The 57,671-nt window shown below is 39.3% G+C and carries 52 protein-coding genes, 2 pseudogenes and 1 riboswitch (2 of these 55 running past the window's edge); of the genes and pseudogenes, 21 read left to right on the plus strand and 33 right to left on the minus strand.

The window, feature by feature from the left end; genetic code table 11:
* The 4 genes from JOC34_RS12145 to JOC34_RS12160 all read right to left on the minus strand — a co-directional run.
* Window positions 1-718, minus strand: partial view of an MBL fold metallo-hydrolase gene (locus tag JOC34_RS12145; RefSeq protein ID WP_205137036.1) — the 5' portion only. Its footprint begins 152 nt before the window's first position; 718 of the gene's 870 nt are visible here — the first part of the coding sequence; it begins with the start codon at window positions 716-718; its stop codon lies off the left edge, out of view.
* Between the two features lie 194 nt (window positions 719-912).
* A complete protein-coding gene (locus JOC34_RS12150; protein ID WP_205137037.1) occupies window positions 913-1,887 on the minus strand; it encodes a Gfo/Idh/MocA family protein in 975 nt (324 codons plus the stop codon).
* Window positions 1,884-2,552 carry a hypothetical protein gene (locus tag JOC34_RS12155; protein ID WP_205137038.1) on the minus strand — a complete coding sequence of 223 codons (669 nt, stop codon included), beginning with the start codon at window positions 2,550-2,552 and terminating at the stop codon, window positions 1,884-1,886. The genes JOC34_RS12150 and JOC34_RS12155 overlap by 4 nt, the downstream gene beginning before the upstream one ends.
* A gap of 7 nt (window positions 2,553-2,559) precedes the next feature.
* Complete coding sequence (locus JOC34_RS12160) at window positions 2,560-3,303, minus strand: Cof-type HAD-IIB family hydrolase (protein WP_205137039.1); 744 nt, start codon at window positions 3,301-3,303, stop codon at window positions 2,560-2,562.
* A gap of 250 nt (window positions 3,304-3,553) precedes the next feature.
* Between JOC34_RS12160 and JOC34_RS12165 the strand changes: the two genes are divergently transcribed.
* From JOC34_RS12165 to hxlB, 3 genes are all read left to right on the plus strand, one after another.
* Window positions 3,554-3,925, plus strand: a complete 372-nt coding sequence (locus JOC34_RS12165; RefSeq protein ID WP_205137040.1) for a winged helix-turn-helix transcriptional regulator — start codon at window positions 3,554-3,556, stop codon at window positions 3,923-3,925.
* Between the two features lie 183 nt (window positions 3,926-4,108).
* Window positions 4,109-4,750: a 3-hexulose-6-phosphate synthase gene (gene hxlA, locus JOC34_RS12170; RefSeq protein ID WP_205137041.1), complete on the plus strand. Its 642-nt coding sequence runs from the start codon at window positions 4,109-4,111 to the stop codon at window positions 4,748-4,750.
* Between the two features lie 2 nt (window positions 4,751-4,752).
* Entirely contained in the window at window positions 4,753-5,310 is a 558-nt protein-coding gene (hxlB, locus tag JOC34_RS12175; protein WP_205137042.1) for a 6-phospho-3-hexuloisomerase, read from the plus strand.
* A gap of 95 nt (window positions 5,311-5,405) precedes the next feature.
* Here the strand turns inward: hxlB and JOC34_RS12180 are convergent, their stop codons facing one another.
* From JOC34_RS12180 to JOC34_RS12210, 7 genes are all read right to left on the minus strand, one after another.
* On the minus strand, window positions 5,406-6,443 hold the full coding sequence (locus JOC34_RS12180; protein ID WP_205137043.1) for a galactitol-1-phosphate 5-dehydrogenase: 1,038 nt from the start codon (window positions 6,441-6,443) through the stop codon (window positions 5,406-5,408).
* A 30-nt stretch (window positions 6,444-6,473) separates the two neighbouring features.
* Window positions 6,474-6,632 carry a hypothetical protein gene (locus JOC34_RS12185; RefSeq protein ID WP_205137044.1) on the minus strand — a complete coding sequence of 53 codons (159 nt, stop codon included), beginning with the start codon at window positions 6,630-6,632 and terminating at the stop codon, window positions 6,474-6,476.
* A gap of 59 nt (window positions 6,633-6,691) precedes the next feature.
* Window positions 6,692-7,723 (minus strand): zinc-binding dehydrogenase, encoded by a 1,032-nt coding sequence (locus tag JOC34_RS12190; protein WP_205137045.1) that lies wholly within the window; start codon window positions 7,721-7,723, stop codon window positions 6,692-6,694.
* 24 nt (window positions 7,724-7,747) lie between these two features.
* Window positions 7,748-9,007, minus strand: coding sequence for a galactitol-specific PTS transporter subunit IIC (locus JOC34_RS12195; protein WP_205137046.1), 1,260 nt, complete (start codon window positions 9,005-9,007; stop codon window positions 7,748-7,750).
* Window positions 9,008-9,243: 236 nt separating this feature from the next.
* Window positions 9,244-9,522: a PTS sugar transporter subunit IIB gene (locus tag JOC34_RS12200; RefSeq protein WP_205137047.1), complete on the minus strand. Its 279-nt coding sequence runs from the start codon at window positions 9,520-9,522 to the stop codon at window positions 9,244-9,246.
* Window positions 9,522-10,007, minus strand: a complete 486-nt coding sequence (locus tag JOC34_RS12205; RefSeq protein WP_205137048.1) for a PTS sugar transporter subunit IIA — start codon at window positions 10,005-10,007, stop codon at window positions 9,522-9,524. The genes JOC34_RS12200 and JOC34_RS12205 overlap by 1 nt, the downstream gene beginning before the upstream one ends.
* 28 nt (window positions 10,008-10,035) lie before the next feature.
* Window positions 10,036-12,087: a BglG family transcription antiterminator gene (locus JOC34_RS12210; RefSeq protein WP_205137049.1), complete on the minus strand. Its 2,052-nt coding sequence runs from the start codon at window positions 12,085-12,087 to the stop codon at window positions 10,036-10,038.
* Between the two features lie 223 nt (window positions 12,088-12,310).
* Here JOC34_RS12210 and JOC34_RS12215 point away from each other — a divergent pair.
* A pseudogene (locus tag JOC34_RS12215) lies at window positions 12,311-12,508 on the plus strand (alanine:cation symporter family protein); the annotation flags it as partial.
* 75 nt (window positions 12,509-12,583) lie between these two features.
* On the opposite strand, the gene JOC34_RS12220 reads toward JOC34_RS12215, so the two are convergent.
* The 4 genes from JOC34_RS12220 to murQ all read right to left on the minus strand — a co-directional run bounded on the left by JOC34_RS12220 (window position 12,584) and on the right by murQ (window position 17,193).
* Window positions 12,584-13,297, minus strand: a complete 714-nt coding sequence (locus tag JOC34_RS12220) for a DUF998 domain-containing protein (protein WP_205137050.1) — start codon at window positions 13,295-13,297, stop codon at window positions 12,584-12,586.
* Between the two features lie 40 nt (window positions 13,298-13,337).
* On the minus strand, window positions 13,338-14,429 hold the full coding sequence (locus JOC34_RS12225; RefSeq protein WP_205137051.1) for a DUF871 domain-containing protein: 1,092 nt from the start codon (window positions 14,427-14,429) through the stop codon (window positions 13,338-13,340).
* Window positions 14,430-14,906: 477 nt separating this feature from the next.
* Complete coding sequence (locus tag JOC34_RS12230; protein WP_205137052.1) at window positions 14,907-16,286, minus strand: PTS transporter subunit EIIC; 1,380 nt, start codon at window positions 16,284-16,286, stop codon at window positions 14,907-14,909.
* Between the two features lie 16 nt (window positions 16,287-16,302).
* Window positions 16,303-17,193, minus strand: coding sequence for an N-acetylmuramic acid 6-phosphate etherase (gene murQ / locus JOC34_RS12235; protein WP_205137053.1), 891 nt, complete (start codon window positions 17,191-17,193; stop codon window positions 16,303-16,305).
* A gap of 266 nt (window positions 17,194-17,459) precedes the next feature.
* On the opposite strand from murQ, the gene nhaC reads away from it, so the two are divergent.
* Window positions 17,460-18,884 carry a Na+/H+ antiporter NhaC gene (gene nhaC / locus JOC34_RS12240; RefSeq protein WP_205137054.1) on the plus strand — a complete coding sequence of 475 codons (1,425 nt, stop codon included), beginning with the start codon at window positions 17,460-17,462 and terminating at the stop codon, window positions 18,882-18,884.
* Window positions 18,885-19,047: 163 nt separating this feature from the next.
* Here nhaC and JOC34_RS12245 read toward each other — a convergent pair whose 3' ends face one another.
* Together JOC34_RS12245 and JOC34_RS12250 are read right to left on the minus strand one after the other, a co-directional pair.
* Window positions 19,048-19,914, minus strand: coding sequence for an ABC transporter permease (locus JOC34_RS12245; RefSeq protein WP_205137055.1), 867 nt, complete (start codon window positions 19,912-19,914; stop codon window positions 19,048-19,050).
* Window positions 19,915-19,944: 30 nt separating this feature from the next.
* A complete protein-coding gene (locus JOC34_RS12250; RefSeq protein ID WP_205137056.1) occupies window positions 19,945-20,970 on the minus strand; it encodes an ABC transporter substrate-binding protein in 1,026 nt (341 codons plus the stop codon).
* Window positions 20,971-21,344: 374 nt separating this feature from the next.
* Here JOC34_RS12250 and JOC34_RS12255 point away from each other — a divergent pair, with 374 nt between their 5' ends.
* Both JOC34_RS12255 and JOC34_RS12260 read left to right on the plus strand, forming a co-directional pair.
* The gene (locus tag JOC34_RS12255; RefSeq protein ID WP_205137057.1) at window positions 21,345-22,457 is read left to right on the plus strand and encodes a mandelate racemase/muconate lactonizing enzyme family protein; all 1,113 of its coding nucleotides are present in this window, start codon (window positions 21,345-21,347) and stop codon (window positions 22,455-22,457) included.
* Entirely contained in the window at window positions 22,454-23,146 is a 693-nt protein-coding gene (locus tag JOC34_RS12260; protein WP_205137058.1) for a GNAT family N-acetyltransferase, read from the plus strand. Before JOC34_RS12255 ends, JOC34_RS12260 begins: the two co-directional genes overlap by 4 nt.
* 249 nt (window positions 23,147-23,395) lie before the next feature.
* On the opposite strand, the gene JOC34_RS12265 is transcribed toward JOC34_RS12260, so the two are convergent.
* From JOC34_RS12265 to JOC34_RS12280, 4 genes are read right to left on the minus strand one after another with little or no spacing between them, the layout of a single operon-like run.
* On the minus strand, window positions 23,396-24,556 hold the full coding sequence (locus tag JOC34_RS12265) for a mannitol-1-phosphate 5-dehydrogenase (protein ID WP_205137059.1): 1,161 nt from the start codon (window positions 24,554-24,556) through the stop codon (window positions 23,396-23,398).
* A complete protein-coding gene (locus JOC34_RS12270; protein ID WP_205137060.1) occupies window positions 24,557-24,994 on the minus strand; it encodes a PTS mannitol transporter subunit IIA in 438 nt (145 codons plus the stop codon).
* A gap of 14 nt (window positions 24,995-25,008) precedes the next feature.
* Window positions 25,009-27,117, minus strand: a complete 2,109-nt coding sequence (locus JOC34_RS12275; RefSeq protein ID WP_205137061.1) for a BglG family transcription antiterminator — start codon at window positions 27,115-27,117, stop codon at window positions 25,009-25,011.
* Window positions 27,118-27,137: 20 nt separating this feature from the next.
* Window positions 27,138-28,916 carry a PTS mannitol transporter subunit IIBC gene (locus tag JOC34_RS12280; protein WP_205137062.1) on the minus strand — a complete coding sequence of 593 codons (1,779 nt, stop codon included), beginning with the start codon at window positions 28,914-28,916 and terminating at the stop codon, window positions 27,138-27,140.
* Between the two features lie 362 nt (window positions 28,917-29,278).
* Between JOC34_RS12280 and JOC34_RS12285 the strand changes: the two genes are divergently transcribed.
* From JOC34_RS12285 to metE, 4 genes are all read left to right on the plus strand, one after another.
* On the plus strand, window positions 29,279-29,677 hold the full coding sequence (locus JOC34_RS12285; protein WP_205137063.1) for a secondary thiamine-phosphate synthase enzyme YjbQ: 399 nt from the start codon (window positions 29,279-29,281) through the stop codon (window positions 29,675-29,677).
* A 139-nt stretch (window positions 29,678-29,816) separates the two neighbouring features.
* A riboswitch (SAM riboswitch) is annotated at window positions 29,817-29,920 on the plus strand.
* 104 nt (window positions 29,921-30,024) lie between these two features.
* Window positions 30,025-30,192 carry a YezD family protein gene (locus JOC34_RS12290; RefSeq protein ID WP_205137064.1) on the plus strand — a complete coding sequence of 56 codons (168 nt, stop codon included), beginning with the start codon at window positions 30,025-30,027 and terminating at the stop codon, window positions 30,190-30,192.
* A 100-nt stretch (window positions 30,193-30,292) separates the two neighbouring features.
* On the plus strand, window positions 30,293-32,155 hold the full coding sequence (locus JOC34_RS12295; RefSeq protein ID WP_205137065.1) for a bifunctional homocysteine S-methyltransferase/methylenetetrahydrofolate reductase: 1,863 nt from the start codon (window positions 30,293-30,295) through the stop codon (window positions 32,153-32,155).
* A gap of 38 nt (window positions 32,156-32,193) precedes the next feature.
* Window positions 32,194-34,488 carry a 5-methyltetrahydropteroyltriglutamate--homocysteine S-methyltransferase gene (gene metE, locus JOC34_RS12300; RefSeq protein ID WP_205137066.1) on the plus strand — a complete coding sequence of 765 codons (2,295 nt, stop codon included), beginning with the start codon at window positions 32,194-32,196 and terminating at the stop codon, window positions 34,486-34,488.
* 76 nt (window positions 34,489-34,564) lie between these two features.
* On the opposite strand, the gene JOC34_RS12305 is transcribed toward metE, so the two are convergent.
* The 4 genes from JOC34_RS12305 to JOC34_RS12320 form a co-directional block, all read right to left on the minus strand.
* Entirely contained in the window at window positions 34,565-34,702 is a 138-nt protein-coding gene (locus JOC34_RS12305) for a YvrJ family protein (RefSeq protein ID WP_205137067.1), read from the minus strand.
* Between the two features lie 292 nt (window positions 34,703-34,994).
* Window positions 34,995-35,210, minus strand: a complete 216-nt coding sequence (locus JOC34_RS12310) for a DUF2922 domain-containing protein (RefSeq protein ID WP_205137068.1) — start codon at window positions 35,208-35,210, stop codon at window positions 34,995-34,997.
* Between the two features lie 35 nt (window positions 35,211-35,245).
* Window positions 35,246-35,470, minus strand: a complete 225-nt coding sequence (locus JOC34_RS12315) for a DUF1659 domain-containing protein (RefSeq protein WP_205137069.1) — start codon at window positions 35,468-35,470, stop codon at window positions 35,246-35,248.
* Window positions 35,471-35,572: 102 nt separating this feature from the next.
* Window positions 35,573-36,307, minus strand: coding sequence for a WecB/TagA/CpsF family glycosyltransferase (locus JOC34_RS12320; protein ID WP_205137070.1), 735 nt, complete (start codon window positions 36,305-36,307; stop codon window positions 35,573-35,575).
* A gap of 250 nt (window positions 36,308-36,557) precedes the next feature.
* Between JOC34_RS12320 and JOC34_RS12325 the strand changes: the two genes are divergently transcribed.
* Window positions 36,558-37,622: an LCP family protein gene (locus JOC34_RS12325; RefSeq protein WP_205137071.1), complete on the plus strand. Its 1,065-nt coding sequence runs from the start codon at window positions 36,558-36,560 to the stop codon at window positions 37,620-37,622.
* Window positions 37,623-37,697: 75 nt separating this feature from the next.
* On the opposite strand, the gene JOC34_RS12330 is transcribed toward JOC34_RS12325, so the two are convergent.
* Window positions 37,698-38,753: an MraY family glycosyltransferase gene (locus tag JOC34_RS12330; protein ID WP_205137072.1), complete on the minus strand. Its 1,056-nt coding sequence runs from the start codon at window positions 38,751-38,753 to the stop codon at window positions 37,698-37,700.
* Window positions 38,754-38,801: 48 nt separating this feature from the next.
* Window positions 38,802-39,917, minus strand: a complete 1,116-nt coding sequence (locus tag JOC34_RS12335) for a glycosyltransferase family 4 protein (RefSeq protein WP_205137073.1) — start codon at window positions 39,915-39,917, stop codon at window positions 38,802-38,804.
* A 209-nt stretch (window positions 39,918-40,126) separates the two neighbouring features.
* On the opposite strand from JOC34_RS12335, the gene JOC34_RS12340 reads away from it, so the two are divergent.
* The 4 genes from JOC34_RS12340 (at window position 40,127) to JOC34_RS12355 (ending at window position 45,051) form a co-directional block, all read left to right on the plus strand.
* Window positions 40,127-41,410: an O-antigen ligase family protein gene (locus tag JOC34_RS12340; protein WP_205137074.1), complete on the plus strand. Its 1,284-nt coding sequence runs from the start codon at window positions 40,127-40,129 to the stop codon at window positions 41,408-41,410.
* On the plus strand, window positions 41,376-42,416 hold the full coding sequence (locus JOC34_RS12345) for a glycosyltransferase family 2 protein (protein ID WP_205137075.1): 1,041 nt from the start codon (window positions 41,376-41,378) through the stop codon (window positions 42,414-42,416). The genes JOC34_RS12340 and JOC34_RS12345 overlap by 35 nt, the downstream gene beginning before the upstream one ends.
* Before the next feature lie 16 nt (window positions 42,417-42,432).
* Window positions 42,433-43,515 (plus strand): polysaccharide pyruvyl transferase family protein, encoded by a 1,083-nt coding sequence (locus tag JOC34_RS12350; RefSeq protein WP_205137076.1) that lies wholly within the window; start codon window positions 42,433-42,435, stop codon window positions 43,513-43,515.
* Between the two features lie 126 nt (window positions 43,516-43,641).
* A complete protein-coding gene (locus JOC34_RS12355; RefSeq protein ID WP_205137077.1) occupies window positions 43,642-45,051 on the plus strand; it encodes a lipopolysaccharide biosynthesis protein in 1,410 nt (469 codons plus the stop codon).
* Window positions 45,052-45,689: 638 nt separating this feature from the next.
* On the opposite strand, the gene JOC34_RS12360 is transcribed toward JOC34_RS12355, so the two are convergent.
* Window positions 45,690-46,550 (minus strand): Ltp family lipoprotein, encoded by an 861-nt coding sequence (locus JOC34_RS12360; protein ID WP_205137078.1) that lies wholly within the window; start codon window positions 46,548-46,550, stop codon window positions 45,690-45,692.
* Window positions 46,551-46,807: 257 nt separating this feature from the next.
* Between JOC34_RS12360 and JOC34_RS12365 the strand changes: the two genes are divergently transcribed.
* The gene (locus tag JOC34_RS12365; RefSeq protein WP_205137079.1) at window positions 46,808-47,527 is read left to right on the plus strand and encodes a glycerophosphodiester phosphodiesterase; all 720 of its coding nucleotides are present in this window, start codon (window positions 46,808-46,810) and stop codon (window positions 47,525-47,527) included.
* An 80-nt stretch (window positions 47,528-47,607) separates the two neighbouring features.
* Here the strand turns inward: JOC34_RS12365 and JOC34_RS12370 are convergent, their stop codons facing one another.
* On the minus strand, window positions 47,608-48,993 hold the full coding sequence (locus tag JOC34_RS12370) for an outer membrane protein assembly factor BamB family protein (protein WP_239544341.1): 1,386 nt from the start codon (window positions 48,991-48,993) through the stop codon (window positions 47,608-47,610).
* A 349-nt stretch (window positions 48,994-49,342) separates the two neighbouring features.
* Here JOC34_RS12370 and JOC34_RS12375 point away from each other — a divergent pair, with 349 nt between their 5' ends.
* Genes JOC34_RS12375 through JOC34_RS12390 form a run of 4 tightly spaced genes read left to right on the plus strand, consistent with a single transcriptional unit; the run spans window position 49,343 to window position 53,343 of the window.
* Window positions 49,343-50,257: a carbohydrate ABC transporter permease gene (locus JOC34_RS12375; RefSeq protein ID WP_239544342.1), complete on the plus strand. Its 915-nt coding sequence runs from the start codon at window positions 49,343-49,345 to the stop codon at window positions 50,255-50,257.
* Window positions 50,254-51,063, plus strand: coding sequence for a carbohydrate ABC transporter permease (locus JOC34_RS12380; protein WP_205137080.1), 810 nt, complete (start codon window positions 50,254-50,256; stop codon window positions 51,061-51,063). Before JOC34_RS12375 ends, JOC34_RS12380 begins: the two co-directional genes overlap by 4 nt.
* 24 nt (window positions 51,064-51,087) lie before the next feature.
* Window positions 51,088-52,398, plus strand: coding sequence for an ABC transporter substrate-binding protein (locus JOC34_RS12385; protein WP_205137081.1), 1,311 nt, complete (start codon window positions 51,088-51,090; stop codon window positions 52,396-52,398).
* A gap of 18 nt (window positions 52,399-52,416) precedes the next feature.
* The gene (locus JOC34_RS12390; RefSeq protein ID WP_205137082.1) at window positions 52,417-53,343 is read left to right on the plus strand and encodes a glycerophosphodiester phosphodiesterase; all 927 of its coding nucleotides are present in this window, start codon (window positions 52,417-52,419) and stop codon (window positions 53,341-53,343) included.
* Between the two features lie 104 nt (window positions 53,344-53,447).
* Here the strand turns inward: JOC34_RS12390 and tagH are convergent, their stop codons facing one another.
* The 4 genes and pseudogenes from tagH to JOC34_RS12410 all read right to left on the minus strand — a co-directional run.
* Complete coding sequence (gene tagH / locus JOC34_RS22310) at window positions 53,448-54,794, minus strand: teichoic acids export ABC transporter ATP-binding subunit TagH (protein WP_205137083.1); 1,347 nt, start codon at window positions 54,792-54,794, stop codon at window positions 53,448-53,450.
* 14 nt (window positions 54,795-54,808) lie between these two features.
* Window positions 54,809-55,630 (minus strand): ABC transporter permease, encoded by an 822-nt coding sequence (locus tag JOC34_RS12400; protein ID WP_205137084.1) that lies wholly within the window; start codon window positions 55,628-55,630, stop codon window positions 54,809-54,811.
* 142 nt (window positions 55,631-55,772) lie between these two features.
* Window positions 55,773-57,290, minus strand: a complete 1,518-nt coding sequence (locus tag JOC34_RS12405; RefSeq protein WP_205137085.1) for a glycosyltransferase — start codon at window positions 57,288-57,290, stop codon at window positions 55,773-55,775.
* A 41-nt stretch (window positions 57,291-57,331) separates the two neighbouring features.
* A pseudogene (locus JOC34_RS12410) lies at window positions 57,332-57,671 on the minus strand (CDP-glycerol glycerophosphotransferase family protein) (its annotated part continues 872 nt past the right edge of the window); the annotation flags it as partial.

The raw sequence follows: 57,671 nt of genomic DNA on the forward strand, positions 1-57,671 counted from the left end.
TTTTTGCAGCCTGTGCCAGCTCAATTGCATCGCGAAAGTCCATATTCCCTTGCACTCCTTGTGTTGATCTATACCAATCACTTCCATTAATCGGTAAATATGCAACACCAATCCCATGAGGACGTAGGTATTCAACTAATTGATCAAATACAACTGTATCTCCGGCATGATAGAAAACTACACCATTTATTGCTAAAACATAGCCAACGTAATAATGTTCACTATTCTTATCCAAAAGGAATGCTTCATGCTTCGCTGGAATAGTAGATATTGTAATACCATTTACTTTCAATACCTTTGAAGTCTTTGCTGAATAAATCCTACTTGTACTTATTCCTAATTGCTCTAGCGTGCTTACAGATGGCGCTGGACAGACAAATTGAGCATATGGCGAGTTTTCAGCAATCCCTTCCAATGTTTCAGGATCAAGGTGATCTAAATGGTCATGTGAAATAAATACAATATCTGCATTTTTAATTTCCTCTGGATTTAATGGTGGATCAAAATTCCGATTTAATAAACCTGCTGGTTCTACAAGTTGATTATCTTCAATATAGTTTGAAAGATAAGGATCAAAGTAGCATATTAGATCATCTGATTTTAGTACTAATCCAGATTGCCCTAAATGCCAGATCGCAATTGCATCGTCATTTACTTTTGTTCCATTGATCTGATCCATCAGCGACTTACCATAGCGATATATATGCTTTTGTGACAATTGAATCCCCTCTCATGATTGTTCTGTATAATAAACTATATTCCGTATGATAAATTATATGTTAATCAATATATAATTTAATTTGTGTATGCAAAAATTATGGAAACGAAAAAGGCCATGAGATGTGTCTTCTCATAGCCTTTTTCATATTTCCTTTTTATCATTGCATGAAATAAAGGTTTATTATACTTCCTTTATAACCTAATCGCCTTGTTCTTTTCACTAGATTCATAAGCAGCTAAAGCAACTTCCAAAGATTTCAACCCATCGTATCCAGTGATTGAGGGGTTTTTATTTTGTTCCACACATGCAACAAAATCTTTGACTAAATCAACGTCCATATTGTTACCGAATGGTACATGTTTTAATGGCTTCGTACCACCTATGTACATTCGGTAATGTTCTTTTAAGGCATCAACATGTACTGTTTGCTTTGTACCAATCACCTCAATGGTTATATCTCCCCACGTCGGGTAAGCGTTAAACTTTGACCAACTAGCATCATGTGTGGCAGTAATGCCATTATCAAATTCCAATGTCAGAATCCCAGCATCATCAATGTCGATGTTATGGAAATAAGAGTCAACAATCCCGTGTACTTCGCAAACTTCCTCTCCGGAATACCAACGCATAATATCTACCATATGTACGGTATGATCTAATACTGCGCCACCACCTGATTGCTCCTTATCAATAAACCAACCTCCTGGATTTTGCCCACGATTTGTAGTACGAAAAGCAACTATTTCACCCAGTTCTCCATCATCAATCATTTGCTTTAATTGCTGAATGGGGTTATTAAATCGGACAGGGTAAGCAACTTGTAAAATAACCCCATTTTCTTCGCAGGCACGAATCATTTCTTTGGCATCTTCGACTGTTGTTGCAATAGGCTTTTCAACCAATATATGTTTTTTCGCCGCAGCTGCTTTTAGTACCATTTCTTTATGTCGATTGTTTTCACTGCAAATAATGACAGCATCCATTTCTGTTTTCAGGAAATCACTTTGATTAGCGACGTATTTTGTATGATACTGTTCAGTAGCTTTTAATCCTCTTGCTCGATCATCGTCAAAAATGCCAACTAATTCCACGCCCGAAATATCCTTCAATCCATCTGCATAACTATACGCATGCATATGTGCAAAACTCATCATTCCTATCTTCATCTGTTCACACCATCCTTTAGCAGTTTGCGGCATTTTTCCAAATTGACTAGGAGTTTTTGATCGACAGGATAAGATTTATTCAAAATTGACGCTGCTTGGATCTTTAACGAAAGAGATGTTGTCTTATTGTCTTCAGAAATAAGTGGGCGCATTTCATCACTGTTAAATTCTAGAATTTGTTCGATACCATTCCACTCTAATTCAATCTGGTTTTTATTTGCTAGCGTATATTCCACATGTGCCATCGTTCCGTTGCCAAAGTTTAATGTCACAATAACATGATACGGTTTAACATGGTTGTCTGTCCGCTTTGCGTATGCGCTTTTAGGGTCTCCAAATAGCGCGGTGATTACAGCAATATCTTCCACAAGCAATGATTCGTCTTTATCCGTTTTTGTTATCCTTCGATACCGGAACACACCCTTAGGTTTATTCTGTGCCCCAATTATTTCTCTGGCCTTTTCAAAGAAAGGATAGTTTTCCAATTCAAAATAAATGTTACTATTTTCTTTTTCCTGGACATCCGCTAACAATGAAGATGGAACATAGATATTATTTTCGCCGTATTTCACTTTATGAAGATTGGATAAAACTACTGCTTCCTGCCCATAAATCTGATTATCAAACTTCAGCATATCCGGATCTGCGATAATTACATTTGCCATATCTTAATTATCCCCTTTCTACTAAAAAGTTTTGAATGGCTTTCGCTACGCCATCCGCTTCATTCGTCTCTGTAACCTGGTCTGCTACTTGTTTCAATCGATCATCCGCATTTCCCATTGCTACCCCAAGTCCAGCAGCTTGGATTAATTTAAAATCATTCAGATTGTCACCTATTGCCATTACGTCCTCCATGCCAATACCCAGGTACGTACAAATTTTTTGTACACCCATTTTCTTAGAAATTCCTTTAAACGAAAACTCTAAGTTAACAGGGGAAGAACTCGTAATTTCTAACGTATCAGTACCTTGAATACGCCTTTTTAATTGATTGATTACTTGTTGGTCATCATGCTTGATACCAAATTTCATCCAATCACGATGGAACATTGCTTCCGTCCAATTCTTCTGATTGGTGAGACCTTCTACACTGTAGCCCCAGAAGGAAGCTCCTATCTCTATCGCCAAACGATGTAACATATGGATATTTTCTCTACTGATAAAATGGCGGCTCAAGAGCTCTCTATCTTTACCCCATATCTCTGCACCATTCACCAAAACCATCGGCGAATCCATTTTTAATTCTTTACGAAAATCTGCAACCCTTTGAAGCCCTCGTCCCGTTGCAAAGATAACAAAAACGCCTGCCTCTATTGCTCGGGATATCCATACTTTTGATTCCGCTGTAATGCGTTTGTCTTTTGTAAGTAACGTTTCATCTAAATCAAGTGCTAACAATCGGTACTTTGTCAATTTACCTCTCCTTTTATCAAAAATTAAATCACCAAAATGCGGCGACGAAAAAGGTTCCACAACTATAAGTCGTTAGAATAATGATACATTAATATCAATTTTCAGTAAATAGTTCTTTATAGGGACACCTCTAAACAAAACATTCCATACTTGTATATCTACAAGTCTATCTGTACAATTGATTCTTTATCGTACATACTTATCTAGTATATAGTATTAAAAATCATACCACTAACTAGGGGTGAAATTTATGGGACATATTTGTTCAAGAGAATTTAACTGTGAAAAGGAATTAACCCTTGCTGTTATTGGTGGCAAGTGGAAGATGCTTATTTTGTGGCATTTAGGAAAAGAAGGAACACAACGGTTTAATGCGTTGAAAAGGCTCATGCCTGGAATCACCCAGCGGATGTTGGTGAGTCAGCTCCGTGAACTAGAATCCGATTTTATTGTTCATCGTGAAGTATATCCTGTTGTACCACCAAAAGTAGAATACTCACTGACAGAACGCGGAGAATCATTAATGCCGATTCTAGCGTCTATGTATAGTTGGGGCATCGAATATAAAGCCTTTATAGATGAAAAACTGGCTGAAGAAGACGAAATTACCGTGAACGATTAATCTTTCCAAACCATGCACAGCAAATTTGCTGTGCATGGTTTTTTTAATTGTGTCACTCGACTTTCCACCTTTACAGTATACTTTTTAGCACTATGTGGGAATAAAGTGCGTACTATCTTTTATATCAACAGACCTTTAGAATAGGATCAAGTTAGAAAACTACAATAAGGGGAGAGATCATATATGAAATTACAATTGGCATTAGATCTAGTGAATATTCCAGAAGCAATAGAATTAGTCAATGAGGTGCAAGAGCATATCGATATTGTTGAAATTGGCACACCGATTATCAATAAAGAAGGCCACCATGCGGTAAAAGCAATGAAAGATGCTTTCCCATCATTAACAGTGCTTGCCGATGTGAAAATTATGGATGCTGGTGGTTATGAAGTAATGAACGCATCACAAGCCGGTGCCAGTATTGTCACAGTACTCGGAGCTACAGATGATGAAACAATAAAAGGCGCTGTAGAAGAGGCAAAAAAACAGGGATCCGAAATTCTAGTTGATATGATTAATGTAAAAGACATTGAGCAGCGCGCGAAAGAATTAGATGCACTGGGTGTTGATTATATCTGTGTCCATACAGGCTATGATCTACAGGCAGTTGGGGTAACGCCATTCAGCCAATTGACAACAATTAAAAATGTGGTAAAGAACGCCAAAACTGCGGTAGCAGGTGGCATCAAGTTAGAAACGATTCCTGAAGTGATTAAAGCACAGCCGGATCTTATTATTGTAGGGGGCGGAATTGCGAATCAGGATAACAAAAAAGATGTAGCTGCTGAAATTGAAAAACAAATTAAAGAAGCAATGACGGTATAATGATGCCGAAACAAACAGTTCGGTATACAGACGAAATTCTAAAAGAGCTACAGCGTACGACAGCATTAATCCGTGATGAAGAAACTGAACAGCTTGTAACTGGCATCTTAGAAGCAAAAAAGGTGCTCGTCGCTGGTGCGGGACGATCCGGTTTGATGGCCAAATCATTTGCAATGCGTATGATGCATGTCGGACTTGATCCGTATGTTGTAGGGGAAACCGTCACACCCAATTTGGAAGCAGATGATATCTTTATCGTAGCATCCGGTTCGGGGGAAACAAAAAGCCTTGTACCCATGGTAGAGAAAGCGAAAGGTATTGGCGCAACAGTTGCACTCGTTACCATTTCACCTGATTCAACCATCGGAAAAATGGCGGATATCACCATAGAAATACCCGCCCAAGCTAAATCAGAAACAGGAAACAAATCCATCCAACCGATGGCCTCTCTTTTCGAACAAAGTCTTTTACTCGTTTACGATGCTGTCATTTTAAGCGTTATGGAGAAAAAAGGTATGGATTCAGAGACAATGTATGGCAGGCATGCAAATTTAGAATGATTTTTGTGATGGGTCCCGCATTTGTGAATAACGATGCGGGACATTTTTGGATACATCTTCCTCAAGCATCCAGGCGCTTCCTAAAAGCCCTACCCCTATCCCAATTCCGGGTAAAAGATAACTTTCCCAAAATTTTCTGTTCGGTTGATTATTTTATCAAATGTCTCAGGACCTTGTTGTAAATGTAATCGGTGGGAAATGATCGGTTTCACATTTATTTTTCCAATTCCCATATAATGTACGGAAGCGTTCCATTCTATACCGGGGAAAGGAGCCGATAGTGCATTCCATGATCCTAATATCGTTAATTCATTTCTTACGATCTTTTCAAAATAGAATCGCGCTATATTTATATCTGCATATGGAATACCCATAAACACAACTTGCCCGCCTTTTTTGGGTAACGCCAGTACCTGCGCAGATGTGATCGGGGATCCCGCTGATTCAATGGCAACATCAACACCATATTCGATCTGCTCATGTGCAGGTTTTTCCAGTGAGTTGATGACGACGTCTGCCCCGACTTGTTTGGCCACTTCTAGCTTGGAGTCATCTATATCAATCGCGTAAACTTTCTCCGCGCCGAATATTTTTGCCCATTGAATGGCAAGCAGTCCAATATTACCACAACCCATAATCGCTACTTCAGCCCCCGGCTGGATATTCGTACGGTAAAAACCATGTGCAACAACGGCTGATGGCTCAACCATTGCAGCGGTATCGAAATCAACAGTATTTGGAATTGGAATGACATTTTCGGCTGGTAGTTTTACATATTCTGCATATGCGCCAGGACGGTAAGCGCCAATAACATGCAGATGCTCACAGCGTGATAATTCACCCTTCCTGCAGCTTGCACATTTTCCACAATAAAAGGTCGGACAGCCTGCTACACGGTCACCAACTTTGATCGTTCCAACATCAGTACCAACTGCCGTCACTTCCCCGGAAAATTCATGTCCGAAAGTCACGCCTTCCACATAGGGACCTAATTTGTTGTATCTGGAAATATCAGAGCCACAAATCCCGACAGCTTTTACTTTAATGATGACATCATCTGTCGCTTCAATAACTGGTTCAGCGGTTTCTTCAAAACGGATATCTTGTTTACCATAAAGTTTTAGGGATCTCAATCTCTACCACCCTTTCTTTGTTGCCTTTTCTTAATTCGCCGATTCGTTCCCAACCTTTTTTTTGCTGAAAATAAGTTTATATAATGCAAAGCCTACAATAAGCGAGTTGAAAATCATCTGATATTCAAAATAAAAATCACCTATTGCCCGCATTGGCCCTAACATAAAATCCAGAAGTGTATTTACCATTATCTCACCCTCATTTTCTGACACCGTGATTGATATTGATGTTACTTTTCCTCTTTATCTCAATCGACCGGTGTTAACAATACTTTGATCGCTTCTCCGCTTTTAATGGCCTGATATGCTTCTTCCCACTGTGTAATATCAAATTCATGTGTCACCATTGCCTTCGCATTTACACTGCCATTATTCATAAGTTCAAGAGAGGGTTCCCAATCTGTAGGCTTTTGACTTCTACTTCCACGAACGACAATTTCTTTTTGAATGACTTTCTCCATATCAAATGAAACGTCGGCTTGGGCGAAAATTCCCACCTGGCCATATTGACCTTTTTTACGTAGTAGATCCAGTCCTTGTTTCGCAGCGGGTACCGCTCCGGAACATTCGAATACAACATTCGCACCGTAACCGTTTGTCAGGCTGTTCACAAATTCTTTAATATCTGCTTCCTGTGTATTAACCACGTAATCAATTCCTAATTCTTTTGCTTTATCCAAACGAACCCGGTCATTGGTTAAACCTGTAATAATAACGGTTGCTCCACGACTTTTCGCAACTTGTGCAGTAAACAGACCAATCGGACCAGGTCCAATCACAACGACAATATCACCTTCATTTATTTCTGTCTTTGCAACGGCATGGTGCGTACATGCCAGCGGCTCAGTCATTGCTGCCGATTGATAATCAACATGTTCCGGCAGCTTATGCACACTTGCTGCACGTGCAATTAAATATTTCGCAAACCCACCGTCTTGCTGTGTACCAAGACCTTTACGATAATTACATAAGTTGTAATCACCTGCTCGGCAATATTCACATTCCCCACAAATATAGAAAGTTGTTTCTGATGTAACGCGATCACCAAGTTGGAAATTCGTAACACCTTCACCAACGGCCACGATTTCCCCGGAAAGTTCATGGCCTAATGTAACAGGCGCCGCAACTTTGTAATGCCCTTCATACGTATGAATATCAGAACCACAAATTCCTGCATACTTGACTTCGATTTTCACTTGATATGCGCCGGGTTCAGGTACTTCTTTATCCTGAATTTCCAGATTTCCAAACCCTAGTTCTGTTTTCACTAATGCTTTCATGACCATTCCTCCATTCAAGCCAGATTAATTAAATAAACTAAACAATTTAAAGATGATCCAGTTAACGATATTACCTCCTTGGTCAATACTCGAAATACGTGCTGATCCTTCAGGCATATCAAAATTAGCGTTCGCTGCCATTTGTGTAAACACTGGTGCAACATCTGTCGCTATATAGAGTGAAATCGCAATCATAATGGTACCGACAATAACAGAATGAACAATATTCCCTCTCGCAGCACCAACAATAAATGCGACGATAAATGGAATGGTAGCTAAGTCACCAAAGGGAAGCACAGCATTACCTGGTAAAATAACTGCCAGTACAACAGTAATTGGCACTAAAATTAATGCGGTTGAAATAACTGCTGGATGTCCAAGTGCAACCGCCGCGTCTAGCCCAATATAAATTTCTCTATCACCAAATCGTTTATTTAACCATTCACGTGCAGATTCCGATACAGGCATTAAACCTTCCATCAGGATCTTCACCATGCGTGGCATTAATACCATAACAGCTGCCATGGCCATCCCAATTTCGATGATGTCTCCAACGCTATATCCTGCTAGCGCACCGATTACGACACCAAGGAATAGTCCAATGAATATCGATTCTCCGAAAATACCAAATCGCTTTTGAATCGTATCCGGATCCGCGTTCCAGTTTTTTAACCCAGGAACTTTTTGGACTAATTTCACTAGAAAAATACCTGGCGCATAAGAAATCGTACTACCAGTCGCAATAGAGACACCCGGTAATTCATAAAACTCGCTCATCATCGGTGCAGTCCAATCCGCAACCTTTAGTGCAACAATTTGGAAGATCACTGCTGCAATCAGACCTTGAATAATACTTCCAGAAATCGCATAGACCATTGCTGCCATAAACGTATAATGCCAGAAGTTCCAAATATCGACATTCATCGTTTTTGTTGTTTTCGTTAAAAGCATGACGACGTTTACAACGAGGCCAAGCGGAATAACAAATGCCGCTACAACGGACGCCCAAGCAATGGAGGATGTTGCAGGCCAACCCACATCAATCACATTCAAGCTAACACCCAAGCGTTCAACCATCCCTTGTGCTGCAGGCCCCAGGTTATCAACAAGCAAATCTATTACTAAGAAAATACCAACAAATGCAACACCAATTGTTAAACCGGAACGGAAAGCTTTTCCAGGCTTCTGTCCAAAAAATAAACCTAATAAAAAGATGACTATCGGTAGGATTACGGTTGCCCCTAAATCTAGAAAGGCTTGTATAAAGTTAACAAATCCTTGCATGGTTTATCCCCCCATATTTATATGGTGAATCCCGATCTCTTCTAATAGAAGAAATCGAGACACAATGATCTTATAATGCGTGTTCAAAAAGGAGGATAAAAAGGACCAAGAAGTTCAAGGCAGCGTAGCTTTGAGTAGCGGAACGTATGTTATTAATACGTGAGCAACGGAAAAGCGAGCTAACGAAGAAATTCGATGTGTCATTTTTACCGGACTTTTTGAACAACCTCTAACACTTATTTTTTCAACTCATTCAAAATCTGCTTCTTCGTATCCTCAACGCCAATCCCAGTCAAGAAGTTTCTTGCATTAATGACAGGGAATGGGTATTCCTTTTTCGTCATGGCCGTTGTTACTAATAGGTCTGCTGTATCCTCATAAGAACCAACTTCAGTGATTTTAATTTGTTTCAAATCAAGCTTCAAATTATGTTCCTTTGCCATTTCTTCAATCGCACTATTCACTACTGTTGATGTTGCAATTCCAGCACCACATGCTACTAATACTTGTTTCATTACACTTCACCTCCTTCAAATGATAGATCCAATTTCTTTGCTAATAGCTTTTTAATGTTTGCCTTGTTGTCCTCATTTGCTAAATAGTTTAATGTGGCTTCATCCTGAAAGATTTGCATCAGACTTTGAAGCAATGTTAGCTGGTCATCAGCCCGATCCATCGCCAGCATAAATATGATCTTCACTGGTGTCATCGTCTCCTCATCACCCATCACACCAAAGCCAACAGGATCTTTTAAAATAGCAACACTTATCGCCTTTTGTTTCACATGCTCCACATCCGTATGTGGAATGGCAACCGAAACGCCCTTTGTCGGCAGCCCTGTTGCAAATGCCGACTCTCTGGCAACAATTGCTTTGGTAAAGCTTTCTTCAACGAGGCCGCTTTCCTGTAAGTTTTTCCCCATGACAGTTAATACTTCTTCTTTCGTTGTTGCTTCTAAATCTAGAAGAATAATAGATTCATCCAAAAAAATTCCACTCATATGCTGCACTCCTTACCCAGGTTGTTATTTACGCCATTGCATATTTTTTTATAATTGTATAAATAGCTTCAATCGAAGCTGCATCAATAAGTTCATTACGATCTTCATCTGCCGCAGCTAATTTCAATAATTGCATTAATGCCTTTAAATGCATCTGCTTATCAACTGCTGCAATAATAATGACTAAATGAATCGAATAGTCTTCCGTAAAAAATACGCCCTCTTCTAACCTTAGTAGACTCATCGAAACTTCATTGACACCCTCATCAGGCGCAGCATGTGGTATTGCAATATTTGGCCCAATCACAATATAGGGGTCCTTGTCATAATGATCGGTCATCGCTTTCACATATGCTGGCTCAATCTGTCCACCCTCTATCAATGGCTGTGCAGCAACTTGAATCGCCTCTTCCCAAGAAGTCACAGCTTGTTTCAACGTAATCCTAGCGGGCGTAATTAAATCGCTTAGTGTAACTAAAGCGCGGGAATCCTCCTGGTTGATTACAGATGCTGTATCATCACGTTGAATATAGCGTAATAAGTCTTTTGATAACTGCTGCTCATCCTTAATCGTTGCATGGTTTTTGATAATGTCCATCACTTGCTCCATATTAAAATCAGACGGAATATAGTCATACAGCTCGAGCATCACTTGTTTCCGCAAACGAGCCTTTTCTTCCCGTTCCAGAAATGAACTCGTAATAAAGAGTTTCTTACTTGTTTCTAAAGAAACCGGCGAGAATACGATGTCATAATCGAGTTGATAGTGATCAAATTCCCGTATGGACAGGGAATCAAGAAAAATAAACTCTGGAAATAGTTCTCTCAATTCACTAAGCATCAGCCTCGAAACCGATACACCATTCGGACACACAACAAGCGCTTTCACTTTTTCCTGAATACGGTCCCCCTGCCTTGTTAACCATCCACCAATTAACATTGTCAGGAAGGTTGTTTCGTTTTCAGGGATTTTCGTTCCAATTAAAGCTTCCAGTGGCCCTGTCGATTGTTGTACCAAATGATGTAATTCCTTAAATTCATCACTTACCGCATGTGGGGCTTCATTTACTTCAGTTAGATGATATTTGATACGATAATAGGCCGGCTTTATGTGCAGTAATAATTTATTTAACAGTTGCTCCCTATCTTGTAAAAATATTACAGCTCTCTTTTCAAACAATCGCAGCATGTCATCAATTGCCTGCATCAAATTTGGTATTGCCTCTTCCGTTAAAAATGCTGACCAATAAACGTTCGCTGTAAGCAGATGGAGTGTAATAAAAAGCCGCTCTTCCACCGGTATAGATTCCATATCATATAAAATTTCCTCTGTGGCATGGTACTCTTTCGTATCTGATAACTCCTCGTACTTAATGTAAAATGATTTGATCATATGACCTTGCTTAATTCTTTTGATTACGAGTACCAAAATATAAGGCATCGTTGCGATCATTTCATCCGTAAACTTCAAATTCAATTTCTTTTCAACTTTGTCAATCCGACTACTTATTTCGTTTAGTTCCATTTCATCAATCACAGCCAGCTTACAAATACGCTCCGCACCATTGTTCATCTCTAAAATCTTCGTGGTCACATGCATGAGTAATTTCCTCACATGAAATTCGTCGCCTTCCATCAGATATCCTGACCGTCTGGAGTATCGTATGGATAAGTCATATTCAGCTATAAAATCCTGTACCTGCTTTAAATCACTCAGAATTGTATTTTTACTAACCTCCAATTCACTTGTGAAATGAAATAATGAGAGTGATTCGTTACTTAAGATCATCATCACGATCATGTACATTCTTTGTTCCTCAGGTAAGATGTTTTTATCCTGGGTCAAATCCTGCTCGATATTCAAATTCGTAAAAACCGTCTGATCGATCATGAAATAACCCTGTCTGGTTCGTTCAATGACTGGCAGATTCCCTTCCATCAACCAATCATTTATTTTGTCCATGCTATAACCAAGCTGTCTGCGGGTAATATGATACTTCTTTTCAATATCCTTACTATTCATGCTCGGATTGCTTAATAATGTTTCCAGAATTCTATTACTGCGATCATCAAGTTTCATGATAACCCCTCTTTCACTTTTAATTGTATCACCGAATAGCATCGCTAAGAATACGCTTTCATCGCAATCCACTGAACAGATTATGTACATTACTTTGTTTTACAGTTGCAAATGCGGTCCACGCTACACATCTTTTAACTTCAACTGTAGCATTTCTATTTTACTATGGAATCTTACCCTGTCATATTTAATCTGTATTTGACGATAAAGCCAATTCTATGTTTATCAATTTATTTATGTGACAGCCGCATCTATTGAAACGATAACCAGTTTAACTACATTTTGGGCTTTTGCAGATATGGCTAACGCACTGATGATGATTCCGAATTTAATTGCCCTACTTCTCTTATACAAAGTCGTTGTGAAGGAAACGAATGACTGCTTTGCAAATCCGGTAACGAGAGCACAGAAAATCAGTTAAATTAGCGTACCTAAAAAAGACTTCTATGACGATTCATAGAAGTCTTTTGTGTTTATCCATATGAGATTGATAGACCTAATCTATTATCAGGCTTTTCATCCAAAGAACAAACGCTGTAATTACCATCCATAAATAAACAGATCCATAGAGGACACGTTGTAACAGGCCACCAGGGAAATCTGTAAATATAAGCTGGAAAAATAAAAGTATTAAAGCAGCTGTTGTAAGTAACACAAAAAAGAAAGTCCAGCGCGCTAATTTGGGCATTTGCTTACGAATCGCAAACCCAATCATCATTAAAGCTGGGATTTGTACAACCATCCCCGGAAGTGAACCTAGTGTATGCCAAAGAAAATTTATATCGGCGGGAAAGATTCCAGAAATGGTATAGCTAAGTCCATAGATGACAAGTAAAAACGTGGCGATTCTAGTTTGTCTCTGATTCGGCCAAAATTGGTGTAAAGAAATGGCCCCAACAAATATGACAATGCCTGTGATTGCAAACGTCCAATTCATCAACAAATGATACGGTGAACATATTTCATAAGGTGCCAGTGGGTATGTTTCCCTTCCACATATAGTTACTCCGAGATCACTCATAGGTTGTGCAAATATACTATAGTAGGAAGTAGTTGCCCTGATGACAATATACTCAAAAACAAAGTATAAACTTAAGGCTATCCAGCATATAAAGCCAATTTTTGCGGTCATTGCACGTTTGTTTCGCAAAAGAAGGGTTCCACAGAGTACGATGATGGATAGTGCTGACATCCAGAAATAAGTGCTCATTTTTCAATCTCCCCTCTATCTAAACCATTCCTTCACAACGCTACCCTTGGATTGAACCTTCCTCAACCCACTGGATTTGTATCTTCTGATCTCCTTTCAACCATCGAAGTAATGGCCGATCTTTAGATACGATCCTGCCAACTACATTTACCTTTTCATCTGCAGGTAAATCTATTTTTGTAATTTGTATCTCCCCCTGATACCGTAAGTAATCTTTATTATCGATCGTTATGGAACCAATAGACCTTTCAACGCAATGGTAAGGCAAAATTTCTTCTCCCCTAAAACCGGAGTTTTTCCTCGAATCCACAGATCGAAAACAATCGCGAGCACTATCGGGACGATTTTTATGGAATCCCTCTATACGATTTAACATTTCTTGACCAACTTCTTTATGAGGTACTGCATGCAATAAAACTTCCTGATCTTTATACGCATTAAACTGTGCTAAGGTTTCATCATTTATCGCCATGTCACCAATTAAAACTTTATCAACATGTGCTTGCTTTTGAAGTTCTATATATGCTGCAAATGGTGAGATATGCCGATGGCTTTCAATTGTTGGCAAGCTTTGATAAAGTGGTCCTCTCAATTCACCTTCACCAGGAATAAATGCCATAATGGTCAAACCAGCTTCTTTTAACCATTTATTTTTATCAGTGAATTCATGAATATCCAGTCCTGTTTCCGGCCTTGGATAAAAATTATGCCAGGCTTCGACTGCGTCTGTATTTAATCCCGCAATTTTCAAACGTTGTAATCCTTCCTGTGTAATTGTGCTTGCATTTAAAGCGATTTTCATTTTATGTGAGAGGGCTACAATGGTTGATTCCGGTACACCATAATCAATACGCAATCCCGTTAGTCCCCAACTCAACAGTTGTTCCGTATGAGACCAATTAATACCAAGCTTTTCTAAAGAAGCAGGAGAAATATCTGCAATTAGCTCCATATTCAATTGTGAAGCTAACTTCCCAAGATCTTTTAGCTGTTTTTCATCATTCGAATTAGCATCTTCAGGTATATGAAGTGATGTAAAAATAGAACGAAAACCATTTTCATGCATTTTTCTTATATATGCTTCTTGATCAGAAACCTTTTTATCTCCTAGATAGATTGAAATTCCCAACATAATGACCTCGCACCTTCCATATTAAAATTGAAAATGGGAGATTGGAATATCCCCCATTTTTTGTTGCTTGACTGTTTTCGTATTTTTTTCAACTGTTGCTTTTCTCGCTGGATTCGACTGCCCAGCGCCCCATTTAATCATTACAAATAAGGATCAGACACTTTATCTTCACGGCGTTATTTGCGCAGTAATAGTGTAGGAAATACACGAAGACTCCTGCTGGAACAGCGAAGACGATGAGACCCCGTAGCGTTCTTTGCGAGGAGGCTCAACGCGAGCCAGCGGAAAGCGAAGTGTATTTCCGAAGCGTAGATAAGCGTTCAATTTATTATGTTGTAATTTATACTTACTTTTAAGATTCATTATATAGAAAAGACAACAAACTTCTCGGTAGGACGAACTCAGGCTGCAGTCCCAATCTTTAGAGGACAGACCTTTGCATATAAGGGGTGAACAAGGTACCCCTTGATTTTCTTATTAAATATTATCCGCCATTTCTTCTTTAAATCCAAATAAATAAGTGAATATAAAACCAAATACATAAGCAATTACTAGACCAATAAAGTAACTGAAATATTTACCATCTGTAATAAGTGGAATTAAGGATAAACCGGATACACCAATGCCTGCAGCTGCCGTTTGCATCACTGCTTGAAACGCTCCGCCAATTGCGGCTCCAAGGCTTGCTGTAATAAATGGTCTGCCCAAAGGCAGTGTTACCCCGTACAATAATGGTTCACCAATACCTAAGAATCCTACTGGTAAACTACCTTTTATAATATTTTTTAAGCGTTTATTTTTTGTCTTCACATAAATAGCAACTGCCGCACCAACTTGTCCTGCACCCGCCATCGCTAAAATGGTTAATAAGGCTGTACCGCCATATGTGTTAATCAATTCAAGATGAATTGGCGTTAAACCATGATGTAAACCAACCATCACCAACGGTAAGAAAAAGCCAGCTAATAGTGCACCAGCAATCACTCCACCAGTATCAATTAAAGTTGTTAATCCCTGTGTAATGCCATCTGATAAAACACCTGCAACTGGTATCACTGCATATAAGGAAACGATACCAACAAAAAGCACGGTAATTAAAGGTGTAAAGATGATATCGACTGCAGCAGGTATTACTTTTCTCACCCTTTTTTCAACAAAGGCCATTAACCAAGCAGCAAATATAACACCAAACAAACCACCTCTTCCAACAACTAAAACTTCCCCGTAAATCGTAATATCCTCTAGCATTGGATTAAACAAGAACATCCCTGCGATGGCACCAAGTACTGGCGTTCCACCGAATTCTTTTGCTGTATTCCAACCAACTAAAATAGCCAAATAGGTAAAGATACCGCTTCCAAGTAAAAGCAAAATTTTCATCCAGGTTGCTTCATCATTCGCACCAGCATTTAATGCAAAGTTAGCAGCACCATTTATGATCCCAGAAGCCACAAGTCCTGGAATTAACGGAATAAAGATGTTACCTATACGACGAAGGAAGTTTTTAAATAGCGTTTTGTTTTTTCTTTTTATATTTTCCTTCTTGATTTCCGCTTGTTCTTCAAAGGTAAGTTCTCCCACATCGGGTTCTGCTTCTTCCCCTATACCAAGCCCTGTCAATTGGCTTAATTCTTCTGCTACCCGATTGACAGTTCCAGGGCCAATTACGATTTGCAATGTTTCATCAGCAACAACACCCATGACACCATCTATTTGCTTCAGTTGATCATAATTTGCTTTCGTATCATCTTTTAGAGACAATCTTAAACGTGTCATGCAATGTGTCAGTCGTTTCAGATTGTCCTTTCCCCCTACTTCAGCTAAAATCCCCTTAGCCATCTCTTTTTCTTTTGCCATGTCAAACCACTCCCCTTTATTTTGCTAAAACATTTCTTACAAATCCATCTCCTTCTGCTAACTTTACTACTGCTTCCTCGTAAGGACATTGTAGTAAAATCATCACAATTGCTGTTTTGACATGATGATTCGCCTGTTCGAAATAATCGTTTGCAGTGTCATAATCTACATTTGTTGCTTCCATAATAATTCGCTTGGATCTTTCTTCTAATTTGTAATTTGTTGGCTTCAAGTCCACCATGAGATTCTGATACACTTTACCAATACCAACCATTGCAGTAGTAGATATCATATTTAATACAATTTTTTGTGCTGATCCCGCCTTTAATCTTGTTGAACCAGTCAGTACTTCAGATCCTGTGTTAAGTTCAATAGCTACTTGTCCATATTCACTCATTTTTGCCTTTGTATTACACGTAATGCTGACCGTATTCGCCCGCTGACTATTTGCATATTGTAATGCACCAATCACATACGGTGTACGACCACTTGCTGCGATACCAATTACGGTATCCTTTTCCGTTACATTAATTTCTTTCAGGTCTGATTCACCCAATGCTGTATTGTCCTCAGCACCTTCAACGGCATTCGCAATCGCTTTCATTCCACCGGCAATAATACCTTGGACCATATCCGGCGAAGAGCCAAAAGTCGGTACACATTCCACAGCATCCAAAACTCCCAATCTACCACTGGTTCCAGCACCTATATATATTAATCTCCCATTATTTTTAAAAGAGTGTATCGCCATCTTAACTGCTTCTTCTATCTTGGGTAATTCCTTCTCAATAGCTGCTACCATACCTTTATCTTCTTGATTCATCATTTTTAAAATATCTAAAACTGGCATCTGATCCAGATCCATCGTATTTTCATTTCTTGTTTCCGTCATTAATTTTTCCAACAAAACATCATCTCCTTCACTATATATATTAACCTCTGTTGAAATTAAATGTCAATAAATATACCAATTTTACCGACATTTAATTTCAATAAAGGCAAAAAAACTATTTTCTTCCTTTCAATACTTCTTCTTTTGTTGATTCATATTGCTCCATCACTTCACCCCGTAGATAATTGACAATTTCGTAAACCGACTGTATTCTTACCTTAATTATTCAATTTATTATTAAATTTCGTGATTTGAAATAATTCAGGTTGGGAGTTGCATACATGAAGCGAGAGATCAATGTTTGGTGGGCACTATTACCACTTGTCGTAATGGTTGTTGTGATGATTTTAACTGTAGTTGTTTTTGAACAGGAACCACATATTCCATTAATTGTCGGTACTGTTGTAGCTGGACTGGTTGCATGGAAGCATGGATTTAACTGGAAGGAAATTGAAGAAATGATGTATAAAGGAATCAAACTAGCACTGCCTGCGATTGTGATCATTATGTTGGTTGGGCTTACGATTGGAGCGTGGATCGGCGGTGGAGTAGTCGCCACAATGATTTATTATGGATTGAAGATCATCTCCCCATCCTTTTTTCTTGTAACGATTGCCATTATATGTGCTGCTGTATCACTCGCCATTGGCAGTTCCTGGGCAACCATGGCCACGATTGGGGTAGCTGGCATGGGAATTGGGATGAGTATGGGAATTCCTGCTGCAATGGTCGCCGGTGCTGTTATATCTGGAGCTTACTTTGGTGATAAAATGTCTCCTTTATCAGACACAACAAACCTAGCATCCGGTTTAACCAACACTGACTTATTCGTACATATTAAGCATATGTTCTATACAACCATTCCGGGGTTAGTGATCGCCCTTGGGGTTTTTGCCTATTTGGGTAAAGATTTTGGTTCAAAAGGTTTCGTATCTGAAGATATAACAAAAATGATCACTGATTTACAGGAGCATTTTGTTATTTCACCAGTATTATTGCTTGTCCCGCTTGCGGTTATTTTGCTTGTGGCGTTAAAGGTTCCCGCAGCACCCGCGCTATTCGTCGGGATATTACTTGGATTTTTATCGCAAACATTTATTCAAGGGGACTCCATTACATTCGCAATGGAAGCATTACAAAGTGGCTACAAAATTGAAACATCCAATGAGATGATTTCCGAACTATTTAACAGCGGTGGACTCGATTCGATGATGTACACTGTTTCCATGGCAATTGTTGCCATGACATTCGGTGGTATTCTAGAATTTTCTGGTATGCTGCAAGCAATTATGAACCAATTGTTAAAAGTTATCAAATCTACTGGATCGTTAGTTGCTTCTACCGTTGTTGCTTGTTTTTTTACCAATGCAACTTGTTCGGAGCAGTATGTATCCATCGTTGTTCCGTCACGCATGTTTGCTAAAGTATATACCGAGAAAGGTCTCCATTCGAAAAATCTATCACGTGCACTGGAAGATGGTGGTACCCTAACCTCTGTATTCGTTCCTTGGAATACATGTGGTGTGTTTATTTTAGCAACACTAGGTGTGAATGCATTTGCTTATGCACCTTATGCGATATTAAATTTTATCGTACCCATTATTTCAATCATTTACGCTTTCACCGGATTTTCTATTGTAAAATTAACCAAAACAGAACAAATGGAAATACTTGCTTCTCAAGCAGAAGAGGAAGCAATCGGCTAATTAAAATTACTGACAGGGAGGAACAATTTTAAAACCTTATCTGCCAGATATATGTTGAAAATCAAGGTCAACACCAAGGCTAATCCCACTAGATACTTTGTATTTTAAAGGGGATTAGCCTTCGCCTTGCTTTCAAATTGGAAGGAATTTCTGGTATATGCTACTAATTATACCCCTTTCTCGTCTTACTTTGCGTTCTATCAGAAATAGCCAGTGTTAGCCGGTCAATGATAATTGCGATAAATACGATACTAATACCTGCTTCAAATCCTTGCGCCACATCAATTCGATTTAAAGCCGATAATACTTCCAAACCAAGACCTTCCACGCCTACCATGGAAGCAACTACAACCATCGCAAGTGCCATCATCGTTGTTTGGTTCACACCAGTCATGATTGTTGGCAGTGCTTGAGGAATCTGTACCTTCCTGAGTAACTGCCATTTCGACGAACCAAATGATAAACCAGCCTCTACTACTTCTTGCGGAACCCCACGAATCGCCAAATTCGTTAGACGCATAATTGGTGGTAGTGCATAAATAATCGTAGAAAGCACACCTGGAACAAGTCCCAAACCAAAGAAAAAGATTCCTGGAATAAGATAAACAAAAGACGGCATCGTTTGCATCGCATCAAGCAACGGTTTCATAACGGTTTCAAGTCGATTACTAGAAGCCATGATAATCCCAAGGGGTAACCCAATAATGATGGTAATAACCATACTTGCAATGACAATGGTTAATGTATACATCGTCGCTTCCCACAATCCAAACATACCGATTAAAAATAAAAAGGCACTATAAAGAATACCCGACCAAATGGATTTATATTGGCAAGCGAGTAGAAAAATGACCAAAATAAAATACCACCAAGGAACCCATAGGAGAAAATCATTCAAATTAACAAATACCCATAGGAGTCCAGTTTTAATCGCATCAAAAAGTCCTGTCCAATGAACGGTTAACCAACTGACAATAATATCAATATAATTTCCTATATGGAAAGTTAGTTTCTCTGGAAATGCAAACATACGTAAACCTTCACCTCTCTTTCTTACCTACTAGTCCAATGCTGCTAATGCAGCTTTAACTTTTTCAGCAATGTCTTCTGGAAGCCAATCCGACCATACTGCTTCATTATTTTCTAAGAACCATAAAGCCGCTTCCTCTGGCGTTGCCTCATTATCCTGCATATAAAGCAGTGCATCCCCTGTTAAAGCACTCGAAGTTTCATAGTTACTTAAAAACGCTGTAATTTCTGGTGCCCGTTCTGTTAACTCTTTATTTGCTACAATGAGCGCTGGGTTTTCAGGAAATTCAGTGCCAAAATTCTCATTAAAAACCTCCTCATCATATGCTGGTTCTTCAAGACGTGTCATATCATACTTACTCAAGGTCCATGTTGGTGACCATTGATAACCAACCCAAGGTTCAAAATTCATAAATGCTTTTTCAATCGATGCAGAGATCGCGCCTGCGGACCCCGGTGTAAAATAATTATAATACGCATTCAAACCATACGTATTAACTTTCTCCTCCAAAATATCATGAATAACGGTTCCACTTTGCGTACCAATGATCATACCTTTAGACGGATCTTCGGGATCTGTAAATAGCTCTGGATATTTTTTCAAATCCTCCACTGTTTCTAAATCAGGTGCCATTGGTTCAATTCCGTTCTCTGGATCACCTTCGATAACAAATGTTGGTACAAAGAATCCTTGATCATCGGTTACAAGATTTGTTGAAAGTTCGACCACCTCATCAGCAGCCAGCGCCTCCAAGTATGGTTCCTCCATGTTGTTGTACCAAAGTTCCATATAAACATCGATTTCACCTGTTGTAAGTCCTGTAAATGTCGCAATAGAAGAACCGTTTATAAAGTTAACAGGATAATCATAGCCATTTTCAATAATAAATGCTGCGATAAAATTATGTACTTGCATACTATCCCATCCACCATCAGCAATGGAAATCGGTTCTTTATTTGTAACATTCATTTCATCCTCTGACACATTGCTGTATATTCCTAACCCAATTAAAATAACTAACATAAAAGACCAAATATATCTCCACTTTTTTCGCATTTTCTTTCTCCTTTCCAAAGTAAGTGTATCATTTTAATTGGGTTAAGTAATATTAATTTCCACATTTGTAGTTATTTTGATATATTTGACAAATATAATATTTGGATAGTACTGATTTGTTATTAAACAATGGAATTTAAATTTAGCCATTAAAAACTAGGATAAATTACTGCCCCAGTATTGTCTTAGAGAAAAACATTATCAAATATGTCTTTTTTTGCTATGGTAGAATAGATATTGGATCATTTATTGTTAGAAGAATGTGACTGCTATGAATTAAACTAGGAAATACGGGAATATATTTGCTTAAGCACGAGCAATATTTCAGTGATAATCAGCTCATTAAAATTACTTACAGGAAGGAACTTCTATCTATGAAAATAACAGAAATTGAAATATCCGCGATTAACTTACCACTTATCGAACCATTTATCATCAGTTATGCACGATTAGATACCATGCCATCTATTATTGTTAAAATAACAACCGATACGGGAATTATCGGGTATGGTGAAGGGGTGGCTGACGAACATGTCACTGGCGAAAGTCAAGCAAGCACGTTTCACATACTTAAATCAACACTTGCAGCCCAATTGCTAGGTGAGGATCCAATGCAGATGGAGCGAATTCATGATGTCATGAGCAAGGCAATTTTTGGCGTTCCAACAGCAAAGGCTGCCATCGATATTGCTTGTTATGACATCATTGGAAAAGCATTAGGTGTGCCTGTTTATACGCTTTTAGGTGGACGGTATCATGAAGAATTCCCGATTACACATGTACTGAGCATCGGGAAACCGGAGGATATGGCTGCGGAAGCCGCGACCCGCGTGAAACAAGGGTATCGTTCTTTTAAAATGAAAGTGGGAACGAATATGTTAGAAGATGTTAAACGGATTCAAGCGGTTCGCGCCAATGTCGCTGAAGACATCGCTATTCGCGCGGATGTGAATCAGGGCTGGCAATCCAGTTCCCAGACACTACAAGCGCTCAACATGTTAGACGGTGTTTCACTGGATTGGTTGGAACAACCTGTTTCCGCCGATGATATTGACGGAATGGTCGAGGTAAAATCAAAGTCACCCGTTCCAATGATGATCGACGAAGGCTTGCGTGGTTTCCGGGAAATGCGAGAAATCATTGCGAAACGCGCAGCAGACAAGGTAAATATTAAGCTGATGAAATGTGGTGGTATTTATCCAGCGATGAAGCTTGCACATATGGCTGAAATGGCTGGGATTGATTGTCAGGTCGGTTCAATGGTAGAGTCATCGATCGGTTCCGCTGCAGGGTTTCATGTCGCCTTTTCAAAAAAAGTGATTACAAGTGTCGAATTAACTGGTCCACTTAAATTTTCCAAAGATATTGGGAACCTGCATTATGATTTCCCGTTTATTCGATTAAATGAGCAGCCTGGATTAGGAATAGACATCGACCAAGCTGCACTGAATGAACTAACTATAAAAAAAGAGAGGGTGTGCTTATGAGAAAACAAATTGCCACGGGTGCACTGCGAGATGAACGCGTTATTCAAATAGCGCATTTAACGATAGCAGACTTGCCTATTATTATGCAGCTTCAAACAAAGGTGAAGCAGACACTGGATACGGATGCATTTTTATCTCCACTGAGTGAGGCAGAATTTACGCGCATTTTAACCGGAAATGGAATCATGGTTGGCGCCTTTGTTGATGAAAAAATGATCGCCTTTCGTGCGATGCTGATACCCGAATTGGATGCAGAACATCTCGGGATAGATGCTGGTCTTTCTCAAGCGGAATTGCCTAACGTTATTTACTCAGAAATTTCCAATGTTGATCCGGATTATCGTGGGAATGGCCTGCAAAATTATATGGGAAAATTACTAATGCGCGAAATTGATCGTCAGCAATTCCGTTATGTTTGTGCAACGGTTTCGCCAAACAATATTCCAAGTATTAAAGATAAGTTTTCACTTGGCTTACAAATCATCGGATTAAAGAAAAAATATGAAGGCGTGCTGCGGTATATATTTATGAAGGATTTAACTGTTAACTACAAGGACAGTGACTATGATGAAATGCAGCTGGTCCCAGAAGATGATATTAAAGAACAACAGAAATTGATTCAATCAGGTTTCCGAGGCATCCGGCTTAAAAAAAGTGATGGGAAATGGTATATCAAGTATGGAAGGTGACTGTCTCCCAATTTTGGGCTGCTGATGTGCGAGTGCGGGCCACTGACGAGCGACTCGGGACGCTGACGCGCGACTTCGGGCGCTAACGCGCGACTTCGGGATGCTGACGAGCGACTTCAGGACGCTACCGTGCGAGTTCGGGCCACTAACGCGCGACTTCAGCTTACTACCGCGCGAGCCCGCACTCATGCATCACGCAAAAAAAAGCCCCTCCTGCTTCTCAGCAAAAGGGGCTCACATTATGCTATATTATCCACGTAATGCCTTAATCTCTTCCATTTCCTGCATCACAAGCTTAATCAATGGATGATCTGCTCCCAGTTCAGAAACAGTTTGCAATGTTTTCTCGTATCCTTGTTCGTTAATCAGTTGCTGCAATTTGACTGCTTCTTCATCCTGTTCATTTTCATATGCTAATACTGTTGCAATTACTTTTGCAAGGTAAACCGGCTGCTCGCCCGTCACATCCATATAGACAGTGGCTGGTCGGATTAACCGATCATGCGCCCCTAGCTTACGAATGGGACCACGGCCGACCCTTGTTACTTCATCAGAAATGTACGGGTTTTTAAAACGCTCAATAATCTTATTAATATAGGTTTGGTGTACTGCTCGATCAAAATGATAAGTTTGGATAATCGCTTCGCCAGATTCACTTAACGCACCTCTAATGATTTCCTGTACGCTGGCATCGTCCATTGCTTCTTTAATCGTTGTATACCCCTTGTAACGGCCGATATATGCCGCCGTCGCATGTCCTGTATTAACGGTAAACAGTTTTCGTTCGATATATGGTGTAAGATCTCTTACAAACGTTATCCCATCAATTGCTGGCTTTTCGCCTTTGATCGCTGTTTCATCAACAACCCACTCATAGAATGGTTCAACCGATACTTCCAGCGGGTCCTCGTTTACTTGATTCGGAACAATTCTATCAACAGCAGCATCAGGGAATCCAAACGCATCATTAAATGCTTGTTGCTCTGCTTCTGCTACGTATTCCATTACTTTTTCTTTTAACAACGTGCTCCCACCGACCATGTTTTCACATGCGATGATATTCAGCGGTTGCTGCCCCTTTTTCATGCGTTCTTGCAGTCCTTTTGCAATGAGTTCAGCAATCATCGGTAAAATATGTGGTCCAACAGCGGCGGTCACAATGTCTGCTCCCACTATCGCTTCAATCACCTGATCCGGATGGTTCACACTATTGATGCCGGAAACATTTTTCACTGTCAATGTTTCACTATTTTCCGCAGCAAGTACGACATTGTATTGCTGTTTTTCATTCAATTCCTGAATCACAGCCTCGTTTACATCCACAAATGTTGTATGGTAATTTGCCTGGTAAAGCAGGGCACCGATAAAACCACGGCCGATGTTCCCTGCGCCAAAGTGTACTGCTTGCATTTAGTTCACCTCATCGAAAATACGGATGATTTCTTCTTTTGAAGTTGTATCCAATATTTTTTGGATGTTTTCTTCCTCAGATAGGACGATGGCTATTTTAGATAGTACTTCCAGATGTTCGTCACCTTTTCCGGCAATACCGATAAGTACTTTCACGATATTTCCATCACCAAAATCAACGCCTTCAGGTACTGTAACAACCGAAAGTCCAGTTTCTTTGACTAAGCCTTTTGCTTCCTCTGTGCCATGTGGAATCGCAACTTGGTTCCCCATAAATGTGGATGTTAGTTCTTCTCTTTCCAACATTTTTTCAATATAGTCCGCGTCAACATATCCGTTATCTACCAGGATACCACCTGTATAACGAATCGCCTCTTCTTTATTGCCTAATGCTACATTTAAATTAATATTATCGATGCTTAAAACTTCTTTTGCCATGATTCATGCACTCCTTATAGTAAATTTTTTTCTTGTAAAAACTGATGAAATTCTTCGGACAGGAATTGTTTAATCATTGCTTCATCCCCCGATTCGAACAATGTAATACTTGTTTGATCTTGTATGATGACACTACTTAAATAGCTCAGTACTTCCAAGGCTTCCTGATGGATTGCCTCAGGAGCGAGCATGATCAGTAATGTATCTACCTTCGTTGAAGCGCCATCCATCCCAGCGACTGTCAAAGGTTCCCGTAATCGATAGATTGAAAAATGGGGCTTCGCTATATTATCTGAACGCGTATGGTAAAGTGCAAGCGACGTCCCCGGAATCCCAAGACCACTTATCCTTTCCCTTTTCAGCAGTTGATTCAACACGATTTCGTTATTTGTTAGCCATCCTTCTTCTTCCAATTGGTCACAAATCATACTTAACATTTTTTCAATACCATCCGCTTCTACCAATTGGGTGACACGAAAGGCTTTTAATATACTTAAAATGGCTTCCGTATAGTTCTGAATGGCTTCTAACTGGGTTGTAAAGTTTTCACCTACTGCATGTGCTTGTTTCGGTTTTACTTCCTGTTTCGCCTCGGTTGCCTGGTAGGTCAGTTTCCTTTGTCTGATGGCTTTCTTAATTTGTTGCACTTCCGCCTCTGTTAGCATTGGTGACGCAAGGATATATTTTCCATCAAATCCCTGTAATGGGATCGTCGATACGATCAAGTCATAAGTTTCCATATCAGCATTGCTCACATCAAACATCGATGCATTGTCTACCTGTTTAATCTCTGGTACTACCTGCATTATTTTGTTTGCCAACATTTTCGCGGTGCCAATACCACTGGAACAAATAACGAGCGCTTTTAAGTTTAATGCTATTTCACCATGCAAGAGCATCGCCGCAAAGTGGAGCACAAGATAGCCAATTTCGTCATCAGGGAAATCCAAATCAGGAAACGCTGCATGTGCCCCTTCTTGAACAAGATGAAAAAGGTCATCATAGTCATTCCTGATTTGCTCAATCAGTGGGTTGCTAATATGCATCCCTTGCTCCAATCGATAGATCGCTGGTTTCAAATGGGCAACCAAATCATGAAGCAATGTCGTGTTATCCGAGAAATCCACATCCAAACTTTCGCCAATATACCGGATCAATGCTTTTGCATGTAAACGGATATCCAAATCGGCATCCGCCTGTACTTGTTGGGGATTCAATCGCAACTTGGCTCCCAGTAGATGCATCGTAATATACCCGATTTCATCATCCGGAATATCCATATGCAGCGTCTTTTTTAGATCATGAATCATTTGCCCTGCGATCTGGTATTCCTTCGTTTCTTCGATTTGCTTTAAATAAACCGGATCAAATGTAATTGTATCCCCTTTTTGCAGTCGCTCAATAGCGAGCGCAAGATGGACAACCAGACCAACATGGGCGCTATCCGCTAATTCATACGGTAATTCTGAACGTGTTTGCTCCACTCTTTTTTCAATCACATTAAGACGATCCGGGTTTACGAGCCCTAATAAACGGTCGGAAATCACATTACCTGTATGCTTTGACTTTTTCTGGATATTTTCTTTTATCAAAGATACAAAATCAAATGGATCCAAGTGCTGCGTAATTAAATAATTAATCGCAGCGCGTTTATCTGCCTCATCGCCCGTAATTTTCACTCCATACCCTCTTCTTCTAATCAGGGTGAGATGAAAATCGGCGAGCGTTTCTTCGATTTGCGTCAGGTCATTGCTTACCGTTGCAATGGTAACTTTCAGCTCATCTGCAAGGGTGAACAGCTTGATTGGTTCGTTCGTTTCAAAAAGTGTCGAGAGCATAATCGCTTGCCGCTCCTCCGGTGTAAATTCCACGAACGATGCACTGGAAAGTGCCAGTTCCAATTGCTGCTTATTCGTGTTTTTTCCAATCATCCGGAGGCCAACCCCAGCTTTTTTTATGAGCTCCAATTGATAAGGGGCAATCACTTTTTCAATACTTTTCAAGTCACGGTGGATGGTTCGTTCACTTACTTCCAGCTTTCCCGCAACTTCTTTTACTGTCATTTCTGCATCTGCATGTAGTAAAAGCTCTATCACTTTCCGTTCGCGACCAGGTATATACATACTGTTCACCACTTAAAACATTATTTTTTAAGCCGATCGATCAACGCATCGTACGCCGGACTGTTTAAGAAGTTTTCCACTGATATGTGCTCTGCCGTTGGTAATTTAGCTTTCGCACGATCGGTTAAATCTTTATGCGTGATCACGATATCTGCATCATCTGGTATGTCATTGATCGCCTTGTTCGTTACAAATATATCGATACCCGCTTTTTTGAATTTATTTTTCAGTAACGATGATCCCATTGCACTCGAACCCATTCCAGCATCACAGGCAAAGATAACTTTATGGATATCTTCTGATGCTTTCTGTTCTTCTGCTGGTTCGTCTGTATCTGCTTTCGGCTCTTCTGCTACTGTACCCGTTTCAGAGTTTTTCAAGCGATCGACCAATTCATCATACGCTGGACTGCTTAAGAAATTTTCCACCGAAATATGTTCAGCTGTTGGTAACTTCGCTTTCGCACGATCGGTTAGGTCCTGATGCGTGATTACGATATCCGCATCGTCCGGTATGTCATTGATCGCTTTATTTGTTACAAATATATCAATATCTGCCTTTTTAAATTTATTTTTCAACAATGATGATCCCATCGCACTCGAACCCATTCCCGCATCACAAGCAAAAATAACTTTATTGATGTCGTTGGATGCTTTCTTCGCTTCAACTGGCTCCGTTGCTTCTACTTCCGTTTCTTCTTTTAACGCGCCAGCTACGGAACTTTTCTTACCTTTCATTGCTTCCATTTTACCAGTTGCTTCCGATAAATCCTCGTCCGTTGCTTTACTTGTTCGTAAAATAAACGATGCAATCAGGAAGGATACGATTGCCGCAACAGCAACTCCCGCGATGACTCCAAGGTAACTGCCTTGTTTTGTCAGTGCCATGATGGAAACAATACTACCTGGTGATGCTGGAGCAACCAACCCTGCACCAAACAATTGGAACATGAATACACCACTGACACCACCACCCATTACAGCTAAAAGTAATGCTGGTTTCATGAGCACGTATGGGAAGTAAATCTCATGTATCCCACCAAAGAATTGAATGATCGCGGTCCCCGGTGCAGATGCTTTCGATGCACCTTTACCAAAAATAGAAAATGCGATTAAGAGACCAAGCCCAGGTCCTGGGTTTGCTTCAAGTAGGTACAAAATAGATTTCCCTGCAACTGCAGTCTGTTCTGCCCCAATTGGGGTCAATATACCATGGTTAATCGCGTTATTTAGGAACAGCACTTTCGCCGGTTCAATAATAATATTTGCCAGCGGCAGTAGTCCTGCATTAATAATGACCTCTACCCCTGCTGCTAATAAAGTATTAAACGCTACAACTACAGGTCCAATTCCATATAAGGAAACGATTGCCAGAGCCGCAGCTAAGAACCCGGCCGAGAAGTTGTTATAAAGCATTTCGAACCCGGATTTAACTTTATCCTGAAACACTTGGTCGATCTTTTTCATCAAATACCCAGCCAATGGCCCGATAATCATCGCACCTAAAAACATCGGTATATCTGCACCGACAATAACACCCATCGTTGCTGTAGCACCGACGACACCACCACGAATATCATAGACCATTCGTCCACCAGTGAATGCAATTAATAGTGGTAAAAGGTAGGTAAGCATAGGATCAACCATGGATGCCAGGTCCGCATTTGGTATCCAACCATCTTCAATAAATAAAGCGGTGATAACCCCCCACGCAATAAAAGCACCGATATTAGGCATAATCATTCCACTTAAGTAACTGCCAAATCGCTGCAATTTCGCACGGAATCCTTTGTCCGCCATATAAAAATCTCCCCTCGAGTATAAAATATTTTTTAAATAAAAATGCGCAGCAAAACGTTGCCTATCATCAGGCAACGAAACAAACTTCTTAGATGTCATGATGACTTTCGCAGCACACCATTTTATTTCCTATCCTTATTTTACCTCGCTTTCGCTAGCCTATTCAATATAATCTAAACAGCAATTTGGCATAGAAGATGTTGCCATGATTTAATAAGTATATGAATAATACTATTGTAGAATTTCCTGTGCATTAAATTTACGCTATATTGGCTAAAAACTGCTAGATCAGCCTTTAAACCTGTTTCTTCATCGTATAAAAAGGGAATAAGATAAAATATATACAGGAAAGGATGAAACCATTGGAAAAGTTATTTCATATCACAACAAATCATCACGCTGAAATGGTAGATATCACGACAGAAATTGAAGATTGGATTGTGGAGGCTGGTGTCAAAGATGCTATGTTGATTGTTTCCTCGTTACATACGACGGCTGGAATCACAGTAAATGAAAACGCCGATCCTGATGTAAAAACAGATTTTCTTATGCGGCTTGATGAAATTTATCCGTGGCATCATCGTAAAGATCGTCACGCCGAAGGAAACACGGCAGCACATTTGAAAACAAGTACCGTTGGTCATGCACAAACCTTGGTTGTTTCTAATGGAGAATTGGTACTTGGAACATGGCAAGGCATCTATTTTTGTGAATTTGATGGTCCGCGCAACCGGAAATTTCATGTGAAAATGGTATCCTAATCAGTATGCCGTTGGACGCACCCTATTACTTCAAGTGTAATTTACCATTACAGAATTGTTATTTTTTTGAAAAAACATATGTTGACATACAATTATAAAATGTGTATATTATTAAATAACAACTAAATTAATGAATCAATTCTTATCCAGAGAGGTGGAGGGACTGGCCCTTTGATACCTCGGCAACAGGCTTTTTTAGTACTGTGCCAATTCCTGCTCGTGTAATAACTGAGAAGATAAGAAGAGTGAAAACAACCTATGTGTCCTCTTCTATTCTTGAAGAGGACTTTTTGTTTTTCCTGCTGATTGGACGTCCATAAGCAGCATTCAATTATTAGGGGGCATGTATGAATAAGGTAAATGAATTAAAAATGAAACACATTCAAGCCACTTTGGAACAACTGGAGTATGGATCGGTTAGCATTACCGTACATGAAGGTGAAATAACACAAATTGACACAACAGAAAAGAAACGTTTTGCACTAACAGGAAACAACAAACACAAAACAAAATAAGGCAGTGCCCATTAGACAACTAAAGGCATCTTTTTATTCGGGAACCCCGTTTATCAAGTATGCCTTTTTTATTTCGCCTAAAAAAGGAGGAGTGATAACGATGGATTTATTAGCTGCATTGAAGGAACGCATCCTCATTGGGGACGGGGCAATGGGAACATTGCTTTATTCCTACGGGGTGGATCGTAGTTTTGAGGAACTGAATCTAACACATGAAGAACAAATCACACAGGTCCACCAATCCTATATAGATGCAGGTGCAGATTTGATCCAAACCAATACATATGGTGCGAATTACCTTAAACTATCTCGCTATGGATTGGAAGACCACGTCAAAAAGATAAATACAGCAGCCATTCGCCTAGCGAAGAAAGCGGCTGGAAACCAAACCTATGTACTTGGAACGATTGGAGGCATCCACGGAACCCAATCCTTACTTGGGACAAAAGAGGAAATCAAAAGAAGCTTCAGGGAGCAATTGTATTGCATGCTGCTTGAGGATGTCGATGGACTTCTGTTGGAAACCTATTATAACTTGGATGAATTAACGACTGTTCTGAAGATCGCACGGGAAGAAACGGACCTGCCAATTATCACGAACGTATCCATGCATGAGGCAGGTATTATGGAAGATGGCACCCTTTTACCTGATGCATTAAAGCAATTAGATGATACGGGAGCAGATGTTGTCGGAATCAATTGCCGACTAGGACCTTTTCATATGATTGAATCATTAAAAGACGTGCCAATACGACAGACATCATTTCTGGCAGCATATCCAAATGCCAGTTTGCCCGCATACCACGAGGGCAAGCTCATTTATGAAAATGAACCCGATTATTTCGAGAACTGTGCAAGGGATTTTCGTAATGAAGGTGTCCGTCTGATTGGCGGCTGTTGTGGCACGACACCTGCACACGTCAAGGCGTTGACAAGAGGTATTAAAAATTTAAAACCATTAGCCAACAAGCAAATTAGCCCAAGGCCTGATCCTGTCCAAATAAGGAAAACCGACTCGCCTACTGAAACACCTTTACAAGAAATTGCCCGTAGGCGTCATTCCGTCATTGTGGAGCTTGATGCACCAAAGCATTTGGATACAGGCAAATTTTTAGAAGGTGTAATGGCATTAAAAACAATTGGTGTCGATGCCATCACACTTGCGGATAACTCATTGGCAACACCAAGGATAAGCAACCTTGCCATCGCATCAAAAATTAAAAATGAAATCGGGATCAGACCACTCGTTCACTTGACGTGTCGAGATCGAAATCTAATTGGTCTACAATCCCATTTAATGGGACTGCATACATTGGGAATTCATGACATTCTGGCGATTACCGGGGACCCAACTAAGATAGGAGACTTCCCTGGTGCGACATCCGTGTTCGATGTCACTTCTTTTGATCTGATTCGCTTGATCAAACAAGGTAATGAAGGCCGTTCCTTTTCTGGAAAATCACTTCGACAGCGAACACTTTTTCAAGTCGGGGCTGCCTTTAATCCCAATGTGGCTAATTTAGATAAAGCAGTAGAACGAATGAAGAAAAAGGTGGATTGTGGTGCAGACTACTTTCTCACCCAGCCAATCTTCAGTGCAGAGAGGATTGAGGTACTGGGCGAAGCAACGAAAGACTTGGACACACCCATTTATGTAGGAATCATGCCACTTACATCTACCAAAAATGCGGAATTTCTCCATAACGAAGTTCCCGGGATCAAGCTAACGGATGATGTCAGGGGGAAAATGAACGCCCAAGCAGGTGATCCTGCACAATCCGTCGAACAGGGCATTGCGATTGCTAAGGCATTAATTGATACGGCATTGAAACATTTCTATGGTATCTATTTGATCACACCATTCATGCGGTATGACATCATCACACAGCTCGTTACCTATATACAGGAAAAGACGCAATCGTACACAACCGAAAAGGTACAGCTGATGACACAACAAAAATAATCATATCAAGCAATTAAACCGAAGGAGGAAATATAAAAATGACAAACATTATCAGTTCGAACGTAGGCTATCCAAGAATCGGGGAAAACAGAGAATGGAAACGTGCACTAGAAAAATTTTGGAAGCAGGAAATTTCAGAGACAGCATTACTGGAGGAGACAACGCAGCTAAGGCTAAACAACCTGCAAAAGCAGCAAGATCTAGGTGTCGAACTCATACCTGTTGGTGATGCTTCACTCTATGACCATGTATTGGATACATCTATCATGTTCGGTATTATACCTGAGCGGTTTAAATACGATGGCGGCGAAGTCGATCTGGACACCTATTTTTCCATTGCTCGTGGCACCAATGACGCCGTTGCATCTGAAATGACAAAATGGTTTAACACGAATTACCATTACATCGTACCTGAACTCAGGCATGCAAAACCTACATTAACTAGTAATCGCCCACTTGCCTTTTATCAAGAAGCCAAAGATAAAATTGGCATTGATGGCAAGCCTGTCATTTTAGGTCCGATCACATTCTTGAAGCTTTCAAAAGGCTACGAAGAAAAAGATTTCCCCACCCTTTTACAGCAATTTCTGCCTTTATATATTCAAGTGCTAAAGGAATTGCAAGCGGCGGGAGCATCATGGGTACAGATCGATGAACCAATTTTCGGCACCAATTTGTCCGAAGAAGTCATTACTGCGGCTAAAAATGTCTATGAGCAATTCAGCAAAGAAGCACCCAAACTAAAGCTTATTTTACAAACTTATTTTGGCGAAGTTGTAAATTACGAAGCAGTCAAATCGTTTCCCGTGAAAGCAATTGGTCTCGATTTCGTCCATGGGAACGCACTAGAATTGATCAAACAGCAGGGTTTCCCCGAAGATAAAGTACTTGCTGCTGGAATTATTAATGGGCGAAATGTCTGGTTATCGGATTTAGAATCGAAACTTGACTTGTTAGAGACAATCCGTACACATATAAAAAGTGAAACAATCATTGCTCAACCTTCCTGCTCCCTGCTGCATGTGCCAGTAACAATTAAACCGGAGGGAAATTTAGACCCGGTAATCAAGGATGGGTTAGCATTTGCCGATGAAAAGATCAGTGAAATTGTCACGCTGGCAAAGGGGTTGAAATCGGGAAAACAGCAGATACGCCAAGAATTAGCAGCAAACAAACAAAAACGTATACAGTTTACACAAGCATCAGGACGTACCAACGACGTAGTTAGAAGAAAGATAGACAATCTAACACCCACTGATACAGCACGAACATCACCATTTGCACAAAGGATTAAAAAACAAGCGGAGCAGTTGCAACTACCACTGCTTCCCACAACAACGATTGGCAGTCTGCCGCAATCTGCCGTTGTAAGACAAACAAGAACCAAATGGCGTAAGGGCGAAATCACTGCGAATCAATATGAACAATTCATTAAGGATCAAATTAATAAATGGATAAAAATCCAGGAAGAAATTGGACTTGACGTACTTGTGCATGGCGAATTTGAGCGGACAGATATGGTCGAATACTTTGGTGAAAAACTAAATGGGTTTGGCGTTACGCAATACGGCTGGGTACAATCCTATGGTTCCCGCTGTGTGAAGCCACCACTCATTACTGGGGATGTTTCCTACAAAGAAGCAATCACCGTAAAGGAGAGTATCTACGCGCAATCTCTAACAGATAAACCTGTCAAAGGCATGCTCACTGGACCGGTAACTATATTAAACTGGTCATTTGTTCATGACGATGTACCGCGCCAAACTGTACAAAATCAGATTGCTTTTGCACTTAGACAGGAAGTTGAAGCACTGGAGGAAAACGGCATTAAAATCATTCAGGTCGATGAGCCTGCATTAAGGGAAGGTCTTCCATTGGACAAAAATAGATGGCAGGAATACTTGGATGATGCGGTATATGCATTCCGATTGACAACAGCTTCCGTCCAGGATCAGACGCAAATCCATACCCATATGTGCTACTCAGAATTCCAGGAAATATTTGCGACAATTGATGGATTAGATGCGGATGTCATTTCGATTGAAACTTCCAGAAGTCATGGGGAGATCATTTCCACATTCGAAGAAAATACGTATGAAAAGGAAATCGGGCTTGGTGTATATGATATTCACAGTCCAAGAATTCCAAGCCAAGCGGAAATTAAACAAAACATTAACCGCGCATTACAATCCATTTCCCCTACGCTGTTTTGGATTAACCCAGACTGCGGGTTAAAAACGAGAAACGAAGTAGAAACGATTGGCGCATTAAAATCAATGGTAGAAGCAGCACACGAAATACGTAAAGCGCAATTTGCTAATCTGAAGCAATAGAATTGCCCGTACGCTGTACAACAAGAATAAATAATATGAAAAAACTCCGGCATCATTGACCGGAGTTTTATTCGTATCATTCCTTCATTTTCTCTGGTAACGCATGAATCGATTCGATAAGCAGATTCAGTTTTCCCTCAATACGGTGCAATAAATAAAATGTCACCACAATCGGAAAACCGACCTCTGTCACGACCGATAACCAGGTCTCCATTTAAATTACCTCCCATCTAGTAATGTTTGCTTGAAGCTCAGATGTTGTGGTTTCACGAGTTCGAGCTGCTGCGGCCCGAGTTAAGTCAGGTCTCTCCCGATTTCGCGATGCCGACGCCCGATTTGACAGGGTTCTCTCCCGACCTCACGATGCTGACGCCCGAATTGAGGCGTGGCTCTCCCGTTCTCACCGCCCCGGCGCCCGATTCGTCTGCCGTGCCAGCATTCCCTTCTAACCAAAACATGACCAGCGGCCACGCCACTGGTCATGTTTCTGATTATTTTCGTTTCACTTAGTCCAATTCAATTTCTTCCACGATGTTTTCTACGATGCGGGCACTTTTCTTAGCGACCAAGTCTCCACCACTGGATGTAAAAGCATTCTGTGCGATAATCTCATCCATCGCAGCATTCACTTCATCAGGATCAACGGGTTCTACTGGATTATCCAGTGCGTATGTTACAATTTTCCCGTCTTCGTTTTCGAATTTAAGTTCAATCTTTTTCATAAATTGATCTCCTCCTTTCTCTTATTTTCTTCTCATTAACCCTCCGCAATACTAGTGCTGTCTTTACGACTGATCGTGTAAAGCGGTCGCTCCTGCAGATCCGCAAAAGCTAATGCGACTGCATACAACTGATCGGCGTTTGCAGATGTTTTAACGTTGTTGAAATTCTTTGTTTTGTATACAGGCTTACCTGTAGACGTATCGTTACCATCGTTAAATACCAACTGCAGCTGGGATGTTAATATTTCTGCCACTGCCATGTGCCTCACCTCCCTTTCACCACTACAATCGAAAGTAGGTCAAGAAAGGGGGCATCAAACGATAAAAATAAAAAAACCAGCACATTTCCAGTGCTGGTCCTTTCACGATCTTTTCAATATAATACGAATCATAAACTCAAATACTTTAAAAATACGCTTGATCCGAAATGGCTCTTTCAATATCCTGTACAACCACTCCAAATTTAATTTAATCCATCCTTCAGGTGCGCGCTTCACCTCGCCAGCCAGGACATCGAAACTGCCGCCGACCCCCATGAAGAGCCCCTTGGAAAATTTATCCTTATGCTGATCAATCCACAATTCCTGTCGCGGTAATCCGAGGGCAACCAGTACAATATCTGCATTTGATTGTGCGACATCCTCCACAACTTTCGGATCATCGAGGTCAAAAAAACCATGCTGACGACCGGCAATGTTTAGATTAGGGAATTTCTTCTCCATTTCCAGAACCATTTTTTCATTTATATATTCCTTTGCCCCAAGAAAATAGCAACTCATCCCCTGGTCTTCAGCAAAATCCAGTAAATCAAGCACCAATTCAATACCCGTAATTCTTTCCTGTAGCGGCTGCTTCATATATTTTGCTGCAAGCAGGATACCTGCACCGTCCGGGACCACATAGTTTGCCGATTCGACGATTCTTTTATAGGCAGCGTCTTCTCTTGTCTTCATTACGATTTCCGGATTTGCGGTCACGACAAAGGTCTTTTCTCTTTTATCTAATCGAGGAAAAAGATGATGATTTAAAAAGTCTTTTTTTGTCGTATTTAAAAAGTTAATATCCATTATCGACACTGTTTGATTGGAATCTACCATGTTATTGCAACCTTTCACATCTTTACATGTCTAATATTGACTAATCTTACGAAATTGTAACACAATTGTTATTTACGAAGAGCCCAATTCATAGTACAATAAAGAATAGTTTTCATACTTCAGGTTAAGTTTTTTATTACTGAGAATAGGATATCATTAAATAGTTCTTTTTCCTATTCTAATTGTGCCCGAATTCTAACTTTCATTCATATATAAGTCAAACACGACAAACTAAGGGAGATTTACTTTTATGTCAAGCAAAAATCCGTACGGGACACGCGTTGTCCAAAAAAAGAAGCGGAAATTCCGTAAAAAACTATACTTTATTCTGATCCCTATTCTCGTAGTATTTGTAGGTGTATTATCCTACGCTACCTACCTATATGCAAAAGCAGATTCGGTATTATCCGATTCCTACGAGAGCGACAGAGGTAAATCGGAACTGCGGCAAAATGCTGTTGATCCAAATATTGATAACGTCTCTGTTCTCATTATGGGTGTAGATGCAAGTGATGTTCGCGCGAATGCGGAAAGTTCCAGAACAGATGCATTGATGGTCGCCACATTGAATAAGGACGATAAAAGTGTAAAACTGTTGAGCATCCCACGTGACTCTTATGTTTATATTCCGGAGGTTGGCTACGAATCAAAAATCAACCATGCGCATGCATATGGCGGAACAAAGGCTGCTATTGACACCGTTGAAAATCTACTCGATATTCCAATAGACTACTATGTGAAAGTGAACTTCGAAGCATTCATCGATGTTGTCGATGCTATTGATGGCATTGAATATGATGTCCCTTATGAATTTACAGAACAGGATTCCACAGATAAAGCGAATGCGATCCATCTAATGGAAGGCGAACAAAAACTGGACGGCGAACAAGCTCTTGCCTTGGCCCGGACAAGGAAGATGGACAGTGACCTTGAACGTGGAAAAAGACAACAGGAAATCATCAAAGCAATTGTCCAAAAATCGGTATCCGTCAATTCTGTTTTAAAGTATGATAATATCATTGAAGCAATTGGCAGCAACATGACAACAAATATGACCTTTTCTGAAATGAAAAGCTTCATCTCTTACGGAACCCAAGGAAAGAATTTAAACTTTGAAACATTGAGTTTAGATGGTGTTGATTATCAACCAGGGAATACGTATTATTGGCAAGTCGATGAAGATGCGCTGGCAGAGACCCAGCAACTATTGAAAAACCATTTAGATATTGAAGATACAAGCCTAACAGAGGATAACGATGACGTTGATTCCAACAGCTTGAATAGCGCAGAAGACGAAAATAAACCTACCAATTGAAATTAAGAAAAGCTGCTGACCATGATGGTTAGCAGCTTTATTTTTATCAGTTTGTCCACTCAATGTAATTTCACTTTAAGGTCTATGACGTATCGCATTATACAGGTTTGTTAACGGTTTAAAGTCACTATTGATCATTTCCAGGTTTTCAATGAGCGCCAGAAGCACAAACATGGCAACGAAGAAGATAAGTAATGAGCCCCCGATCGTTGTCATCGAAAATAAGATACCCGATAAACTGAACATCAAGCTTAATGCATACATGACTAAGACCGTTTGTTTATGTGTGAAGCCAATTTTGACCAATCGATGATGCAAGTGGGCACTGTCTGGACTTGAAATTGGCTTTTTATTTATATATCTTCTAACAATGGCTATCAATGTATCCGAAATCGGAACCCCTAGGATAAATATCGGGATAATAAACGAAACAATCGTTACATTTTTAAACCCAAGTAGGGCCAACACAGCAATCATATAGCCTAAGAAAAGCGCACCAGTGTCACCCATAAAGATTTTTGCCGGATAGAAATTGTAACGCAAAAATCCAATGGTACTAAAAAACAGGACCAGCGCCATAGTCGTAACGTACACATCCCCCATCATCATTGCCATCCCAGCAATGCTGAGTAACGCAATCGATGAAACACCTGCAGCCAGCCCGTCCAATCCATCAATCAGGTTAATCGCGTTGGTAATCCCAACGATCCAGAAAATCGTAATAACGGAGCTCAGAAAACCAAATTCAATCTGCCCGCCAAATGGTAAGTTGATGAATTCAACTTGTAGACCACCCCAAAAAACGACGAGACAAGCAGCTACAATTTGCAGGATAAACTTGGTTTTCGCTGATATATCAAAGATGTCATCGACAAATCCAACACCAATAATGAGAATCCCACCACAAATAATCGCAACATGGTAAGGACTTTCCGGTTGCAAAATGATTAACCCGATAATAAAACTAGTGAAAATTGCGAGACCACCCAGTGTTGGGATCGGGCTTTTGTGCACCTTTCGATCATTCGGTTTATCGGTTATATTTAGTTTTTTTATATATTTAATGGCAATCGGTGTAATACACAGTGAAATGATTGCCGTTATCGAGGCTAAAAGTACAATATGAATCACTTAGCCCACCTCATTTTTTATAATGTCATATGGAATGTATTTGAAAAGTTACATTCCTGTGTTGTCTTTCATACTTAGGTATACATTATAAACGTTTTCGGCAAAATTCTCTACTGTAAATTTAATCGAGGCATGTGCTTGTAGCTTCTTCCCTATTAAGGATAACATTCCCCGTTTGTATAAAAGCAATGCGTCCTCCATGGCAGCAGCGATCTCTGAGACATTACCAACATCTACTTTCCAGCCGACAGATTGATTTAAAATTAATTCACTAACGCCACCAACGTCCGTTGCAATAACCGGCGTTTCGGCCCTGGCAGATTCTAATAATACAAGTGGAAAGCTTTCACTAACTGAAGTTAACAATGTGATATCCGCCAATTGGTAAAAACAATCCACATCATGCCGGTGTCCCATAAAGTGAACATGGTCTCCGATACCAAGTTGAACAGCTAATCGCTGTAACTCCTCCTTTAAAGAGCCTTCTCCCAGCAGCACAAGCTGACAATTGGGCTGTTTAGTCATTAGCTTAGCAAATGCTTCAAAGGCCACAGGATGTCCTTTAACACGTTCCAGTCGGGCGACCATCAGAAAGACAAAATCACCTTCTGCAAATCCGAATTCTGCTTTCGTATATGCTTTCTCCGTATTTTTATGAAAATCAATCCCATTTAATGCTGTAATAATTTTGCCATCTGACACCCCTGCATCCTGTAAACAGGTGCGAAATGGTTCGGAAATTGCGATCAACTTATCCGCATGTTTAATCGCACCAACATTTAATTTGCATAGAAAATTACCATACATGCCCTTCCCCATAAAATCGAGTAGTGGGTTGCTGTGTATGGTTACAATCCATTGGAATGGAACGATCCTTCGTAAAATATTCGCATACACATTGGCACGCGGTCCGTGTGTATGTACAAAGTTTATTTTTTCCTGTTTGATATAGTTCCTTATTTTACTAATTAAGGGAACGCTCATTTTCATGTTGTTGGCAAAGTGAACCGTCTGAATCCCGGCCGCTTCTGCCCGCTCCATCAGCTCGCCTTTTTCCAATACGCCAAGCACAAATTGCTTACGATCCAGCTGCTGAAGTAATGCGAGAATATGATGCATTCCTCCCCCAGTTTCGTTACCAGCGTTTAAATGCAAAATTTTCATAGCGCAAGTCATCCCTTTGATTTCATGATGTAGTAAATTAATATAACCAACTCCATCAAGATATATAATCAACGGGTGAATATTTGCCCGTAACATGTCCATAATTGAAAGTAGATATACGAGAGACGCAAGTTGGCGCACCGACCGCGCGAGTTGATGCACCTGTCGAGCGAGTTGATATTATTTTGTTGTTAGGATCGTGATTTTATATGGGAAATGGGATGGAACGAAGCGATCGGTTTATATTTTGGCTCATTATCATCCAGCCGATAATTGATTTGATCACATCTTTATCCAATCAATTCAATATACTAACCATTGGGGCTTTATCACGTAGCCTTATCATGGGCGTTTTATTTGTCTATATAGCGGCTTATTTCATTCGAAGACAGCGAAAAATGCTTTGGCTGTTTGTCGGTTCCTTTGCAGCAATTCTAATCACGTTCGTTATTAACTTTTTACTAAAAGAAAATTACTTCCTGTTTCAAGAAGTAAACTTTGCTTTAAAAACGAGTTATTATCTGACGATGATCTTTCTTGCGATCCTGCTGATTAAACGCAACAAAATAAGCAAAACACTACTATACCAAGCAACCAAGGTCATCAGTTTAATCGTCGGTACTAGTTATTGGCTGGCCATCGTAACCCATTCAAGTATACAGAGCTATTCCTATGATAGTGTCGGCTATTCAGGCTGGTTTTTTGCTGCAAACGAATTAAGCGTGATCGTCATTATCCTGCTAGGTTTATCCGTCAGCAACTTGTTATTTGATAAAACGTTCACCGCTTGGCTGGCATTTATATTTATCGTCAGTATGTTGCCGATGATTGGTACAAAGACAGCTTTTTTCGGCGGCTTATTCATACTAGGTCTATCGGTGATTTCCTGGTTGTTACAATGTAATTTTAAGATTTGGCAAAATAAAAGTATGCTATTCATGCTAGTGATTGTCGTATTGTTGTTCTGCTTTATTCCCTTTTCACCAATCGCATCCAACACGGCACAGATCGGCGCTCAAACAAATCAGGCGCCCGAACAAGACGTGATACCCACAACAGAAAATGAGGGCTCCGTTTTCATGCGTAAGCTGTTAAGCTCTCGAAATATTTATTTTCAGAACACCATAGCCGACTACGAAGCAGCGAACGGATTACGAAAAGCTTTTGGACTTGGGTATGCTGGGGATTATAAACAAGAACCCAAGCTAATCGAGATGGATTTCTTCGATCTCTTTTTCAGCTATGGAATAATCGGGATCTTCTGCTTAATTGCACCGTTGCTTTATTTGGTCAAACAGGTTTTATCGGCAATTTTGCCAATCAATATAGAAAAGATGACATTGTTTATCACGCTAGGTATTTGTTTCGGAATCGCATTTTTAGCTGGTCATGTGCTCTTCGCACCATCTGTCATGACATATACAGCAATACTTTTTGTCACGTTAGGGGTGGGGAAATATGACAATGGTGAGCATCATCGTACCCGTGTATAACGCGGAAAACTACTTACGCCATTGCGTAAATAGTATCAAGGCACAAACATATAAAAATATAGAAATTATCCTGATCAATGACGGATCGACAGATGGCAGCGGAGATATTTGTAATGAACTCGCTACAACCGATGCGCGGATACATGTTATTCATCAGGAAAATAGTGGCCCTGCCCATGCGAGGAATAGGGGATTAGAGACGGCAGTTGGCACGTACATACAATTTGTCGATGCAGACGATACGATCCAACCAACCATGACAGCGCAATTGGTTGGAGCCATGAAAGCTGGCACCGATCTCGTTATCTGTGGATATCAATCGATTGCCATGAATCGGACGACGACAACACATCTACCATCGATTGCAGGCATCTACCCAAAGAAGGCATTTATACAACATGTTGGTGCGCTTTACAAAGACACCATTCTGCCATCCCCATGCAATAAACTGTATCTTCGTAATCTGATAAATGATTATACGATCCGCTTCATGGAAAGCCTGCGATTAGGGGAAGACCTGCTATTTAATCTTGCTTATCTTCATGTCTGCACAGCCGTCAACTTGATCAAGCGCCCACTCTATAACTATGCACTGGTCGAAACATCGATAACAAGAAGTTTCAACAAACGTTTGTTTGAAAATCAACAGATGTTGTTTGACAACGTCCGTGCGTTTTTAGAACGGGAAAATCAGTATCACGGAGACAATCGATATTTTCTGGAAGTAATTTATATCAATAGCGTTATCAACTGCCTGAACAACTTATTTCATCAACATAGTCCCCTAACCGCCAAACAAAAGAAACAACAAATAGCCGCGATCGTTGCGGATGATACTTTAAAAGAAAACGGAACGCACTTTAAGGGAAGCCGCCAATCACGATTCGTTGGACGTCTAATTAACATGCAGTCGATTGCTGCCGTCTATTGTTTCTTTAAGGCCAAGCGCTTTTTACAATATCGAATGCCTGCATTGTTCTATTTATTAAAAAAGGCAAACTATTGAAGGAAGGGCGGAGCAGATGAAACAGGTCATGATTTACGCATATACCCGGTTCAATTTCGGGGATGATTTATTGATTCATACGCTATGTCAGCGTTACCCGGATACAACCTTTATCTTACATGCACCTAAAGCATACAAACACACTTTCAAGCAATTGGAAAATATCCGCATCCATCCAAGTGACACACTGTTTGCCCGCGGGATCCGTTATATCTTTAAAAAGTTACAGCTCGAGCCCTTCTACTATCGGCTACTGGCAAATGGATGCGATGCAGCCGTACATGTTGGCGGTTCGCTGTTCATGCAACAGGCCGATTGGCAGGAAAACGTTCAGACAACGAAAGCAATAAGCATTAAGGGGAAGCCCTTTTTTCTATTGGGAGCAAACTTTGGGCCATACGTAGAGGCAGATTTCTATCGTCAGCATAAGAAAATATTTCAAAGCTACACCGATATCTGTTTCCGGGAACAGCATTCCTATGATTTATTTAAAGACCTGAACAATGTTCGCAAGGCAGATGATATCGGATTCCAATTGGATAAAATGGACACGGCCCAGGAGGATAAATCCATTGTCATCTCAGTCATCAAACCGTCCATTCGCAAACACCTATCAGGATATGATGCGCTCTACTACCAAAAAATGCGGGAGATTGCGGTTTATTTTATCACGAAAGGCTACCACGTGATATTCATATCCTTTTGCGAAGCGGAGAAAGATGATGAAGCAATCGAAAAGATCGCGCAAGGCATCCCAGCCGACTATATGGAGCATATTAGCAAACATTTTTATCGGACAAATATAGAAGCAACACTAAAAATCATCGCCCGCTCCCAATGTGTTGTAGCAACAAGGTTCCATGCAATGATTGTTGGCTGGGTATTCCATAAACCCGTCTTCCCGATTGTTTATAGTGACAAAATGACCCATGTACTCGAGGATATCGCATTCAATGGAGGCACAAAGGACTTCACTCAGTTGGAAGAACTCGCGGCTGAACAGGTATTTAATCATTTACAGACGGATCCAATCGATGTCTCAAAACAAGTTAACAATGCAGCCAAGCAGTTTTTGAAGTTAGACGCTTTTTTGCAGTAAAGAAAGTATAATCCTATTTCTTTCCGCTCACTGGTTTCGCAACGTCAATACTAGCACGTCCTGTGCGTCGTAAGTGCAACAAAGGCTTGGCGATAAGCCAAGTTTTCTAAAAGGGGTAGACAATTTATGGCGAATGGCGAGAAATTAATGAAGGATACCATGTTATATGGTGTAGCGAATTTCGGTTCTAAAATCATCATGTTCCTCATGCTGCCGCTGTACACCCATTACTTCACACCTGCAGAATACGGCCTATGGGATCTCGTTGTCACAACCGCTACCCTACTAGCGCCGTTTATTACATTCGAGCTGGTCTCCGCCGTCTACCGGTGGCTGCTCGAGGAGAACGAAACAGAAAATAAAAAAAGCATCATCACAACCGGAGCCGTAACGATCTTTCGAAACTTGATTATCTTTAATTTGCTCGCGATTGTTGTCTTTCTGATTGTTTCCATCCCATTCGGGTGGCTAGCACTGATCTATATCAATGCAACTGTCTTCAGCAGCTTTATACAACAGTGCGCGCGTGGGTTGGGATTTAACAAGCTGTTTGCACTCATTGGCATCATCCAAACCGTCATTATGGTTGCCTTCATTCTGCTGTTTATCTTTGTTTTCGCCTTCCGAATCGAAGCTTTTTTCTATGCTTCGATCATCGCTGCCATGGCTGTAATTATTTATGCTTGGAAGGCCATGCAATTTAGCCAGTATATCGCCCTCAGCGCTTATTCGAAAACCAGACTAAAATCCTTCCTTGTTTATTCTATTCCAATCATTCCCGGTGCTGCGAGTTGGTGGGTCATGACGATGTCGGACAGATATTTTATTACCATCTATTTAGGTATGGACGCCAATGGTATTTATGCCGTAGCAAATAAAATTCCAGCAATCCTCTTGATGATTAATACTGTATTCCTGCTTGCATGGAAGGATAGCGCTATTTTAGAATTTGATTCCAAAGATAAAAATGACTATTATTCCAACGTCTTCCGGCATTTTTTCCGATTAATGGCAACCACTGTGATTTGTCTGACACTAATAACAAAGCCTGTATTAGCGGTGATGATAGCCGACACCTTTTACAGCGCTTGGAAATATATTGGCATCTTGTTGCTCGGTACACTGTTTAATGCATGCGCACTATTTTGGGCTGCAGGTTACCATGGAGCAAAAAGAACAAACATTATTTTCATCACGTCAGTCATCGGTGCGCTTGTAAACGTTTTGTTCAATGTTGTTTTTATCAAAACGATCGGATTGTATGCCGTGGTGATTTCCACGTTCACCGCCTTTCTTGTTACATGGCTCATTCGCGTGTTTTCCGCCAAGCATTATTTTGTAATAAAGATCCATTACCAAGATATGGTTATATTATCACTTCTGATGATCATCGCCATTATCATCCCATTTATTTTCAATCAAGTCGGCTTGGCTGTCAGCATTTGCTTGAGTATTTTTCTTTTTATCTGGTATAACTGGAAACTACTCAAATTAATATGGCATCATTTCGCAACGTATCGCGTCAAACCGAAATAAATATAAAACCGCAATACCATTCCAATAATTTGACTATCAAGCCTTTCATCGGCGCTCGCGGATTGAGATTCAGCGCTTAGGTCGTATGGTTCAGCGCTCAGCTCGGATCCTTCGGCGATTAGGTGGATAGGTTCAGCGCTCATCCCCGGATCCTTCGGAGATTCAAACGTGGTTTTTGCATAAAGCCTTTCAACTAAGAGAAACAACTAGACGCAATCCTTTCAATCTCGTGTTAGTCGTAGTCAACCTGTTAGTTTGCGTATGTACATTCATATGCTTTTCCAATATCAAGAACATCTATCTAAATTAAAAAGTGAGATAAATGCGCTACCGCAGTCTTTTGAAGAATATGGATTTCCATACCGGGAATCGGCGATAAGATTGCGACAGTCTCTTTATACTGCTGTGCAATGCGGTCTTGCAAAAAAATGAAATAACATATTCATTTAAATAGCCGGTTTTCTGAATGTTATTTGGTTATTCTTCACATTTACATATCTTAAACCAGGTTTTGTCAGCATCTTCTCTCAAGGGTTATTAATAAAACAAATTTTTATTGATTAGCAAATGAATGAGTAAAGACTTGAAAAGCTCACAAAACAATTGTGAGCTTTTACTTTGTGCTTGTTCAATATTCTTTATAGACCTACTTCATTCGCAGCATAAGTAGCAATCTCATCACTGAATCCTTCAAATTTTAATTGTTCTATTAATCCGATTTTTGAAAATGCAGTATAATCTAAATAGTCTTCCGCCATTTTTACTGCTTGTTCTTTCCAATCGACATCGATTCTTTCTACTGCATAAGTAGCATACTGATTATCGAAACCTTCGAATTCTAACTGCTCTATTAATCCGCTATTTGAAAATGCAGTATAATTTAAGTAATCTTCCGCCATTTTTACTGCTTGTTGCTGTGACTTCGTTTCTGTATCTTCTTTCTCCTTCTTCTCCTCTTCCTGCTTAGCTTTCTCTTCTTCCGCTTTCTTCTCCTCTTCTTGCTTAGCTTTCTTTTCTTCCGCTTTCTTCTCCTCTTCTTGCTTAGCCTTCTCTTCCTCTGCTTTCTTCTCCTCTTCTTGCTTAGCCTTCTCTTCCTCTACTTTCTTCTCCTCTTCTTGCTTAGCCTTCTCTTCCTCTGCTTTCTTCTCCTCTTCTCGCTTAGCCTTCTCTTCCTCTGCTTTCTTCTCCTCTTCTTGCTTAGCCTTCTCTTTCTCTGCTTTCTTCTCCTCTTCTCGCTTAGCCTTCTCTTCTTCTGCTTTCTTCTCCTCTTCTTTCTCTTGCTCTACTTGATCGTTATTATCAGCACTTTCATTTGTAGGTGGTACAGTTGCTCCAAATAAAATGAAAAATACTACTACAGCAATCCCAAAATACATCGCCACAGACTTCCTATTTCTTTTCGCTTTAGGAAGCCAGCTTAAAACAATATTAGGTTTAATTAAACCTATCAGTAATGCCAAAAAAGATATTAAAAATAATATTAAAAATAAATTCTCCATCCCTTATCCCCCTCATAATATAATTATACAGTGCTCATTAGTAAAACAATTATATCATTTGTAATTCAAAATACCTATGACTTTTTAACCTTAATCATTAGAAAGATATGGGTGGTAACCACTTGTCATTCAGTGTTAAAGAGTATGTCAACATTGGTGCATTCTTATGACTGTAATCAATTTGCTTTCATCTTCATAACCCGAAGTATAAATAATTATGTTATCATTTACCTATTCATGGATTGGAGTGAGTTCATTTGACAATCAATTTCGCCCATCGTGGCTCATTAACAGAAGCACCAGAGAATACGATCCCGGCATTCCAAAAGGCCATTGACCATGGCGCAAAGGCAATTGAATTAGATGTACAATTAACTAAAGATAACAAATTGATCATTTGTCACGACCATAAAATATCGCGCTTTAACAAAGATGTTTCTGGCCTAATCAAAGATTTTACATTAGAAGAAATTAAACAAATCGATGTTGGAAGCTCTTTTAGTGATGCATTTACAGGTACCACCCTAGCAACGCTTGATGAAGTATTGGAACTTTGTCCAAAGGATCTGTTATTAAATATCGAAATTAAAAATATTCCCGTGATTTATGACGACATTGAATACCTATTACTCCAATGTCTATCAGACCATCAACGCATGGAGCACGTCATCATTTCTTCATTTGACCATGTCGCACTACAAAAGGTACAGGAAATCACCCCCAGCATGCCACTGGGAATGTTATTTTACTATCGCATTTTAAACGCATGGGATTACGCGAAAAACAGTGGGTTAAACATTACGAGCATACACCCTAACAATGTGTATACCAATCGAGACTTTGTAAAGAATTGTAAGGCTTCAGGGTATCAGGTTTATCCGTATACGGTGAACACGTTGGAGCGGTATGAGGAATTAGTGGATTATGGTGTAGATGGTGTGTTTTCAAATGTGCCGGAGATATTTACGAGCGTTTAAGAAGCCTTGCGGGCGCAAGGCTTCCTTCTTCTTAACTTCATAAATATAAGTTAAATTGCGATCTATTTACCTAACAACCTCTATCTTCTTCGTTTTCGCATCATCATATAAATAACAATAGCTAATAAAAATACAAGTACACCCAAAACCATATATTGAACTAGATTACTATCTTTTTCAGTTCCCTCACTATGTCTCTCATCCGCATAAACGTCGGATTCATCACCCTGTTCCTGCTCGAAATCTGTTAAAGGAACTGCATAGACATTAGAATCCTGACTGCCTACAAATAACGTGTCATTCACAATGATAGGTCCGGCTGGGGCCAGTACACCATTTAATTTCTTTTCACCAAGCTGTTCACCTGTTTCAGCATCCAATGCATAAACAAACCCTTTTGTATTAGAAAAATAAACAATACCGTCTTGGGCAACTGGAGGAGCCTTCATCACCTCATCTTCAAATTCCCACAGCTTCTCGCCAGTTTTCAAATCATATGCATAGAATGCTTTCGTAATCGGACTACCCACATAAATATTTCCTTCATAAATCATAGGTGCACCTGATCTATTATTGGAAACATCTTCCCCTACGCCAAGACTTTCTTTCCAAACGATTTCACCAGATGCTGTATCCATTGCATACATGAAATGTTCGGCGTTTTCACCATCCCCTGCCTTTTCCAGTGCTGTTGTAACGACAAGATTATCACTCGTTGCTGGTGGAACATCATCAAGCCCTGCATAGGCTTCCGGTATTTCTGTCTGCCATTTAAAATCATCATTTTCCAAATCATAGGCGGAAAAAGTATATGGTTCTGGTGCCCCTCCTCCAACATAAAGTGTATCTTCCGTGATATTCGGTGCAGACATACTTATCGTTGAACCAATATATGCTTGATGCAGTACTTCACCTGTGTCGGGATCTAATTTGAATAGGTTTCTGTCGCCTGTTGCAATATATACTGCCCCATCATGATAGGCTGGCGTAGGCATCACTTCACCATCCGTATTATATTTCCATAAGATATCACCGGAATCTGCATCTAATGCCATAACGCCATTTTCACCTGTACCACGTATGCCGTCTTCGCGAAAGAAGCGATTCCCAAACCCAACATATACTTTTCCATTGTGGTAAATCATTTCTGAATGAATCCAGTTTGGTGCCTGATTTTCCCATAACTGTTCACCACTATGTACATCAAACGCATGTAAATCGCCCGATTCATGGTTTCCAATAAAGAGTTTATTACCAACAATTACTGGAGTCGCTCTTACTTCGTCTGTAGTCTCATAAGTTTGATATGTTAACGGCTCAGAACCGTTATCAAATACAGCATTTTTATCACTTTGCATTCGATATTGGTGCCATTCTTCAGGACCAAAGCTGTCCGCAGACACAATGTAAGGAGACATAGATAATATAAAAACAGCAATAAAAAGTACATTATTTCTTTTGAACAATACCTCACCTCTATGTAATACGCATATTTAGTAACCTTACTCTATCAAATTTTTCAATTATTTTAAAGTAACGTCATTTGAGTGCAATAGGTAGAACTTAGGTTTCTATTCAAATTGCTTTGTGACTTTTTAGCGTTTCTCATCTTCTAAAGGTTAATATCCATCCACATTTATGAAAACTTTCATATTTGGTTCATATTTTGCGTAAGTTAATGTATCTATTGATTAGTTGACATGCGCATTTAAAACACAATAAATAGGCATACCAGTTGAAAATTTAATTTCATTTAAGGGGATGATCTAATTACGGCTGCCTTAGAATACAATTTAAAAGAGGTGTAATTACAGTTTGGTTAAAAAATATGTAAAAAGCAAAAAGCTTGGTATTCATAATGAAAAAAAGCTATTTGGCATTGGCATTTTATATCTTTTACCAGCACTCATTCTTTTAGGTGTCTTTCTCTTTTATCCAATGATTAAAACATTTTATTTTAGTTTCAATGAGGTTACAGGTGGCGGTTTGGTCAAAGATTTTGTTGGATGGGATCACTATATGAAACTATTGCATTCAGCAGAATTCAGAAAAAGCATGATTGGTACCTTTTTATTTGTGCTTTATACTGTACCCGCGGAAATCATTATTGCATTATTTTTTGCCGTGATTGCAAGTGAAAAGCTAAAAGGAATCGGTATTTTCAGAACCATCTTCTCATCCACTTTAGGTGTATCTGTTGCGGCAGGTGCTACTATATTCTTATTTTTATTCCATCCATCACTTGGTGTATTGAATAACATTCTAGGATTTGTTGGCATCGACGGTGTGGAATGGTTAACAAGCTCCAAATGGGCGTTATTCGCCGTTGCCATCACAACCATCTGGATGCACATTGGAATAAACTTCATTATTTTATTAGGCGGTATTCAAAATGTCTCCGCTGAATTATACGAAAGCGCCAAAATAGATGGTGCAGGCTACTGGGCTAGATTAGTTAAGATTACCATACCGATGCTGTCACCCGTATTATTTTTTGTAACGATTATTGCAGTGATAGGGTCTTTCCAGACATTTGGACAAATTGATATTCTAACTGGCGGTGGACCTGCTGGCTCAACGAATATTATTGTTTATTCTATTTATCAAGAGGCCTTCTCCTATGGTAATTTTGGTTTTGCTAGCGCACAAGCAATCATCTTATTTCTAGTCATATTAATCGTAACCTTCATACAGTTTAGGGTTGGAGAAAAGAAGGTGCATTATCAATGATGAAGAAACTTTTATTATACACACTTTTAATCATCTCAAGCCTGATACTTTTCTTTCCACTTTTGTATGCAGTATCCGCTAGTTTTATGGAACCACAGGAAATCTATGCAGGAAAGTTGTTCCCATCAGCGATAAACTTCGATGCTTATAAAGAAGTATTTGAAAACATCCCCTTACTGCACTTTTTAACCGTAAGTTTTTGGATGTCTTTCATCGTCATGATTGGTCAACTCATTGTATGCAGTCTATCTGCTTATGCTTTTGTCTTCATTCCTTTTAAAGGTAGAAATCTGATTTTCTTTATATTCCTATCTACGATGCTGATACCTTGGGAAGCTACGATTATCCCAAACTTTCTAACTATCTTACATCTTGGGTGGCTCAACACCTATCCTGCTTTAACATTTCCATTCTTCGCCTTACCATTTGGCATCTTTTTATTAAGACAGCACTTTTTAACGATACCAAAAGAATTATGGGAATCTGCACAAATGGATGGTTGTACAAGGTTCCGTTTTTACTTGAAATTCGCCTTACCATTATCAAAGTCATCACTAAGTGCTTTGGGAATATATGGATTCCTAACTACCTGGAATCAGTACCTATGGCCATTACTGGTAACAAACGATGATACGGTTCGCCCTGTGCAAATCGGGTTAAAAATGCTCATCGCAAATGAAAGTTCCTCTCAATGGAACATGGTAATGGCTGCCGTTGTAACGATTCTTTTACCGACCATCCTACTACTATTCATTGGGCTGAAATATATTAGAGAAGGATTAACCGCAGGGGCGCTAAAGGGATAAAAATATGAAGGGGGAAAATGTATTATGAGAAAGTTATTAGTCACTTTATCATTGATGTTGGTCTTGGTTTTCACTTTATCAGCATGTAGCAGTGACAAAGATGACGCCTCATCCAAGGGTGACACGGAAGGAAAAACAAACATTACATTTTGGCATGCAATGAGTGGCAGTAATGGAGATGCATTACAAGAAATTGTAGACAAATTTAATGAACAGTCAGATTCCGTTTCCGTTGAAGCGATATTTCAAGGCAGCTATGATGAATCATTAAATAAACTACGTGCTGTTGGCGGCTCAGAGGAAGCACCAGCTATTGTCCAGGTTTTTGAGATTGGAACCAAATATATGAGTGAAAGTGACTTCATCACGCCAATGCAAGAATTTGTTGATAAGGATGACTTTGACACTTCTATTTTAGAGCCAAATATTGCTTCCTATTATGAAATTGATGGAAAACTAAATTCGATGCCATTTAATACGTCGAATGCAGTCATGTTTTATAACAAAGACATGTTCAAAGAAGCCGGCATGGATCCGGAAAATCCGCCAAATTCATTTAGTGAAATGAAAGATGCTGCAGAGAAGCTCTCCGATGGAAAGGACACCTATGGCTTCACTATGGCAACCATCGGCTGGTTTTTCGAACAGCTAATGGCTAACCAGGGTGCACTTTACCTGGATAACGATAACGGCAGGGATGGAGACGCCACAGCATCACTCGTTAACTCGGAAGAAGGGTTGAATGTCTTTAACTGGCTGAACGATATGAACAAGGCGAAGACATTCAGGAATTATGGCAGTGATTGGGAAGATCCTCGAGGTCCATTTTTCGCAAGTCAAGTAGGGATGTATCTTGATTCAACGGCTAATACAGCAGAGGTCATTGATAATGCGCCATTCGAAGTCGGAACAGCCTACCTGCCTGTAGCAGACGGCATGGATCCACAGGGGCTTATTGTTGGTGGTGCGTCATTATGGATTACGAACCAAGTATCTGAAGCAGATCAAGACGCGGCATGGGAATTTGTTAAATTCATGACAAACCCTGATGTGCAAGCGGAATGGGCTGCGGCCACGGGATATTTCCCGATTACACCCGCTGCATATGACGAAGACGTTTTAAAAGACGTTTATGATGAATTTCCGCAATATACGGTTGCTGTTGATCAATTAGAAAACACAACTTCAAGCCCTGCTACAAATGGTCCATTAACGACCATTATGCCTGAAGCGCGAAAGATCATTGAAACTGCTTTAGGTGAAATGTATGAAGGTAAAGATCCACAAGCGGCACTTGATGATGCAGCTGCAAAGATTCAAGACGCACTTGATTAGCCTTAGGATAAAGCGAGAATGAGAATAATATACACTATTGGCCTTTTGTTGATGATCACTTTAACGGGCTGTCATAGTTATACACCAATAGAATCTCATGAACAGCCAGATAACGAAAAAGTGAAGCAACAGCAGAATAATCATGCTTTGCTTTCCCCTGATCGGATTTTAAACATTGCACATCGTGGCGCTTCTGGATACGCGCCTGAACATACGTTGGAATCTTATCATGCAGGTGAAAAAATGATAGGTGACTATATTGAAATAGACTTGCAGATGACAAAAGATGGTGAGTTAATCGCTATGCATGATGAAGATGTATCAAGAACAACAGACAGTGAAGGAGCCGTTCAGGACTTTACTTTGGATGAAATTAAAACACTCGATGCGGGCACGTGGTTCAACGAGGAAAATCCCGAATTAGCGCAACCAGCATTTAGTCATGCCAAAATCCCAACCTTAGATGAAATCATAGACAACTTTGATGAAGAGGCAAATTATTATATTGAAACAAAAACGCCTGAAGAATATCCAGGTATGGTAAAGGAGTTAATTTCTACATTAAAAAAACATGAACTGATTGGCCCTGATACACCACAAGGGAAAGTGATTATACAATCCTTTAGTGAAGCCAGTTTACATGACGTTTATGAGATAGATTCATCTATACCTTTGATACAGTTAATTAGCTATCAGGATACTGCCAAGATTACTACAACCGAACTCGATAAAATTAATGTATATGCCGTTGGTATTGGCGCTAACTATACGTACTTAACAAAAGAATATGTTGCAAAAGTGCGAGATGCTGGTCTGCTTTTGCATCCTTATACGGTAAATGAAAAAAAGGATATGAAACAGCTTATTGAATGGGGCGTTACAGGCATGTTTACGAATTATCCAGATAGGTTGAATGAAGTGTTAGGAGAGATGAATAGAGACTAAAAAAATTATAGGATAAGCAAATATTTATGTGCTTATCCTATAAGTTTTTGATATAGTGTTTCGGTATATGATGTTAAATTACCTTTAGTATACTAAAATGTTGCCTAATTTAGCTGTTCAAGTTCCTTTCCTTCTAAATGATTATTGTGAATCCATACTTGTTTTCCGTCCAACAAGCCACGATACCAAAGGTTCTTTCCAACCTTCACTGTTTTATCTACTTTGAACTCTCTGTTTTTAAATGATTCTAAGTCAGCATAAACTTGATTTTTTTTTCCCCCCCATTCACGACTATAACCAGATCCAGATCCTTTTAAATAAAAAAGCTTAGAATCGTTATCTATCGCCACATGGATATGACTAGAGACTTGTGATGCCTTTATCCAACCTAGTACACCATCTTTAGCACTAGGTTCATTGCTTAATAAATAATACAACTCACCTTTATAAGTTGCTTCCTTTTTAATATAAAAAACATTATTCTTATAACCTTCAGATGACTTTTGTTCTCCCGTTTCTCCAAGTGTAGAATTAATAAAAGATCTACCCGATTTAATATGACCCAGACGACTGGTTAGTTCTTCTATATAATTGTCATCACTTTCAAAAGGATGATGACTATCAATTCTCGCTTGGTTTATTTCAGCTAACGGATCGTCTGGTAACTTCTCATCAAATTCTAATTCAAAGCTTCTGTATGCTTCCCTTTCTTTCTTGGACATCTTTTGCCATTGTTTTAAAAACGCTTCATATTTTGGAATAACATCCTTGACTGTCCCATAATCTTTTACCTTTCCAAACTCTAACCATAAAATCTTCTCACAGAACTGCTTCATTTGACCGATTGAATGACTGACAAAGATCATTGTCTTCCCTTGTTTTTTAAACTCTTTCATTTTATTCAAGCTTTTTTCTGCAAATGCTTTGTCTCCAACTGACAATGCTTCGTCGATAATTAGGATATCCGGATCTACATTTACTGAAATTGCAAATCCTAGACGAGATTTCATCCCACTGGAATAGGATTTTACTGGTTGATCAATAAACTTCTCCAGTTCTGCAAATTCAATAATATCAGGCTCTAGTACCTTGATTTCATCTTTATTAAATCCTAACATCAACAATTTTAATTCAATATTATCTCGACCAGAAAGATCACCCTTTAACCCTGATGCCACAGCAATTATAGAAACCTGACCGTTAACTTTGACTGTTCCAGACGTTTCGGGAACAATTCCCGCAATAATATTCGATAAAGTGGATTTACCGGAGCCATTTATACCGACAAAGCCAACCACATCACCTTTTTCTGCTTCAAAACTAACATCTGTTAAAGCATAAAAGTCTTCCCCATAGCTTTTATGAGTAATCAAATCTAATAAACGATCCTTTGTATCGTTGAATAATTTATATTTCTTAAAAATATTACTTGCAATTATTGCCTTTTCCATACGATCACAACCATTTATAAGTAGTCAATAAAGTGTCTTCTGAATTTCACATGCAACATTGAACCAAACAGGAACAGAACAATTACTAAGGCCCAAAAATACAACGTATATTGCCAGTGCTCAATGAAATACCAATCTAGCCCAAAAAATGCAGAACGATAACCCTCTATTAGATAGAAAAGCGGATTTAATTTCATCAAATTCATAAGAATTGGAATATCACTTAACATCGTTATTGGCCATAATACACCCGATAAATATAACAGCATTCGTAATGTCGAACTTATAAACATATGAACATCTCTTATTATTGTCGATAATGTCGAGGTTATAAGTGATATAGAGAATATTAAACAAAAAGCAGCAAAGATAAAATATATAAATTGCAAATAGTATACAGAAGCAAAGTAACCCATAAATTGAAAAATGATTATAGAGATAATCAACATAAATAAATGAATATAAAACTTCGAAAATATTACATAGTTAGGAATGACGCTCATTGGAAAATTCATTTTTGAAAGCATACGTAATCGACTGTAAATAGACTTTGATCCCTGTATTGTTGATTGAAAAAAGAAAATCCATAAAAAGAAACCGGCTAATAGCCAAGCGAAAAACGGCACTTCCATTCCACCTAAATGAATTGGGTCTCTATGTCTAATTGTATCAAATACAAACCAGTAAATAAGAATTTGTATAGACGGATTAATTATTTCCCAAGCCATTCCTAAATAATTATTACGATTTTGACTTTTTAATTCATATAGCGAGAGTCTTCTTATTAAATAAAAGTGATCTATTTGTTCTTTAATAACTTTAATTGCAGATTTCATGAGTGTATCCTTTCACCATAATTCTATATAATATTTATTAGTTATGTAAATGTTAATTATACAAGCAAGCACTATAAAAGACAATAAATAGTAAGGCTTACCTCTTTTAGATAAGCCTTACTGATGGAGTGGATGTATAACTCTAATCTTTGATTACATCAAGCCAACGCTCTTTATATTTAACTTCACTAAATGTATCATTAACATGTAGAGCATTTTCAGATAGATTATCGCGAAGATCTCTATCTTTCATGACCTCAATAATTTTTTCAGCAAGCTTTTTAGTATCACCCTGGGGAACTATAAAACCATCTACCCCATCTTCAATAATATCCTCTGGTCCATATTTTGTGTCGTATGATATCACCGGGGTGCCTACTGACATACTCTCAGTTATCACCATAGCAAATCCTTCTTGCCTTGAAGTAAGAATGGAACATGTGGCTTTTCGATAAGCCTCTTTTGGTTCAGTAGTATATTTTTTTAAATATACGTTATTCTCTAGTTCAAGTTTTTTTATTAAACTTTTTAGATCGCCTTTTAGGTTTCCATAACCATATATATAGTACTTAGCCTCTGGTACCTTTTCAACTACGAATTTAAAAGCTTTAATTGATTCATCTAATCTTTTATCTTCATGATAACGAGCCAAGGTTACAGCTAACTTTGAATTATAATTCAACTTATTCTTACTACTTGTTCTTTCATCTACCCCACTTGCATGTGGAATTACAACAAATTTGTCATTTTTTCCATATACAGATTCTACATCATCTTTTTGCTCTTTCGTTAAAAATACGACTTTATCCAGTTCTTTTGTATTTTCAAAGAGTTGTCTATAGCTATTTTTGATATTTTTTACATCATCGAAAGGTTCTTTTATATGATTGGTATGAATGACTTCAATTTTTTTTATATTATCATGTTTAACTTCTTGCAGCATTTTATGCAACCCTCTTAATTCACATGTGACTACAGGATAGGCTATGCCATTCAATAAAGAATTTAACCATCTTTCTTGATATTCATATAAACTTTCCAATTCAATAGGTTCCTCCTTGAAGATCGCTGCACGCCCCTCTTTACCCGTCTTGGAATTAATATGAACACTTAGAAAGCAAAAACCTTTATTGTCAAAATATCGATCCAATCGTGATTTGTTTGTCAATTTATCCATTTGCCGAATTCTAACCAAAATGCCCCTTTCATCAAACTCTTCTCTTCTTAACCTATATCTATCAGCATCCATATAATCTACAAACTTTAAAGTGCCATCTTGGTTAAATCGTTTGTATTTAGTGTATAAACCATTTTCATAGTAACGATACGAAGGTTCTTCTTTCATGTTTTCGACTGGAAATTCTACAAATCCTCTCTCTTTCACTAGGTAATTATACTTAGTTTTTGAGTTTTTTGGCTTTCCTTTATTCGGTTTTATATCTTCAAAAAAGTTAACTACTTGGATATTTTTTGATAAGATCTTTTTATCATATAATTCTTTTATGATTTGCTTATGGTTTTGTTGAAACACAATTGTAACAATTATAACCTTTTCATATTCTTTTGCTAGTACATTTGCTCTTTTTATCGACGCCTTGGTAACTCCACCTCTTATAACATCTAATGATCTAACGAGAAGCACAGGAGTAATTTTAGTCAATTTTATAGCCCCTTTCAGAAATAAAATGAATAATTATTATTTCATTCAATATATAGTTTTCCCTTTTCTAAAAATTGATTTACTACCCGTTCGGATGCATTACCATCTTCTAGATAACAATATTTATTATAAAACGATTCAAATGTTAAAGGCAATTGATATTTATCATCTCGGATCAACTGTAAATAACTTATAATTTCCCCAGTTGTCTTCAATAGCGGTCCAGGAGCTTCTTCTTCAATATTGAAATAAAATCCACGAAGTTTATTTCGATACTTTTCAATATCATATGTAAAGAACAAGATCGGTCTTCGCAAATTCGCATAATCAAAAAATACAGATGAGTAGTCAGTAATTAAGACATCGGAAATTAAATATAAA

Origin of the sequence: Virgibacillus halotolerans (assembly GCF_016908515.1) — a bacterium.
GTDB classification, from domain to species: domain Bacteria; phylum Bacillota; class Bacilli; order Bacillales; family Amphibacillaceae; genus Virgibacillus_M; species Virgibacillus_M halotolerans.

Excerpts from the sequence above, each read along its gene's own strand:
- JOC34_RS12150 (WP_205137037.1), bottom strand. The coding sequence starts at position 1,887 with ATGAAGATAGGAATGATGAGTTTTGCACATATGCATGCGTATAGTTAT.
- JOC34_RS12155 (WP_205137038.1), bottom strand. The coding sequence starts at position 2,552 with ATGGCAAATGTAATTATCGCAGATCCGGATATGCTGAAGTTTGATAAT.
- JOC34_RS12165 (WP_205137040.1), top strand. The coding sequence starts at position 3,554 with ATGGGACATATTTGTTCAAGAGAATTTAACTGTGAAAAGGAATTAACC.
- hxlA (WP_205137041.1), top strand. The coding sequence starts at position 4,109 with ATGAAATTACAATTGGCATTAGATCTAGTGAATATTCCAGAAGCAATA.
- hxlB (WP_205137042.1), top strand. The coding sequence starts at position 4,753 with ATGCCGAAACAAACAGTTCGGTATACAGACGAAATTCTAAAAGAGCTA.
- JOC34_RS12185 (WP_205137044.1), bottom strand. The coding sequence starts at position 6,632 with ATGGTAAATACACTTCTGGATTTTATGTTAGGGCCAATGCGGGCAATA.
- JOC34_RS12190 (WP_205137045.1), bottom strand. The coding sequence starts at position 7,723 with ATGAAAGCATTAGTGAAAACAGAACTAGGGTTTGGAAATCTGGAAATT.
- JOC34_RS12195 (WP_205137046.1), bottom strand. The coding sequence starts at position 9,007 with ATGCAAGGATTTGTTAACTTTATACAAGCCTTTCTAGATTTAGGGGCA.
- JOC34_RS12200 (WP_205137047.1), bottom strand. The coding sequence starts at position 9,522 with ATGAAACAAGTATTAGTAGCATGTGGTGCTGGAATTGCAACATCAACA.
- JOC34_RS12205 (WP_205137048.1), bottom strand. The coding sequence starts at position 10,007 with ATGAGTGGAATTTTTTTGGATGAATCTATTATTCTTCTAGATTTAGAA.
- JOC34_RS12210 (WP_205137049.1), bottom strand. The coding sequence starts at position 12,087 with ATGAAACTTGATGATCGCAGTAATAGAATTCTGGAAACATTATTAAGC.
- JOC34_RS12220 (WP_205137050.1), bottom strand. The coding sequence starts at position 13,297 with ATGAGCACTTATTTCTGGATGTCAGCACTATCCATCATCGTACTCTGT.
- JOC34_RS12225 (WP_205137051.1), bottom strand. The coding sequence starts at position 14,429 with ATGTTGGGAATTTCAATCTATCTAGGAGATAAAAAGGTTTCTGATCAA.
- JOC34_RS12230 (WP_205137052.1), bottom strand. The coding sequence starts at position 16,286 with ATGGCAAAAGAAAAAGAGATGGCTAAGGGGATTTTAGCTGAAGTAGGG.
- nhaC (WP_205137054.1), top strand. The coding sequence starts at position 17,460 with ATGAAGCGAGAGATCAATGTTTGGTGGGCACTATTACCACTTGTCGTA.
- JOC34_RS12245 (WP_205137055.1), bottom strand. The coding sequence starts at position 19,914 with ATGTTTGCATTTCCAGAGAAACTAACTTTCCATATAGGAAATTATATT.
- JOC34_RS12250 (WP_205137056.1), bottom strand. The coding sequence starts at position 20,970 with ATGCGAAAAAAGTGGAGATATATTTGGTCTTTTATGTTAGTTATTTTA.
- JOC34_RS12255 (WP_205137057.1), top strand. The coding sequence starts at position 21,345 with ATGAAAATAACAGAAATTGAAATATCCGCGATTAACTTACCACTTATC.
- JOC34_RS12260 (WP_205137058.1), top strand. The coding sequence starts at position 22,454 with ATGAGAAAACAAATTGCCACGGGTGCACTGCGAGATGAACGCGTTATT.
- JOC34_RS12265 (WP_205137059.1), bottom strand. The coding sequence starts at position 24,556 with ATGCAAGCAGTACACTTTGGCGCAGGGAACATCGGCCGTGGTTTTATC.
- JOC34_RS12270 (WP_205137060.1), bottom strand. The coding sequence starts at position 24,994 with ATGGCAAAAGAAGTTTTAAGCATCGATAATATTAATTTAAATGTAGCA.
- JOC34_RS12275 (WP_205137061.1), bottom strand. The coding sequence starts at position 27,117 with ATGTATATACCTGGTCGCGAACGGAAAGTGATAGAGCTTTTACTACAT.
- JOC34_RS12280 (WP_205137062.1), bottom strand. The coding sequence starts at position 28,916 with ATGGCGGACAAAGGATTCCGTGCGAAATTGCAGCGATTTGGCAGTTAC.
- JOC34_RS12290 (WP_205137064.1), top strand. The coding sequence starts at position 30,025 with ATGAATAAGGTAAATGAATTAAAAATGAAACACATTCAAGCCACTTTG.
- JOC34_RS12295 (WP_205137065.1), top strand. The coding sequence starts at position 30,293 with ATGGATTTATTAGCTGCATTGAAGGAACGCATCCTCATTGGGGACGGG.
- metE (WP_205137066.1), top strand. The coding sequence starts at position 32,194 with ATGACAAACATTATCAGTTCGAACGTAGGCTATCCAAGAATCGGGGAA.
- JOC34_RS12305 (WP_205137067.1), bottom strand. The coding sequence starts at position 34,702 with ATGGAGACCTGGTTATCGGTCGTGACAGAGGTCGGTTTTCCGATTGTG.
- JOC34_RS12310 (WP_205137068.1), bottom strand. The coding sequence starts at position 35,210 with ATGAAAAAGATTGAACTTAAATTCGAAAACGAAGACGGGAAAATTGTA.
- JOC34_RS12315 (WP_205137069.1), bottom strand. The coding sequence starts at position 35,470 with ATGGCAGTGGCAGAAATATTAACATCCCAGCTGCAGTTGGTATTTAAC.
- JOC34_RS12320 (WP_205137070.1), bottom strand. The coding sequence starts at position 36,307 with ATGGTAGATTCCAATCAAACAGTGTCGATAATGGATATTAACTTTTTA.
- JOC34_RS12325 (WP_205137071.1), top strand. The coding sequence starts at position 36,558 with ATGTCAAGCAAAAATCCGTACGGGACACGCGTTGTCCAAAAAAAGAAG.
- JOC34_RS12335 (WP_205137073.1), bottom strand. The coding sequence starts at position 39,917 with ATGAAAATTTTGCATTTAAACGCTGGTAACGAAACTGGGGGAGGAATG.
- JOC34_RS12340 (WP_205137074.1), top strand. The coding sequence starts at position 40,127 with ATGGGAAATGGGATGGAACGAAGCGATCGGTTTATATTTTGGCTCATT.
- JOC34_RS12345 (WP_205137075.1), top strand. The coding sequence starts at position 41,376 with ATGACAATGGTGAGCATCATCGTACCCGTGTATAACGCGGAAAACTAC.
- JOC34_RS12350 (WP_205137076.1), top strand. The coding sequence starts at position 42,433 with ATGAAACAGGTCATGATTTACGCATATACCCGGTTCAATTTCGGGGAT.
- JOC34_RS12355 (WP_205137077.1), top strand. The coding sequence starts at position 43,642 with ATGGCGAATGGCGAGAAATTAATGAAGGATACCATGTTATATGGTGTA.
- JOC34_RS12360 (WP_205137078.1), bottom strand. The coding sequence starts at position 46,550 with ATGGAGAATTTATTTTTAATATTATTTTTAATATCTTTTTTGGCATTA.
- JOC34_RS12380 (WP_205137080.1), top strand. The coding sequence starts at position 50,254 with ATGATGAAGAAACTTTTATTATACACACTTTTAATCATCTCAAGCCTG.
- JOC34_RS12385 (WP_205137081.1), top strand. The coding sequence starts at position 51,088 with ATGAGAAAGTTATTAGTCACTTTATCATTGATGTTGGTCTTGGTTTTC.
- JOC34_RS12390 (WP_205137082.1), top strand. The coding sequence starts at position 52,417 with ATGAGAATAATATACACTATTGGCCTTTTGTTGATGATCACTTTAACG.
- tagH (WP_205137083.1), bottom strand. The coding sequence starts at position 54,794 with ATGGAAAAGGCAATAATTGCAAGTAATATTTTTAAGAAATATAAATTA.
- JOC34_RS12400 (WP_205137084.1), bottom strand. The coding sequence starts at position 55,630 with ATGAAATCTGCAATTAAAGTTATTAAAGAACAAATAGATCACTTTTAT.